This window comes from Brenneria sp. L4-2C (assembly GCF_040240335.1).
Classification (GTDB): Bacteria; Pseudomonadota; Gammaproteobacteria; order Enterobacterales; family Enterobacteriaceae; genus Brenneria.
Genome location: NZ_JBEIAC010000023.1, coordinates 1 through 57536, shown reverse-complemented (window position 1 = coordinate 57536; position 57536 = coordinate 1). Strand labels below are relative to the sequence as shown.

The following is a 57536-nucleotide window of genomic DNA, read 5'->3' as shown; positions in this document are numbered from 1 at the left end:
TTATCGACATGCCGGGTTGCAGCGTATGCCGGTGGTACACCGCCGCCGCCGTCTGGCGCATCAGCGCCAGATCGATCAGCGCCTGATGCCCGGCGGGCGCCGGCGCCTGACCGGGCGGCAGATCGGCCCGCGACGCCGACGGCGCGGGCATGACCTCGGCCAAACGCAGCGTCCAGGTCAGACATTCAATCTCCATGTTCGGAATGATGCGCCCGAAGTGGCGGATATACTCCGCCTCAAAACGCCGGCGCAACAACCGGTGGTCGTCCGGGCGGAACGCCCGCGCCGGCAGCGGCACCGCGATTTCGTGTCCCTGACCGCGATAACGCATATAGACCACGCGCGTTTCGCTTACCGTCTGATTCGCCGCCAGCGCCAGATAAACCGTCTCTTCCGCTTCATGGCGCAGCCCGGCGAACAGCCGGTTAATGACGCCGGCATCGAAGGCGGCCAGAGCCAGCAGATGCGTGCGCACAACTTCGCTGGATACCGGCGCGAGCAGGAAACCGTAGGCCGCTCCCACGCCCGCGCCGCTGGGGATCACCACTCGCCGGATCCCCAGTTTCTGCGCGATACGCGCCGCATGCAGCGGCGCCGCGCCGCCAAAGGCGATCATCGCGCGATCTTCCAGCTGCGCGCCGTTGTCGGTGGCGTGTACGCTGGCCGCATTCGCCATGTTTTCATCCACCACCTCGACCATCGCCATGGCGGCCAGCTCGCCGTTCTCGTCAGCGCCCGCGGAAACGTGCTGACGCAGCGCCGCGATCGCCAGTGATTTATCCAACGCAATTTTTCCGCCGGCAAACAGCGTCGGATCGATTTTCCCCAGCACCAGATCGGCATCCGTGACCGCCGGCCGCGTACCGCCGCGGCCATAGCTGGCCGGCCCTGGTTCGGAACCGCAGCTTTCCGGCCCGACGGCGACCTGATCCAGCGCGTCGCGATAACCCAGCGAACCGCCGCCCGCGCCGATTTCCACCATATCAATCACCGGGATACGCAACGGCATCCCGCTGCCTTTCAGGAAACGATAAGCTCTGGCGACTTCCAACTGGCGGCCATACTGCGGCTGACCGTCATCGATCAGCACCAGTTTGGCCGTGGTTCCGCCCATATCAAACGCGATGGCCTGCGCGATATCCAACTGACGCGCGACATGCGCCGCCAGCACGGCGCCGCCCGCCGGGCCGGACTCCACCAGCATGACGGGAAACGCGCAGGCCTGTTCCAGCGTGGTCAGCCCGCCGCTGGACATCATCAGCATCACTTTACCGCCGATGCCCAGACGGCTAATCCCCTGCGCCAATCGATGCAGATAACGATCCATAATCGGCTGCACATACGCATTGGCGCAGGCGGTGGAAATGCGCTCGTACTCCCGGATTTCCGGGCAGACCTGATGCGACAAGGTGATTTTCAGGTGAGGCAGCGCCTGACGCAACAGTTCGCCCGCCCGCCGCTCATGCTCGCCATTGACATAGCTGTGCAGAAAACCGATCGCCACCGCCTCGATATCCTGAGCCGCCAGTTGCGGCGCCAGATCCCGTACCGACTGCTCATCCAGCGGCAACAGCACGCTGCCGTCCGCCGCCAGACGTTCCCGCGCTTCCAGGCGTAAATGGCGCGGCACCAGCGCGGGCGGACGCCGCATATACAAATCGGACACCTCAAAGCGGTGCTCATGGGCGATTTCCAGCGTATCGCGGAAGCCGGCGGTCGTCACCAGCGCCACCCGCGCGCCCTTACGCTCGATCAGCGCGTTGGTGGCCAGCGTGGTGCCGTGAATAACCAGCCTGACCGAGCGGGGCGGGACGCCGGTCTGACGGAGCAGATCGGCCATACCGTTCAACACCGCCACTTCCGGCGCCTGATGGGTGGTGAGATATTTGGCTGACGTTACCGCGCCGTTATCTTGCTCCAGCACGATATCGGTGAAGGTGCCGCCGATATCCACGGCGAAGCGCGTACCTTTGTTTAACATGAAGCGACCTTGTGGTTACAGCAGGAACAATAAGCCGCGACGCAGCCACGCCGCGGCCTGTAGCCGATTTTTTCATTGCCTTACAGCGTCATCTCGGTGGCCAGCGTTCTTTCATCCGCCCGGCCGGGATAGTTCACCGGCTGGCGCAGCGCCCAAACGTTAATCGGATAATAAAGGGGAATAATGGCGACGTCGTTGATCGCCAGATCCGTCGCCTGGGCAAACAGCGCCTGACGGCGCTCGTCGTCCAGCGTCACCAGCCCTTGCTCCAGCAGGCTATCCACCTGCGGGTTGCTGTAACGCGTACGGTTGGTGGCGCCAAAACCGCGCGCCTTATCATAACTGTGCAGCACGGATTTCAGCGCCGGAGAGGCTTCGCCGGTGCCGCCGCCAAAACCGATCAGGAAAAAGCTGAACTCGCTGCCTTCCCCGCCGCCGGAAACCCGTTTATAGAAAATGCTGCTAGGCATGGCGTCGACCTGGGTCTCAATGCCGATGCGGGTAAGCATTTGCGCCACCGCCTGCACCACGGCCGTATCGCGAATAAAACGGTCATTCGGCGCATGCAGCGTTATTTTGAAACCATTTGGGAAACCGGCGTCAGTCAGCAACTGCTTCGCTTTGACCGCATCCGCCGGCGTCAACGGCAGGTTGGGGCTGTGACCGAAAATGCCCGGCGGAACCAGCTGGGTGGCGGGCTGACCGTTATTTTCCAGAATCCGGGCGGCGATGGCCGCTTTATCAATGGCGAGGGCGAACGCCTGGCGCACGCGCAAATCGAGGAATGGATTGGGGATCTCGCTGTCGTCTTTGGCGCGGATAAACGGCGATACCGCACGCGATTGATCGAGGCTCAGAAATATCGCCCGGTTAGTCACGCTGCGGGTCAGGGAGATGCCGGCGGTTTTGCTCAGGCGCGCCAAATCGGTCGGCGGTACGTTATCGATCACATCCACATCGCCCGACAGCAACGCGGCGACGCGCGCGCCGGGCGCCGGGATCGGCCGGATAATCACCCGTTTCCAGGCCGGTTTCGCTCCCCAGTAGCGTTCATTGCGTTCCAGCACGATCCGGTTGCCGGGGATCGACTCGATCAGGCGATAGGCGCCGGTGCCAATCGCCGCCTTGCCGCTGTTGTAATCGGCGCTGGTCGCCCCGTTGCCGACGCGATGCGAAATGATCGAAACGGTGCTCAGTTCGTTGGGGACGATCGGGTTCGGCGCTTTGGTGCGAATACGGATCTGGCGCTCGTTGATTTTCTCCACCGTTTTATCGCCCAGATAGGCGCGCATGGAGAATGGCGCGCCCGCCACATTCTGCGCCCGCTGATAAGTAAAAATGACGTCATCGGCGGTAAACGGATCGCCGTTGTGAAAGTAAACATCGGGTCGTAAGTCGAACTCCCAGGTCAGATCGTCGATCGCCCGCCAGGCCGTGGCCAGCCCCGGCTGGGGATTTTGCTGCGCATCGGAATAAACCAGCCGATCGAACAGGTGGGTGGCCAGCGCGGTGTTCGCGCTCACCGTGTGCCAATGCGGATCCAGCGACGACGGCTCGGTGCTGAACGCCAGCGTCAGCGTCCCGTCGCGCTGAGCGGCCTGCGCTCGCCCAAGTCCGAACGGTAATAATGTGGCGGCGGTCAGTACCGCTGCCCCGCGAATAAATGTTCTTCTTTTGATAGACATAAAATATTTACCCTGGTCATCGGCGATTAATGGAGAAAAATAATAACGGCATTTAATGAAAAACGGCTAAAAGTCATACTGCGAATACTAAGTAAAAAATTTATTTCGCATAAAGAATAAAAAAAGAAAAACAAAGTTATTTTTTAACTATGACTATATTTTTTAGCGCAACAGTAAATATTATTTATTAATCACGAGAAAATAAATTAATGGATTCCGCTTACGCCTCGCGCGCTAAAATAAAACAAGACTATACCCGTCATCTTTCAAGTTGCTGGTGCGTTGGCTGCCTTCCTGCAACTCGAAATCTATTGGGTATATGCTTTAAAGACTCGCCGTCGAGTCCACCGCCGACACAAGCCTCATTTTCTATATCCATTATTTTTCTTTCTATAGTGATATTTGCTATTTGCCATTCAGACCCAGTGTTGCGAACATTGGTATACAAAAGAACACCGTTAGCATAAATGCCAATTATAACAGCGAGTTAATAGATATTAGCTCTGCTACAAGGATTTTCCATGCTGAAAAAATCGCTCGTTTTTGCCGCAGTTATGCTGCTAACTCTGGGGAATACTCTACTGCCGGCCCATGCGGAAACCGTCGCGACCGGCAATGGCGAAACGCTGAAAAAGATCAAGGCCAGAGGAGAGCTGATCTGCGGCGTGCATCCTGCCCGTCACGGTTTTTCCTCGATCGACAGTAAGGGACAGTGGTCCGGTCTGGATGTCGACTACTGCCGCGCGCTGGCTGCCGCGATTTTCGGCGATGCCGGCAAAGTCCGTTTTTCCGCGCTCTCTACCGCGCAGCGCTTCCCGGCGATTCAGTCCGGAGAAGTCGACGTCTTATCGCGTAATATCACGGCATCGTTATCCCGCGATACCTCGCTGGGGCTGAATTTCGCGCCGCCGACGTTCTACACCGGCACCGGTTTTATGGTGCGGGCGGATTCCGGCGTGAAAACCATCGAGGATCTGGACGGCGCGACGGTGTGCATTACGCCGGGCAGCAGCACCGAGCAGAACGTGGCGCAGATCTTCGCTTCGCGCAAACTGCGTTACACGCCGGTGGTGATCGAAAATAATAAAGAGTACGTCGCCGCCTATCTGGCCGGCCGTTGCGATGTGATTGCCCGCGACAAAGTCGCGCTGCCGGGCGTGCGTATTCATGATGCGGAAAATGCCGACGACCACATTATTTTACCGGGCATCTATTCAAAAGAACCGCTGGCGATGGCCGTGCGTCAAGGCGACGATCAGTGGTACGACATCGTTAAATGGGTGGTATACGCCACGTTCAACGCCGAAGAGATGGATATCAATCAGCAGAATGTGGACGGCAAGCTGAGCGACAACGATCCCGACGTACAGGCGCTGCTCGGCGCGACCGGCGATTACGGCCAGAAACTGGGGCTGGACAATAAGTGGGCCTATAATCTGGTTAAGCAGGTCGGTAATTACGCTGACATCTATAACCGCCACTTCGGCCCGGATACCCCCGCGCCGCTGGATCGCGATCTGAACAATCTCTGGACTAAAGGCGGCTTGCTGTACGGCTTACCGATTCGCTGAAAAGATGACGGCTATACCACACGGCGTAAGCCAGGCCTCCAATTACGCCGTGAATAATAGCAAGCGGGTTGCCCGCTGAAAAAATCGCTAATCGCGAGGATCGTTTTTTGCCTGAAATAAAAGAAACGCTGATGACAAAATCGTCAAAAAAAATAATTACGCCGTCAACTTTTCCTTTATCCTCGGAAAAGTTTTTTAGCTATAAAAATATATTCGCCATCATGGGGAATAAATCATTTCGGGCATGGTTTTATCAGGCCGTACTGGGCGTGCTGATTATTTTATTCAGCCACTGGTTATATACCAACGTGGTGGATAATTTGCGCTCGCAGAATATCGCGACCGGTTTCGGTTTCCTGCACCATACCGCCCAATTTTCAATCGGCGAGAAATTGATTGATTACAGCGCTCGCGACAGCTACGCCCGGGCGCTGCTGGTCGGACTGCTTAATACGCTGTATGTGTCGTTTTGGGGCATACTCCTGGCCACCGTGCTGGGCTTTTCCGTCGGCATCGCCAGAGTATCGAAAAACTGGCTGCTGGCCCGCGTAGCGGGCGTCTACGTTGAGTTGATGCGCAATATCCCGGTGATCTTGCAGGTGATTTTCTGGTCGGTGGTGATCCGTAATCTGCCCGGCCCGCGCGCCGCCATCGAACTCGGCGGCATGGGGTTTCTGACCAATCGCGGCCTCTCCGTCGCCGTACCGGCTCAGCACATCGGCTGGCTATGGTGCGCCATCGCGCTGCTGGCGGCGCTGGTTATCAGCATCGGACTGAAGCTGGCGGCGCGCCGTCTGCGCGAACGCCATGTCCGCGTGTTGCCGGTCGGACGTAGCGCGCTGGCGCTGATCATCGGCCTGCCGCTGCTGGCCTGGTGGCTGTCCGGCAGCCCCCATCAGCTTAACCGGCCGGAACTGAACGGATTCAACTTCCGCGGCGGCTTTACCATCAGCCCGGAATTTACCTCGCTGCTGTTGGGCATCGCGCTCTATTCCTCCGCCTTTATCGCCGAAATCGTCCGGGCCGGCATTCAGTCAATCCCGAAGGGACAGCTGGAAGCCGCGCGCGCGCTGTCGTTATCCCCCTGGCAGATGATGCGCCACATCATTATTCCGCAGGCGATGCGGGTGATTGTCCCGCCGCTGACCAGCCAGTTCGTCAGCCTGTCCAAAAACAGTTCCATCGCCGTGGTGGTGGGTTACCCGGAACTGGCCAATATCAGCAATACCCTGATGAATCAGAGCGGCCAGGCGCTGGAAGTCATCGCCATCATGATGGTGGTTTATCTGACGATCAGCTGCGTCACGTCGCTGCTGATGAATATTTTTAACCGCACCGTCGCCATCAAAGAACGCTGAGGAGAGCGCCATGTCATCTCTTTTTTCACTCGCTGGCGCGTATCCCCGGCTGCTGACTTCCTGCCGCTGGCTGCGCAACAACCTGTTCAGCAGCCTGCCGCAAACGCTGCTGACCCTGCTGCTGGCGGCGCTATTGGCGTACGTCGGCGATAAGGCGCTGCGCTGGGGAATTATCGACGCCGTCTGGCATACCCGCGATCCGCAAATCTGCCGGGAGGCCGCGGGCGCCTGCTGGGCGGTGATCGTCGAGAAACATCGGCCCATCCTGTTCGGTCTCTATCCTTACGAACAGCACTGGCGGCCGATCGTCGCCATGGCGATCTGGTTCCTGACGCTGAGCCTGTCGCTGATGCCGCGTTTCTGGCATTCGCGCATTCTGCTGCCGCTGTGGATTTTGTCCGTCGCCGTCATGACGATCCTCATGAGCGGGGGCATTCTGGGGTTGCCGCCCGTCCCCTCATCCGAATGGGGCGGTCTGCCGCTGACCATCCTGCTGTTTAGCGGCACGGTGGTGATCGGGATGCCGTTTTCCGTGCTGCTGGCGCTTGGCCGTCGTTCGCCGTTGCCTTTTTTGCGCAGCCTGTCGGTGATATTTATCGAAAGCCTGCGCGGCGTGCCGTTGATTACCATCCTGTTTGTGGCCGTCAATGTCTTCCCGCTGTTTCTGCCCGCCGGCATGGAAGTCAACAAACTGCTGCGCATCATTATCGGCATCGCGCTGTTCTTCGCCTGCTATCAGGCGGAGGTGATTCGCGGCGGCCTGCAATCGGTGCCGCGCGGCCAGTATGAGGCCGCCGCCGCGCTCAACCTGAATTACTGGCACACCACCACGAAAATCATTCTGCCGCAGGCGTTGCGCATCTGTCTGCCGGCGATGACCAACCACATTATCGCCGCCATGAAGAACACCTCTTTCGTCATTATCATCGGCCTGTTCGATATCCTGACCGCCACCAGTTCGGTGATGCAAGACCCGCTCTGGCGCCGTTATTACATTGAAACGTACCTGTTTATCTCGTTCATCTATCTGTTGTTCGGTTTTTCGCTTTCCCGCTATGCCCTGTGGGTGGAAAAACGTATCGACGCCAGCCGTAATCCTGAAACGCTTAATCACGGAGCCTTGTCATGAGTAGTACACTTTCCCCGCAACCGGTTATCGAGATCAAATCGGTCAGCAAATGGTATGGCGAGTTTCAGGCGCTGAACAACGTCTCGCTGAACGTGGCGAAAGGAGAGCGCGTGGTGATCTGCGGCCCGTCCGGCTCGGGAAAATCCACGCTGATCCGCTGCATTAACCGGCTGGAAGAACATCATCAGGGACAGATTCTGGTCAACGGCATCGAGATGAACGACAACATCAAAAACATCAGCCGGATCCGACTGAGCATCGGCATGCTGTTCCAGCAGTTCAATCTGTTTCCGCATTTGAGCGTACTGGATAACCTGATCCTCGGCCCGACGTTGGTCAGACAGATGAAAAAGCGGCAGGCCATCGAACTGGCGATGCACTATCTGGAAAAGGTGCATATCGCCAATCAGGCGCACAAGTTCCCGCTTCAGCTATCGGGCGGACAGCAGCAGCGCGTGGCGATTGCGCGCGCGCTCTGCATGCAGCCGGAAATCATGCTGTTTGACGAGCCGACCTCGGCGCTGGATCCGGAAATGATTAAAGAAGTGCTGGACGTGATGCTCGATCTGGCGGACACCGGGATGACCATGATCGTCGTCACCCATGAAATGGGGTTCGCCAAAACGGTGGCGGATAACGTGATCCTGATGGCCGACGGCGGCGTCATCGAATCCGCGCCGCCGCAAACCTTTTTCAATCAGCCGAAACACCCGCGCACGCAACAGTTTCTGGAGCAGATACTGAGCCATTAACGACGGCCGGTCTCTTTCCGGCGGGCCAGACGGCGCGGCATTGCCGGTGTTTTCACGCCGGCATAGCGATGATAGAAATTGGCCGGCAAGCGGTATGGCTTATCAACTCAATCGGCCGTCAGCCGTTCGAGACTTTGCTTCGCCATCTGATAAAGATAGTGCGCGGTAGGGAACAGCGCCCGGTCGTCCACGCGGAATTTGGGATGATGCAGCGCATACGGGCCGCCGGAGCCCACCATCATAAACGTCCCGGGCAGCTTCTGCTGGTAAAACGCGAAATCCTCGCCGATCGGGCTGGCCTCGACGCGCCGCGCTTCAAAACCTTCCTCATCCGCCACCCTCAGCGCAAACTCGACCCACTCCGGCGTATTGACCACCGACGGCGGCCCGGCATGCCAGATAAACTCGATGTCGGCGCCAAACGTGCTGGCGATGCCCGCGACGATCTGACGCAAGCGCTGCTCAATCAGCTCCCGCGCCGCCTGACTGAACGTTCTGACGGTGCCTTCCACGTACGCGGTATCGGGAATCACGTTCCAGGTGCTGCCGCTGTGAACCTGGGTGATGGACACCACGGCGTTATTATCCGAGGGGACGGTTCGGCTGATTATCGTTTGTACGGCGCTGATGAGCTGTCCGAGAATTACGATCGGATCGTTGCCCTCGTGCGGTTTCGCCGCATGACAGCCTTTCGCCGCAATCTTGATTTCAAAGCGGTCTACGCCCGCCGTCAATGCGCCGTCTTTGCCGCCCACCACCCCGACCGGCAGCGTCGGATCGTTATGAATGCCGAATATCGCCGCCGCGTTGTCCAGCGCGCCGGTGGCGATCACCGTCGGCGCGCCTAATCCCGTTTCCTCGGCGGCCTGAAATAAAATACGCACGACGCCTTTTAGCTCCGCTTCAACCTTCTTCAGCAGAATGGCCGCCCCCAGCGCGGCGGAAGCGTGGAAATCATGTCCGCAGGCATGCATGACGCCGGCGCGGCTGGAGGTATATTCAACCCCGGACTCCTCTTCAATCGGCAGCGCGTCAATATCCGACCGAATCACCACCAGCGGCCCCTCCTGCCGCCCGCCCACTTCGGCGATCAAACCGGTTTTCAGCGGCAGTTCCAGAATACGGATCCCCTCTTTTTCCAATACCGCCCTGATTTTACCGGTGGTTTCAACTTCCTGATTGGATAATTCCGGGTGTTGATGCAGGTCGCGGCGAAATGCCTGAATAAACTGCGCCAACGGCTGATGCTGAGATGCTGTGTTCATTGAGTGTCTCTCCACCTTGTCTGCTCCGATAGCGCAAGTCTAATCTTATTGACCTGTTTTTTCGGCATTTTATTTACCGCCATCCGCGCTGCCGCTTTTCTCCGGGGTCTTAACGCCGCGGGTGACGGCAGGGCATCTGATTGACAATTGACAGTAATAACGCGAGAACTCTATTATCAATGATAATTATTATCATTGATAATAGAGTTTCGGTTGTCGCCCGGATCACGCCCTGAACCGGCGCAACGGGCCGACGCCTCTGCGGGAAACCATGAACAAAGCGATGCTCGATAATCTCCACAGCTTTTTCGTCAGAATGCGTCCGCGTCTGCAAGCATTGGCGCAAGCGCGCACCGGCTGTCGGGTCACCGCCGAAGATCTGGTGCAGAACGCCTGGCTGAAAATCGAGCGCATCGAGACCCCCGGCGCGATCCGCAATCCTGACGGCTTTCTTACCCAGATCGTCAATAACGCCGTGCTGGATCATCTCCGTAAAGAGCGGCGACGCGCTGAAATCAATGCGGAAGTCAATGAATTGCTGGGAGAAAGGCTGGATAACGTTTCCCCGGAACGCATGCTGATCGGCCGCGAAAAAATCGATGTGCTGCAACAGGCGCTGGATGAATTGCCGGAGAAAACCCGACGTATTTTCCTGATGAACCGCATCGACCATATTCCCCATCGGCAGATCGCCAAAATAGTTGGGATTAGCGACGAAGCGGTTTATTATCACATCCGTCGCGCGCTGGACCGCCTGGCTTTATTGCGCGATCAATTCGATGACTGATGCCGGCCATGCGCCGCGGCCCCACGATCGTCAGTCTCTCCGTTGGCCCCTAAAGTAATCGCAGCCCGACTCCATGGATGACTCCGACCACAACGCAGCACAGCAACGCCAGATCGCCTCTAAGGCGCGCGCATGGATCGTTCGTTTAAGCTCCGGGCAGATAAGCCGTGAAGAGTTGCAGCGTTTCTATGCCTGGCGCGAACTGTCGCCGGCGCATCGCCGCGCCTTTGAACACGAGCGGACATTTTGGCAGCAGCTGAGCCAAATTGGCGACGGCGATCGTATGGCGTCGCCGACCGCCCCCCTGTGGAGCAGGCGTCGTTTTTTGTGGGGAAGCGCGGCGGCGGCGGTCGTCATGGCGGCGACGCCTTCGCTGTGGCAGTGGTCGCAGCAAGACTTTTCCACGGCCGCCGGTCAACAGGCCCGCATCCGGCTGCCGGATGGTTCCGACGCGCTGCTCAACACCGACAGCGCCATTGCGCTGGATTTTTCCGCCGAGCGGCGGCGGGTGCGGCTGCTGCATGGAGAAGCCTTGTTCCAGACGGCGGTAAGCGCCGCATCGCCCTTCGAAGTCATGGCGCTGGGCGGCGTGATCGACAGCGCGGCGGCGGCGGCCTTCGCGGTGACGGCGCTGGACGAGATGGCCACCGTGCGCGTAACCGACGGGCAGGTGCGCGTAGCGGCGGCCGCTGACGCCGTGACGCTGTCCGCGCGCCAACAAACCCACTATCGGACGGCGCAAGCGCCGGCGCAGGCGACGCCGTTCAAGCTGACGGAGCTGGCCTGGCGCGAACGACGCGTGATTTTCGAGGGACGCCCGCTGGCCGGCGCGCTGGCGGAACTGGGCCGCTACCTGCCGGAAAAAGTGGTGCTGCGCGCCCGAGCGGCCGGCGCGGTGCCGGTCAGCGGCGTGTTCGCCATCGATCGGGCGCTCTCCGCCATGACGGCGTTGGCACGCACCCAGGGGCTGTCGGTACGTCGGGTGCCCGGCCTGTTACTCATCATCGCCTGAGCCCGTCTCTTCGCTTTTTTTGCAAAAATTTCACTTTGTTGTTTAGGCAAATCCCTCCCTGACGCGTCAATCAACTGACGGGATGCGACAGGCAGCGCCTAGCTATCCGGTTGGGCGATTGTCCATGGCTGAATATTGAGGGGAAGAAGTGATGAATTACGCCACCACGGGACGGAGTTGTCGCCGTCCTCTGCACCGCCGTCTTTTGACCATATCGCTGGTCGGCGCCTTAACGCTGCTGCCGGAGACCATCGCCGCCGCGCAGGCCGGGGAAAACATTGAACGCAAACAGGCGTTTCGCCTTCCCAGCCAACCGTTGAGCGCCGCGTTACGGCAGTTCGCCGAGCAATCCGGCGTGCAAATCGCCTACGCCACCGCTATCGCCGAGGGAGCCAGAGCGCCGGCGGTTAACGGCGTGATGTCCGCCGATGACGCGCTGGCGAAATTGCTGGCGGGCAGCGGAATCACCAGCATTAGCGACGCCCATAGCGTCACGCTGGTGAAAAACCAGCCGCAGGCCTCGGCCGGCGGCGATACGGTGACGGTAGTGGGCCACGCGGAAACCGCCGACGGCCCGGTAACCGGCTATCGCGCCGCCCGTTCGGCCACCGCCACCAAAACCGATACCGCGCTGCGCGATCTGCCGCAATCCGTGCAGGTGGTGCCGCGCACGGTGCTGGAAGATCGTCAGACCACTGAATTGACCGAGGCGCTGCAAAATGTTTCCTCGGTACAGCAGAACGGCACCTCCGGCAATCGGGCCGAAACCTTTCTGGTTCGGGGGTTCTCCTCCCCCGGTTACGCCATCGACGGCGTGATGCTCAACGCCGCCGGCGATCGGCCGGAAACCTTTTTGGATCTGGCCAATGTCGAACGGGTCGAGGTGTTGAAAGGGCCGGCCTCGGCGCTGTACGGACGGGGCGAGCCCGGCGGACTGATCAACATCGTCACTCGACGGCCCAGCTATCAATGGGAAGGCGACGCCTCGCTGCAAGGCGGCAGTTTCGGCTTTCGGCGCGGCGAAGGCTCGGTCAGCGGCCCGCTCACCGACGACAAACGCGTGACCGCCCGTCTCACCGGCGCTTTACAGACCGAAGAGGGCTTCGTGGATGAACGCCGGCGCAGCGACAGGCAATTCCTCAGCACCGCGGTGCGCTGGGAGCCGACCGACGCGACGCGCTTTAATTTCGGTCTGGATTACACGCGCCAGAAACAGCCGTTCGATCGCGGCCTGATCGTGAGCGCGGACAACCAGATCAACTTGCCGCGCGAGCGATTCCTCGGCGAACGCTGGTCGCAGGTGGAAGCCGCCAAACGGCGCTTCTCGTTCGGCGCCGAGCATGAAATGAGCGATGCCTGGACCCTGCGAGGATCCCTGCGCTACGACGATGCGCTGGTGGAAGATACCGGCATAGACTATCGCGACCTGCGCGATGACGACCGCACCCTGCGGCGGCGCTATACCGATCGTCGGGAAGACTCCACCCAATTCGACGCCCAACTGGAATCGCAATGGGCGTTCGCTACCGGTCAGGTCGACCATACGCTGCTGGGCGGGCTGCAATATACCCGTTCACGCATGAATTTCCTGTCTTATCGCGCCAATATCGATGCCATCGACATCTATCAGCCCGCGTACGGCGCCGCTATGCCGACCCCATCGCTGAATTCCGACTTTCGCAACACCATCCGCATGGCCTCGCTATTCCTGCAAGACCAAATCGATTTCTCCGAACAATGGAAAGCGCTGGCGGGCTTACGCTATGACCGGGCGCGGCAGCATATGGATCAGCGCGTGGGCGACGGCGATCCCGACGTGAACGACTGGGCGCTGACCAAACGTCTGGGGCTGGTCTACCGGCCGGTGGAACCGCTTTCGCTGTACGCCAGCTATGCGGAAAGCTTCGTGCCGCAAGCTGGTCAGTCGCGCAACGGCCAGTCGCTGGATCCCGAGGAAGGCTGGCAGGTGGAAACCGGGGCGAAATGGGATCTGCTGCCGGACCGTTTGTCGTTGACCACCGCGCTGTTCCAAATCAACAAGCGCAACATCGCCGCCGACGATCCGCTGGATTCCGACTATTCGGTGCTGACCGGACGCCAGCGGGTACGCGGTCTGGAAATGGATCTCACCGGCACGCCGCTGCCGGGCTGGGAACTGATCTGGTCCGGCGCCTATCTGGACGCGCGCATAACCCAGGACGAGGACTATGCCATCGGCAACCGCCTGACCGGCGTGCCGAAATGGAGCAGCAGCCTGTGGAGCACCTATCGCTTCCAACCCGGCAGTTCGCTGGATGGCCTGAAGCTGGGGGCCGGCGTCCAGATGGTGGGCGCGCGCAAAGGAGATCTGGACAACAGCTTCGGCGTCTCCGGCTACTACCGTCTGGACGCCACGGTCTCTTATCAACTGACCCGGCAGCTGGAGGTGTCGGTCACCGGTAAAAACCTTACCGATCAAGATTATATCGAGACGCCGGTCAGCCGTACCGAAAACCATCCCGGCGCGCCGCGCAGCGTGTATGTGGCGCTGAAGACGCGCTTTCGATGAGCGAGGCGATGCAGGTGCGGGATTTGCGCTTTGGCTATGGAACGAGTCCGGTACTGGCGGGGATTTCGTTTAGCGTACGGCGCGGAGAACTGCTGGCGATTGTCGGCCCCAACGGCTGCGGCAAAAGCACCCTGTTGCGGATGATGGCCGGCCTGCTGAAGCCACAAGGCGGCGAAGTGCGGATCGACGGCCGCCCGCTGGCGGCGTTCAGCCGCCGTCGCCTGGCGCGCCGATTGGCGCTGCTGTCGCAATCCGGCCTGGCGCCGCCCGGTATGCGGGTAGCGGATCTGGTGGCGATGGGACGCTTTGCCCACGGCAGTTGGCTGCGGCGCGATACGCCGGACGATCGCGCCCACGTGGCGGCGGCGATGGAGAGAATGGCGGTGGCGGATCTGGCGCAACGACGGCTGGCCGAGCTATCGGGCGGCCAGTTGCAGCGAGTGCGCATGGCGATGACGCTCGCCCAGAACGCCGGGCTGCTGCTGCTGGACGAACCCACCAACCATCTGGATCTTAAACACCAGTACGCGCTGCTGGACTGCGCCCGCGCCGAAGCGCGCGCGGGTCGCGCGGTGGTGGCGGTGCTGCACGATCTGATCCACGCCAGCCTGTACGCCGACCGGCTGATCCTGTTGCATCAGGGCCGCATCCTGGCGCAGGGCGCGCCGGAACAGGTACAGACCCCGCAGGCGCTCTGGCAGGCATACGGCGTGCGCACTGTCGCCATCCCCTGCGGCGCCCGCACCATTCCGCTGCCGGAGAACGCCCTGTTATGAGAACGGCGATAATTTTGAGCGGCCTGGCCGCCCTGCTGCCGGTATTGGCGCTGCTGCATCTGTGCGGCGGCGCCCGTCCCTTGCCGCCCGCCACCGTCTGGGCGGCGCTGACCGACTACGACGCGGCTAATTTTCTGCATCTGGTGGTGATCAAACAGCGCCTGAGCCGGCTGGCGGTGGCGCTGGGCGTGGGCGGATGTCTGGCGGCGGCGGGCTACCTGCTGCAAAAGGTGCTGCGCAACGATCTGGTGTCTCCCTCCACGCTGGGCGTCAATAGCGGCGCTACCGCGTTTGCGGTGGCGGCCATCCATTTTGGCGGACTGTCCGGCAGCGCGTTGTTCTGGCCGTCGCTGGCCGGCGCCGCGGCCGGCCTGCTGCTCGCCGGCGTAGCGGCGGAACTGCTGGGGCGGGGAAGCCGGGATCCGCTCAATTTGGTGCTGGGCGGCGCCATGAGCGCCACCCTGTTTTCCGCGGCCAGCGCCTTTATCCTATCGCTCGATCCGGACGCTTTCGGCAATATCCTGAGCTGGCTGGTGGGCGACATCGGCATCTTTGATTATCAGACGCTGCAAACGCTGTGGCCCGCCGCGCTGGCGGCCTTGCTAGTGCTGGGCTTGCTGACGCGCCGTCTGGATCTGCTGGCGCTGGGGGAAGATCAGGCCGCCAGTCTGGGCGCCGATCCGCGTCTGATGCAGCGCATAGCGATAGCCGGTTCGGTGGTGCTGGCCGTTATCGCGGTTACCGTGGCGGGGCCGATCGGTTTTGTCGGCCTGGTGGTGCCGCATATCGCCAGGCTCTGGTTGGGCGACGCCGGTCTGGCTCCGCTCGGCGGCGCGTTACTGCTGGGCGCGGCGCTGCTCACGATGGCCGATCTGCTGGCCCGAACCTTATTGGCGCCGCGCCTGCTCAATGTCGGCACGGTCATGGCGCTGTTCGGCGGCATGGCGTTTCTGGCGCTGGTGGTTATCACCTTACGTCGGCGGTCGACATGAGCCGCGCGCCACAGCGCCCCGGCTGGGTAGCCGTATGGCTGGCGTTGGCGCTGGCGGCGTTAAGCGTGATATCGCTTGGCGTCGGCAGCGACGATATGGGTCTGGCCCGTATCCTGCGCTGGATATTAACCACGGAAGGCGCGACGGACGACGATGTCGCAGCGGTGCTGAGCTTACGCGCGCCGCGCATCGCCGTGGCGATCCTGAGCGGGGCGATGCTGGCGGCCTCTGGCTACCTGTTGCAGATCGTCGCCAATAACGGTCTCGCCGATCCCGGCATCATCGGCATCTCTCAGGGCGCCAGCGCCGCCATTCTGCTGGGCGGCGTCACCTTCGGCCTGCCCGCCGCCTGGCTGGCGCCGGCCGGACTGATCGGCGGGCTGACCACCGGTATTCTGGTGCTGGGGCTGTCGCTGTGGTTAGGCAGCACGCTGGGTCTGGTGCTGATCGGCCTGGCGGTCAGCATTACGCTGGGCGCGGCGGTGGAGATGGTGATGGTCAGCGGCGGCATCAATCAGTTTGTGCAGTTGCTCACCTGGTCGCACGGTTCGCTCACCGCCGCCTCGCCGGTGGATGCCGTCAGGCTGTTCGGCTGGGCCGCGGCGCTGGCGCTGCCGTTGCTGATGGCGCCGCGGGCGTTGGCGCCGTTGCGTCTGGGCAGCGAACAAGCGGCAGCCGTCGGCGCCAATCCCCGCTACTCGCGGCCGCTGTTGGTCTTGCTGGCGGCGGCGCTGGTGGCGCCGGTGGTGACCATCGCCGGCCCGGTGTCGTTTGTCGGGCTGATTGCCGCCCACGTGGCGCGTCGTCTGGCGGGCGAACGGCCCGGCGCGGTACTGGGCGTGACGCTGCTGGTGGGCGCGTTGCTGTTTCTGGGCGCCGATACCGCCGGACGTACGCTGTTTCTGCCGTTGATCGTACCGGCCGGGCTGCTGGTCTCGCTGGGCGGCGTGTTGGGATTTCTGATCGTGGCCCGCAGCGCCGCATGGCGGCCGGGATAATAAGGAGTAGAGGATGATGCGAAGCTGGCTATGGTCATTACTGCTGTTGAGCGCGCTCGCGCAGGGGCGGGTGGTGACCGATCATGGCGGTTATACCGTCGCGGTGCCGGACGCGCCGCAACGTATTGTCTCGCTGCATGACTGGACTCTGACGGTGATGATCCACGAACTGGGCGCGCCGTTGGCGGCCAGCAGCGGTCGTCTGGCCGCCGATGGGTCTTTTTATATGCGCGGCGCGCGCGAATTGTTCGGGCTGGACTTTTCCCGACTGGCGCTGGCGTCGGTACACGGCAAGCCGGATCTGGAGCGGATCCGCGCCATGAAGCCGGATCTGATCCTGGCTAATAGCGGCGACTATGCGCCGCTGCGGGCGCAGCTCGCCACGTTAGCGCCGACCCTGATGTTCGATGGCGAACAGGGACGGCCAATGCTGGCGTTATATCAGGATCTGGCCGCCTGGCTGGGGCGCGAGGCGCAATTTCAGCAATTGCTGGCAGGCTACCGGGCGGAATTGACGGCGACGCGCCAGCGCCTGCTCGAACGACAGCCCGTCGCGCCGAGCTATGTGGCGTTGCTGGTCAATGGCCGCGACGGCAGCTTGCAGATCGTTAAAGAGTACGGCGCATTAACCACGGTACTGGACGATTTAGGCTTGCGGCGCCTGCCGATCGTTTCGCAGGTGCCGGCGGGCCGCGACCGTATGGTGATTGGCGCCGAGTGGCTGGACGTCATCGACGCCGATTATATCGTCACCAGCTATCTACCGGAACATGGCGATAACGCCGATAGTCTGGCCCGCGACCTTGAGCGCATTGCGCCGGGCGCGCGCCGCTTTTTAAAAGCATTTCAATACGGACAGGTGGTGAGTTTGCCGCGCTACCAGGTCTACCCGCCCAGCTTTGCCGGCCTGCACTTGACCTTGCAGGCATTGTCGATGCGCCTGTCGGAAGGGAAACAATTCCAGCGTCATGGCGTGGAATAGCAAGAAGACGCTTTAATTGCTAATAACCCACCCACACCTATCATCGCCGCATCAAGAATGATGATGGCAAAACCATACTGAACCTTTAAAACATCGCCAAGAAAAAAACCGGCAAGAAATATAAAAATAATGCCCGCTATCATCATCCCGACAATAGAGACAAAGATGCTTTTAGATCCGCGCGCGATAAGACGATAACTTATAACGCCATAAGCAATAAAAAGGGAAACAGCGACGACAATAACAGCTAACAAGTTAGATTCCATTTCGTCACTACTATCGAAAAACGGGCCGAATTGTGACGCAGAAAAAGAGAGGCTAAATATTAAAACTCCGGGAGCAATCAAGGCTGGAATCAAGCAGGAAAGAAATTTCTTCATTGTTAAATTACCTTCCAAAACCATATTTCTTTAGAGTCAAAAAAATCAGATGCAATTCCTTCGATACTGACTCCCCAATCTAATGGCGCACTGGTCATCAAAAGCCTTATGTCCGTCCTTACGCCGACAGGGGTTCTCATCCCCTTTAATTTCTGGATGTGCGTTCCAGAGCGCGGCGAATGTCATGCTCATCTGATAGTCCCTTATATGTAAAAATCTGAATATAACCTTTTGGTTTTGTGAGCTCAACAGCCTTCATCAAGTAAAGAAACCTCGATCTGTTTTTCAGACTGTCGTAAAGCGACTCATACATCTCTGTTTAAATACGCGCAGCAATTCCCCCTTCGTGAACAAGGGCTATGCCTGAAAATGGCGGATTTTACTGTATCGAGGGAAGAAGATGAAAAACGAAAAAAAACAGCAAGCCATGACGACTTGCTGTTTTCTTCGGCCTTATCTACAATCTTGCAGACAAAACCGCCGGGAATTGGTCGGCGAGAGAGGATTCGAACCTCCGACCCACTGGTCCCAAACCAGTTGCGCTACCAAGCTGCGCTACTCGCCGAATCTGCTGCTTTACTGCTTAAGCATCACTGATGCTTGGTTTGTGTGGTGCGAAGAGAGGGACTTGAACCCTCACGTCCGTTAAGACACTAACACCTGAAGCTAGCGCGTCTACCAATTCCGCCACCTTCGCATAACTCACAAACATTTAAATCTGGGGTGGCTAATGGGACTCGAACCCACGACAACTGGAATCACAATCCAGGGCTCTACCAACTGAGCTATAGCCACCATATACCACTTTATTACTTCTTTGACGCGGTACTTCCTTTACGGGGTAAATGTACCACCGCAGCTCTTGCACACAACTATGTGGTGCGCCCGACAGGATTCGAACCTGAGACCTCTGCCTCCGGAGGGCAGCGCTCTATCCAGCTGAGCTACGGGCGCATAGCGCCGTTGCGGGAGGGGATACTACGGATTTAACCCGTGCCTGTCTAGTGCTTTTTTATCGAAATGACGCGTTTGCTTATGCTTTGCTCACTTCACGTCAAATAACGCGCAAATCCGTTCTCCCCTCCCCGTTATGCTAGGATTTCGCCCCTATCATCGCCTGTTTTTTACCCAATCCCAGGACAAAATAGCAAAGACTGACGAAAGCCAGAAACACCATACCGACAATCAGCGACATCCGGGTATCAAGGTTGATATACATCCCCACCAGCACGCACAGTAAAAACGCCATGGTCAGGTAGTTGACCCAGGGGAAAAGCACCGACTTGAACGGATGTACGGCCAGCGCGGCGCGGTGATGCTCACGAAAACGTATCTGGCTAATCAGCACCACAAACCACGGCACCATGCCGGGCAATACGCTGGCGCTATAGACGTACACGAACACCTTCTCCGGATTGGGAAGGATGTAGTTCAGCAGCGACCCCGCCATCAGGCAGAGAATCGAGATCGCGACGCCGCCCGCCGGTACGCCGCTCGCCGTGACTTTCCCCAGCCATGCCGGCAGCTGACGATTGTTCGCCAGAGAATAGAGCATGCGCCCGCAGCTATACATACCGCTGTTGCAGCCGGATAGCGCGGCGGTCAGAACGACGAAGTTAATAATCCCGGCCGCGGCGGTAATGCCAATTTTCGCGAAGGTCAGCACAAACGGACTGCCGGTGGTGCCGATTTCATTCCAGGGGAAAATCGTTACGATGACGAAGATCGCGCCCACGTAGAAAATCAGGATGCGCCACAGGATATTATTGATGGCGCGTTTCAACGTCACCTGCGGATTTTTCGCTTCCCCTGCGGTGATGCCGACCAGCTCGACGCCCTGATACGAGGCGACCACCAGACATAACGCAAACAGCAAGCCTTTCCATCCGCCGGCGAGGAAACCGCCGTGCTCCGTCAGATTGGCAAATCCCGTCGCCTGACCATGGTTGCCGAAACCAAAGAAAATCACCCCCAGCCCAACGATAATCATGGCGATGATGGTGGTGATTTTAATCATCGCGAACCAGAATTCGATTTCGCCATACAGCCGCACCGCGGCCAGATTGGCGCCCGCCACTAAAATCACCGCGGCTATCGCGGGTATCCATTGCGGCAAATCGGGAAACCAGAACTGCACATAGACGCCAATCGCCGTGATCTCGGAAATCCCGACCGCCATCCACATAAACCAATAACTCCAGGCGGTCAGGTAGCCAAAAAAGGGACTCAGATACTTATGGGCATAAACCGCGAAAGACCCGGCTACCGGCTCCGTGTACAGCATTTCGCCCATGGAGCGCATAATAAAGAAAACAAATATCCCGGCGGTAATGTAAGCCAGCAGCACCGAAGGCCCGGCCCATTTCAACGCGCTGGCGGCGCCCATAAATAACCCGACGCCGATTGTTCCGCCCAGCGCAATCAGCTCAATGTGTCTGGCCTCTAAACCCCGATGGAGTTTGGCCTGTTTTATCTCTTCTGCCATAAATCCTCTGTCCGTATATGTTGTGTTTGCTCCGGCTTTTTGCCGGTTATTATTGTTGTAAGCCATCCGGCGCCTGTTATAGGGCCAGCGTTCTTTCGTTATTTTAGCGCCCGTGAAGATACAGCAATGCGGGTTGAAATAACACCGCAGGTCCGGCGAGCGAGCGAGTCTACAAACGCCCGCCGTAGTGATAAGCCAGATATTTCAGCAGTTTAAGTTGGCGAGTAATGCGACTGGGCTGAGACAATAAACGGTAAAGCCATTCGAGACCGGCATTCTGCCAAATCAGCGGCGCGCGCTTCACATGGCCGGTAAAGACATCGTAGGTGCCGCCCACGCCCATATAGAGCGCGTCCGGGTGGCATCGGCGGCAGTCTCTCATCAGAATCTCCTGCCGCGGAGATCCCATCGCCACGGTAACGATTTGCGCGCCGCTGGCGCGGATCCGTTCAAACAGCGCATCCCGCCGCTCCGACGCGAAATAACCGTCCTGACTGCCAACGATGTTCACCTGCCATTGCGCGCGCAGTTTGGCCTCCGTCTGCGCCAGCACCTCCGGCTTGCCGCCGACCAGAAAAACCGGCGTCCCCTCCTGGCCCGCGCGCTGCATCAGCGCTTCCCATAAATCGGCGCCGGCGATTCGATTGACGCGCGCCTGCGGATATTTACGACGAATGGAACGGACGATGCTGATGCCGTCCGCGTATTTGTATTCGGCCTGCGCCAACAGGGTGTGCAGCGCCGCGTCTTTCTCGGCCGTCAACACTTTTTCGGCATTGATGGCGACCAGCGTCCCCGCGGCGACCCGCCCGCCGCTGAACAGGTAATCGACGAACTGCGCCAGATGGTGAAATCCGCAAATGGAAAAACCGCGGATCGAATAGGTGGGAATAGACTTTTTTACTTGCATGATAAATCCTGTTACAGCACGCCGCGCGTAGGGGAAGTGGGCGCGGAGGGTACGACGTCGGACTCGCTGCGTAATAAACGCTGCCTGATCAAACCGGCGCTTTCCAGCAGCCAGTACAACAGCTTCGCGATCAGCAGACACAGACCGAAAATCAGGCAGAAAAACACCACGCGGGAAACAAAGGCGTCAACGCCTTCGCGCGCCAGCACAATGATGTTGAACACCGCGCCGAAACAAAACGCTTGCAGAACGGCGGCCTTGTAGCGGTTGGGGCTGTTTTTACCCAGGTCATAAACCCAGTCGAACCATTTGATGATCAGCCCAACGCCAATCGCGCCGAGGGGAATGAACAGCACGCCGCCCATCACCACCAGCGACCCCAATAGCGTGGGGGAAATCGCCAGCCCGGAATGGTTATTCAACACTTCCCAGGTAAAATAGTTGGCGCTGTTCAACACCAGACCAGGACGCTCCGGCCACAGCCAGGAAGGAATAAACACATAGAAATCGCGCATAATCGGCGCTAATCCCTGAAATTCGATCTTGTCGTAGTTCTGCCACAACAACGCCAGATTCTCCCACGGCGAGAAGGTATCGCGGGTCAGATACAGAAAGGTGTAAAACGCCTCGTCGCCGCTGACATCCATGCCATAGCGCTTCAGCGCCAGCCAGAACATCCCCACCACGCCGACGACTCCCGCCGCCGCCAGCATCCATAGGGTGATCCAGCCGCGCACGATGCCGATAAACAGAAACAGGGCGAAGGCGATAATCACATTCGCCCGCGTGCCGCCGACGATGACGTAGGTCAGCAGGCCGAACGCCACCGTGCCGATAAGAAACAGCAGCCAGGCGCGCTGGGTTTGCCGCAGGAAATAGACCACCAGCATGGCCGGAATAAAGAAGTAGAAAAAGCGCTTCAGCGCCACGCCGGAAACGTCACGGGAAAAAATCTGGCTGTAGGCGCTCAGTTTAAACAACAAAAACCCGTTGTTGAGAAAAAAAATGCCGACGGTGGCTATCGCGATCAGCGCCAGCAGCATCCAGGTCAGATTGGCTTCCACCCGATTGACGGCGAGCAACGGCGGACGGGGGGCCGGCGCGGTTTGGCGCAGCCGGGTTTTATAACTCACATAGTAGATCGCGTAAAACGCCGTGGCGGAAAGCTGCGCCTGTAGCAAATAAGGGACGGGAACCACCTCCACGCCGAAACGAAACGCCAGCAGGCAGGTAAACGGAAAACCGAAGTAGAACGTTAATAAATAAAGCAGCGAGAACAACACGTTGAAGTTAAAACGCACGCGGCGAAACTCCCGCCAGGTCAGCGTCAGGATAAAAATCACTGAAATCAGGTAGACCACTAACAAGCCACCAAACTGTCCCAGCGTCATGTTGGTTCTCCCGCCGCCAGCGCCAGAGCCTGGCGCCAGCCTTGCAGATAGTTGGGATTAAAGAACGCGATCTGATGCTTATCAACGGCGGCCAGTTCGCGCTGCGCCTCGCGAACCAGCGCCTCATCCAGACTATCGCCATAAAACAGCACCGGCAGATGCTGTTCCGTCAGATCCTGCCAGAACGGGTTCCGGCGGCTGATAACAAAGGGAACGCCGAACTGAATCAGCAGGCACAACGTGCCGATCCCCTGCTGACGGTCAAAAATAAAGTAGCCTAAATCACAGGTGCGCAGCATGTTGAGATAGTCGCTAAACGCCAGTTGCTCTTTCAGCAGTTGAAAATTTTTCATGCCGAACAGCGCCAGTCCTTCTTTCTCTACCTGCGCAATATACTGCCCGTTATGCGCCGGATAGCCCATCGGCACAATCACCCGCACATTGGCGCCGAACTGCCGATGAATGGCGCGCAGCGCTTCCGGATGACGGTTGGTGCGATCGCCGGAATTCCCGACCAGAATGGTCATCGGCCCCGCCAGCGGCTTCTTCACGTTTTGCCCGGTTAACGCCGCATCCATCCGCGTCGGGAAGTACAGCAGCGACGTCGGCACGCGGCGATGCCGCTGTTGATAATATGCCAGATCGCCGCGCGTCGCGAACACATGCCCGACGCGGTTTTGCGCCAGGCGCCGCAGCAGATAGAACAGGCGATATTTCAGGCCGCTCGCTTCTTCATACAGATCCGCGCCCCAGATGTGCCAGTACGCCTGCGCGGGTTTGATGGCGCCGCGCAACAACGCCAGCCACAGCGTAGGGTTAAACTGCCCGTGCAGAAAGAAACGCGTGCGGCGATCGGCCCTGGCTTTGGCGATCGCCGCCTGAGCCAACGCCTTCTTATCCGCATAGATTTCGATGTTCAGGGCAGGGAAATCGGCCTGCTGCGGCGCGTCGCCGGCGACCACCATAAAATTCCGCACCTGAGCCGGGGGCAAAACGGCGGCCAGCGTATCGTTAAAGAAACGCAAAACCGTCTGGTTATGATGCGGGATATCCGATCCCAGGACATGAATCAGTGTCGTCATGTTCGCCTACGGTAAATAATGAATACGCTACAACAAAGCAAAAAATAGACCAGGTAGGTCGCCATATAAGCCTGAGCGGCCCCTAACGCGCCATTAACCGGAATCAGCCAGTGAGAAAACAGCGTGAGCAATAAAAACTGACTCACCTCGGTGAGCAGATAAAAACGCAGCGCGGCTTTGGCAATCACCAGATAGCCAAAAACGTAAGCGCCCACTTTCATCACGTCGCCCACCAGTTGCCAGACAAACAGATCGCGCATGGCGGTGAACTGGCTGGAGAACAGCAGCAAGATGGCGAAGTCGCGCAGCAGCCAGACGCAAAAGCTGACGCCGGCCACGGCGGGCAACACAAACTTCAGCGCGCGGACGATCTCCTGGGAAAGCGCTTTTTTATCCGTCAGGCGCGACAGCGTCGGCAACAGATAGACGGTGAACGACGCGGTAATAAACTGTAGATAGGCGTCTGAAATGCTGCTGACGCCCTGCCAGATGCCGACATCGTCCCAGCTGTAGTGCTCCGCCAGCAGATTACGCATCATGATATAGGCCACGGGCAGCGTGACCGCCGTCATCAGCGCCATCAGGGTAAACTTGCCAAGCCGGCCGGCGATGGCGCTATCCCAGGTTGGTTTTAACGCCTGCCAGGACAACGGCGTGCGCCGCAGCATCAATACGCCGGCCGGCAATACCGCCATCGCCGGCACCAGCGCCAACCCGGCCAGCGCGCCGGCATAGCCGCCCAGCGCAAAACAGAGCCAATAGGCGGCTAACCCCATCAGGCTGCCGATAATCAACGACAGGGCATTGCCCATCGCATCGCGGTACCCCTTCAGGATCGCCAGAAACAGGTTGGCGAAAACGCTCCCCATCTGGATAAACGCCAGCGCGCGGATAACATGACGGTATTCATCATGTCCGAACAGCGCATCGGCTATCGGCCCGGCGGCAAACACGAACACCGCCGCCAGCAGCGTGGAGAACCCCAGCACCAGCGACACCGACGTACCCAGCAGCGGCTTCAGCCGCTCCGGCTGTTGATGATATTCCGCGACATATTTGATGACGCCGTTGAAAATCCCCGCGCCGGACAATACGCCCAACACCGTGATCAACTGACGGAAATTGCCCGCCTGCCCGACTCCGCTGGGGCCGAACGCCACCGCCAGCAACTTGACGACGATCAGCCCCACGCCGATTTTTATCAGCGTGGAGCCGGCCGTCCATATTGATGCTTTCGCCAGCGACATATCAGGAAAAGAAACTCAGAATGGTATTGATTACCGTGCGCTGATTGACGTCAGGCAGGTTATAGAACAGCGGCAGGCGCACCAGACGTTCGCTTTCCTGCGTGGTATAGCGATCTTCGCCGGCAAAGCGGCCGAAATTCATGCCTGCGGGGCAGCTATGCAGCGGAATATAATGAAATACCGTCAGGATCTCGGCTTCTTTCATATAGCTGATAAACGCCGCGCGGTCTTGCGCATCGCGCAGCTTGATATAAAACATATGCGCGTTGTGAACGCAGTGCGCCGACACCGACGGCAAGACGATGCGCCCTGCATCCGCCAGCGGTTTGAAGGCCGTCAGATAGTTTTGCCACAGGCGCAGCCGCCGTTGGTTAATTTGCTTCGCCGCTTCCAGTTGCGCCCAGAGATAGGCGGCCTGAATATCCGCCATCAGATAGCTGGAGCCGATATCGCGCCAGGTGTATTTATCTACCTGACCGCGGAAGAACTGGCTGCGGTTAGTGCCCTTTTCCCGCACAATTTCCGCCCGCTCGATCAGCCCGCGCTCATTAATCAGCGTCGCGCCGCCCTCGCCGCCCGAGGTGTAATTTTTAGTTTCATGAAAGCTGAAGCAGCCGATATGGCCGATGGAGCCCAACGGACGCCCTTTGTAGCTGGACATCATGCCCTGCGCGGCGTCTTCCACCACAAACAGGTCGTACTTTTTCGCCAGCGCCATAATGGCGTCCATTTCGCAGGCCACGCCCGCATAGTGAACCGGTACGATCACGCGGGTCTTGTCGGTAATCGCCGCTTCAATCTTCGTTTCATCGATATTCATGGTGTCCGGGCGAATATCCACAAACACGATTTTGGCGCCGCGCAGCACAAACGCATTGGCGGTGGAGACGAAGGTATAGCTCGGCATGATGACTTCGTCGCCGGGTTTGATATCCAGCAAGATCGCCGCCATTTCCAGCGAAGCGGTGCAGGATGGCGTCAATAACACTTTGACGCTGCCGGAATAGTGTTCCAGCCACTGCTGGCAGCGGCGGGTAAAACCGCCGTCGCCGCACAGTTTGCCGCTGCTCATGGCGGCCTGCATATAATCGAGTTCAGTACCCACGATGGGCGGCGCATTAAACGGAATCATGTGATCACCTGTATAACCAATAGGCCGTGCGCTCAACTTTGGCACCGCGACGAAGATAAAGACGGAGAGCCGCCACATTGCCTGTCTGTGTCGCGACCCATAAACGTTGCACGCCTTGCTGCCGGCACCACATTTCCGCCGCCGACATCAATTGCGCGCCGATGCCGCGGGCCGCGACGCCCGGCCAGACGGCCAGCAGCCCGATGCGAGCCTGCGCCGCGTCCAACCGCCGCAGCGTCACCCACCCTTGCGGCTGTCCGGACGCATTTTCAACCAACAGGCATTGATGATCAAAAACGCCGTGTACGGCGTTTTCCACCCACTGGGCATAAAAACGTCCGCTGTCCGCGGGCTGATACCACGGCGAACGAAAGCGACTGAGCGTGAAAACCTGGGCAGCGACCGCGCGCAACGCCGGAATATCGGCGCTGTCCGCAATACGCAGGTAGGGAAGAGGATCCGGCCGCGGCGCATCGTCCAGCGACAGGCAGAGATCGACCTCGCCTTCGACCAGACGAAAACCGAAATCCGCCAGCGCATCGGCCAACGGCATATTATCCGCCGCGATTTTCGCCTGCGTCAGCGCAAAGCGATCCAGTCGCTCCAACGTCAGGCGCGGCGCATCGGCGGAAAAAGTCAGCTTGCCGCTGGTCAGGTTGAAAAAGCGGCTTTCCCAACTTAATGGTTCGATACTGGCGTGGATACGCGCCGCAGGGCGTGTTCCCATCGAAAGCCTCGTCTCTGTCATCGTCGCCACGCTCGCCCGTACGGATAATGTTAGTCGGTCAGGCCTAAACGTTCGCCGGTATAAGATCCATCCTGGACGCTGCGCCACCATTTTTCATTATTCAGATACCAGCTCACGGTTTTTTTCATACCGCTTTCGAAGGTTTCTTCCGGACGCCAGCCAAGCTCGCGCTCAATTTTTCCGGCGTCGATGGCGTAACGCATATCATGACCGGGACGGTCTTTGACATAGGTGATTAAATCGCGGTAGCGCTGCACGCCGGCCGGCTTATTCGGCGCCAGCTCTTCCAGCAAATCACAGATCGTCTGCACCACTTCGATGTTCTTACGCTCGTTATGACCGCCGATGTTGTAGGTTTCCCCAATGACGCCTTCCGTCACCACTTTATACAGCGCGCGCGCATGATCTTCGACGAACAGCCAATCACGAATCTGCGCGCCGTCGCCATAGACCGGCAACGGTTTACCGGCGACGGCATTCAGGATCACCAGCGGGATCAGTTTCTCCGGGAAATGATAGGGGCCGTAGTTATTGGAGCAGTTGGTAATGATCGTCGGCAAGCCATAGGTGCGCAGCCAGGCGCGAACCAGGTGGTCGCTCGACGCTTTAGACGCCGAATACGGGCTGCTGGGGGCGTAAGGCGTGGTTTCGGTGAACAGATCCTCAGTACCGTGCAGATCGCCGAAGACTTCATCGGTGGAAATATGATGAAAACGGAACGCCGCTTTTTCGGCGCTATCCAGGCTTTGCCAGTAATGGCGCGCGGCTTCCAGCAGCGTATAAGTCCCGACGATGTTGGTTTCGATGAACGCCGCCGGACCGTCGATTGAACGGTCGACGTGGCTTTCCGCCGCTAGATGCATCACCATGGCTGGCTGGTACGCCGCAAACACCTTGTCCAACGCCGCGCGATCGCAAATATCAACCTGTTCAAACGCGAAACGGGCGCTGTCCGCAACCGGCGCCAGCGAGGATAAGTTGCCGGCATAGGTGAGTTTATCCACCACGACGACGCTGTTTGGCGTCTCGGTAATAATATGCCTGACTAACGCCGAACCAATAAACCCGGCTCCACCAGTGATTAATATACGTTTCAACGCCATACTCCTTTTGTATCAACAACCCAGTTTTGTTTGACATCGTCGGGATCAACGGCTTTAAACTGACGGTGGTCAACCAGCATCACCAGCACGTCGGCGTCCTGCAATGCCGTGGCCAAATCCACCAACGTTACCCGCCCCGTCAGCGCGGCCGGCAGTTGCCTGACATTCGGCTCCACCGCCAGCGTCGTGCCGGCATTCCATTGCGCGATCATTTCCGTAATGGCGACGGCCGGACTTTCGCGCAAATCGTCAATGTCCGGCTTAAACGCCAGGCCGAAGCAGGCGACCGTCACGTCGCTGGCGCGTTTATCCGTTTGCGCCAGATAATCCGCGACCGCCGTTTTCACCCGATCGACAACCCATAGCGGTTTGCCGTCGTTTACCAGCCTGGCCGTATGAATCAGCCGCGCCTGCTGCGGATTCTGCGCAACGATAAACCAGGGGTCGACCGCGATGCAGTGTCCGCCGACGCCAGGGCCGGGTTGGAGAATATTGACGCGCGGATGCCGGTTTGCCAATCGGACAAGCTCCCATACGTTAATATTTTGTTCCGCGCAGATCAGCGACAGTTCATTGGCGAAGGCGATGTTGACGTCACGAAAGCTGTTTTCCGTCAGCTTGCACATTTCGGCGGTACGCGCGTTAGTAACCACACACTCACCTTCAAGAAAGAGGTTGTACAGCTCGCTTGCGCGCGCCGAGCATGTCGGCGTCATCCCGCCGATCACCCGATCGTTTTTAATCAGTTCAACCACGACCTTCCCGGGCAATACCCGCTCCGGGCAGTACGCGATATGGATATCGGCGGCGTCGCCCGCCTGCTGGGGAAAGGTTAAATCCGTCCGCGCCTCAGCCAGCCACTGCGCCATTTGCTCGGTTGAACCGACGGGCGAAGTGGATTCGAGAATAACCAGATCGCCCCGCTTGAGCACCGGCGCAATGGACTCCGCCGCCGCCTGAACATAGCTCATGTCCGGCTCATGGTCGCCCTTGAAGGGCGTGGGAACCGCGATCAAAAACGCATCCGCCGGCACCGGCTTGCTCTTCGCCTGTAAATGGCCGTTTTCAACCGCGACTTTGACCAGCGTATCCAGATCCGGCTCGACAATGTGAATCTCGCCCCGATTGATGGTCTCCACCGTCTGCTTATTTACATCGATGCCGATCACGTTCTTTTTACGCGAAGCAAAGGCGGCGGCCGTCGGTAAACCGATATAACCCAGCCCGATAACCGAAATTGTGTCGAAACTCATGGTGTCACCTGATGGTTCTTTTGATAATTCTTGATTGCCTTAACGATATTTTGGCAGGCCTGGCCGTCGCCATACGGGTTATGCGCCCGGCTCATGCTCTGGTATTCCTCTTCATCCATCAGGAGTTGCGATACGCTATCAACGATTTTCGCCACATCGGTACCCACCAGCCTGACCGTACCCGCCTCCACCGCCTCGGGGCGTTCGGTGGTATCGCGCATAACCAGTACCGGCTTGCCCAATGACGGCGCTTCCTCCTGAATGCCCCCCGAATCCGTCAGGATCATATACGAACGATTCATCAGATAAACAAAGGGCAGGTAGTCCTGCGGCGCGATAAGCACCACGTTATCAATACCGCTCAGAATGCGGTTTACCGGCTCGCTGACGTTCGGATTAAGATGGACGGGATAAACGATCTGCACTTCCGGGTGACGCCGGGCGATATCCGCCAGCGCGCCGCAGATGCGCTCGAAACCGCCGCCAAAACTTTCGCGCCGATGCCCGGTAACCAGAATCAGTTTTTTGCTGGCATCCAGAAAGGCATACTTTTCATCCAGGCTGCGGCGCAACGCCTCATCGCTGACGATGCGATCCCTCACCCAGAACAGCGCATCGATCACCGTGTTCCCGGTGACGAAAATCTGCCGATCCGACAGGTGTTCACTCAGCAGGTTCCGGCGGGAATTCTCCGTCGGCGCGAAATGAAACATCGCCAGATGGCCGGTCAGCTTACGGTTGGCCTCTTCCGGCCAGGGAGAATACAGATTGCCGGTACGCAGTCCGGCTTCAACATGCCCGACCGGAATGCGTTGGTAAAACGCGGCCAGACTGGCCGTCAATGTGGTGGTGGTATCGCCATGCACCAGCACCAAATCCGGCTTGAACTCCGCCATGACGGGCTCAAGACCTCTCAGGATCCGGCTGGATATCTCGCTGAGCGACTGGCCTGGCTGCATGATGTTCAAGTCATAGTCAGGGGTAATATCGAATAAACGCAACACCTGATCGAGCATTTCCCGATGCTGGGCCGTCACGCAAATTCTTGATTCAAAGGCTTCATCCTGAGCCAGAACACGGACCAGCGGCGCCATCTTAATGGCCTCCGGACGGGTGCCGAAAACAGTCAACACTTTCACAGCGAATCTCTTTAATCAAGTTGGACGCAGACTGACTTACTGCGCATCGGACGCTGACCCGCGCACGGATCAGCGTGGACGACGAACCAAAGCAACACCCGCCCCCACTAACGCGCCGATAGCGCCCCACATCACCATCAGGAATGCCCGGCGCGGACTATCGCGTCTGACCGGCTCCTCCGGCGTACGCAAATAACGGTAGGTCTGGAAATTGGCGTCGAGTGTTGGTCCTACATCCAGGGTGGCCAGCATGGCGCGATTCTGATCGTAATCGATATCATAGTGTGGGCCGCTGGACTGCAATGACTCCAGGCGCGCCTGAAGCATCGGTCTTCCCAGCAAAAACATTTCGGATGCCGGCAGCTCATCCGCCGGCGTATCCGTTTGACTACGGCCGATACCCTGTTGCTGCGCAATTTTCAGCGCCAGTTCGACGCTGCGGATTTCACGTTCATAAATGGCTTTCGCCACCGCTTCCTGACGCTTAATCTGCGATTTTATGAAAATGGTTCTGGCCGCCCATGCGCCGTTAATCTCTTCATTAAGATGGCTGGCGGCGCGCCGGCTGGCGAATTCAACATACTGGCGCAGCAACCTATTGGCATCCGCCGACGTTTCCGCCACCAGTTTTACGCCGTCATTGGTCTTCTTGGCGTCATCATGCGGCGTAAACTGAATATTGCTCGCCAGTTCATCCAGCAGGGCGGAGTCCGCTTTGGCGTCCCCTTCCTGACGCTGTTTATAATAATCGCTCTGCAACCAGAAATCGCGGCGGGTATCGTAGGCCGCCAACTGCATGATGAACTCATCATAAGCCACCGAAGAGATGGCCGGCAGCTCCGGCTGCGGAGCCGAAAAGGATTTGGCGTCCAGATTGCGCAGGAACTGCTGCTGCGAATAGTATCCGCCCAACATGTTGACCGTCGGCCTATCGGTAATCGCCGTCGCGCTCCATTCCTGCTTCGCCAGATAAGAATAGAGTAGCGCAATAACGCTAAACAAGCAGGCAATAGACAGGATCCAGACCTTGCCGCGCCATAGCGTGCGAAACAAACCGCGGACATCCAGCTCATTGTCGACTGACGCATTACCGGTGGATAGGTTCTCTGATTTCATTACTTCCCCAACGTTATTTGGTCAAGACCGCTACTTTTTCTCATCGGCGCGTATGCGTCGCTTGATGCGTTTGATAAAACGCGCCACTCGCCACGCGCGCTTCAGGCAGTAGCCATACAGCAAGAAGACGAGCAAGAACAATGCCAACATAGCCCATTCCGGCACAAATGAGAGATATTCCCCCAGCACGCCGAACGCGGCCAGCAACGCCGCCGCCAGCGTAATAAGAACAAAAGCCTGCCGGGAAGTAAAACCCGCGCGCATCATTAAATGGTGAATATGCTGGCGATCGGGTGAAAACGGACTCAGCCCTTTACGCAGACGACGATACATGATCGCAATCATATCAATCAGAGGAATAGCGATAACCCACAGCGCCGTGACCGGGTTGATCGGATGCTGAGGTCCCTGCGTGGTTTGAATCAGGATCCAGATCGCGGTGAAGCCGATCATGGTGCTGCCCGCATCCCCCATAAAAACTTTATAACGTTTGCCGAAAACGCCGAGGTTAAGCAGGATATAAGGAATAACGGCGGCGATCATGGCAAAGCACCATAGCGCCAGATTGGCATGCCCGCTCAGATACAGCAGGACGCCCATCGCGCCAAAGGAAACGCAGGACAATCCGCCCAGCAGTCCGTCAATGCCGTCGACCATGTTGAATGCGTTGATCGCGGCCCAGACGGCGAACAGCGTCACCAGATAACCAAACGGCCCCAACTGCATCTGCCACGGCCCCAAAATATGCCCGAAACTTTGTAACGTCAGACCGGCGAACGCCATCATGATAATGGCGACGCAGGCCTGCACGACGGCGCGGATTTTCACGCTGATATCAAAGCGGTCATCCAGCGCGCCGACGAACACCAGCACGCCGGCGCAAAACAGATAAAGCCGAAAATTGGGGATATATTGATCGGTTAACAGGAAAGTAAAGCAAATCCCGGCGTACACCGAGATACCGCCAACCAGAGGAATCAGTCCGTGATGCCGTTTGCGATAGTTGGGGCGATCAACAAGCCCGACGATCCTCGCCACCTGACGAGCAACAAACAGGAAGCCCAGAGAAAACAGAAAAATAATTAATAATTCAGTACTCATCGTGAGTAAATTCACCGTTCACAGCTTCTTGGCCTGGCTGAGGCTGCTTAATATATGTCCGGTCTACGCCTTAATCCTGTCCGCCGCATTGGCAGGCGCCCGCTCGCCGTCGAGACGTCGGTTACTCCCGGCCATCAGTCGGGCATAGATCAAAAAACGCTATTTATACGATTAGCGCGTCGGCTAATCATTTTATTCCCATTACCCTTCAATGTGCAGCAGAGTAACGGCCGCATTGAAATCCAGCGGGCTGATAAAATTGCACATAAAAAAACGCCACGACCCAGCGTGGCGTTCCCCGAGTTCATCCGTGATTTATGAACGCTTCATCATATCGAAGAATTCATCGTTGGTTTTGGTCATCGCCAACTTGTTAATCAGGAACTCCATCGCGTCAATCTCGCCCATCGGGTGGATAATTTTACGCAAGATCCACATCTTCTGTAGTTCTTCAGAGGTGGTGAGCAATTCTTCTTTACGCGTACCGGAGCGGTTGTAGTCGATCGCCGGGAATACGCGTTTTTCAGCAATTTTACGTGCGAGGTGCAGCTCCATGTTACCGGTGCCTTTGAACTCTTCGTAAATCACTTCGTCCATCTTGGAGCCGGTATCAACCAACGCCGTTGCAATGATAGTCAAACTGCCGCCTTCTTCAACGTTACGCGCCGCGCCGAAGAAACGTTTGGGACGATGCAGGGCATTGGCGTCCACACCACCCGTCAGCACTTTACCGGATGACGGGACGACGGTGTTATAGGCGCGAGCCAAACGTGTGATGGAGTCCAGCAGAATGATGACGTCTTTCTTATGCTCGACCAGGCGCTTCGCCTTTTCAATCACCATCTCGGCGACCTGAACATGGCGGGAAGCCGGCTCATCAAAGGTAGACGCGACCACTTCGCCTTTAACCAGACGCTGCATCTCGGTCACTTCTTCAGGACGTTCGTCAATCAGCAGCACCATCAGCACACAGTCGGGATGATTATAGGCGATGCTCTGGGCGATGTTCTGCAACAGCATGGTTTTACCCGCTTTCGGCGGCGCCACGATCAGACCACGCTGACCACGGCCGATCGGCGAGGCCAGATCCAGTACGCGCGCGGTTAAATCTTCCGTTGAACCATTACCGCGCTCCATACGCAGGCGGGAGTTCGCATGCAATGGCGTCAGGTTTTCAAACAGGATTTTGCTGCGGGCGTTCTCGGGTTTGTCGTAGTTGACTTCGTTGACTTTCAACAGGGCGAAATAGCGTTCGCCTTCCTTCGGGGGACGAATTTTCCCCGCGATGGTGTCACCGGTACGAAGGTTGAAGCGGCGGATTTGGCTGGGAGAAACGTAGATATCATCGGGACCGGCGAGGTAGGAACTGTCTGCTGAACGGAGGAAACCAAATCCATCCTGCAATATTTCCAGCACGCCATCGCCGAAAATGTCTTCGCCGCTTTTCGCATGCTGCTTCAGGATAGCGAAAATAATATCCTGTTTGCGCATGCGGGCCAGGTTTTCCAGCCCCATATTTTCGCCAAGAGTAATTAACTCAGATACTGGCGTATTCTTTAATTCGGTAAGATTCATAATGGTGGGTTCTTAAACTCGGGGTAAATCTCGAACTATTAACGTGAATGGTATGGCAGGGTCATCCATGCCTCTATAACAACCTCCAATCACCGAGTGCTCGTTTTGTCTCACACTTAAGACGTGCGGACTCTGCACAAAACGATAGCAAGGGATCGAAAGCACATAAAACCAATTATTTTAAAACTATTAGATTGCCCAAACCAGATGACGAACATTTTTATAAATCAATGACTTTCCGATTTTGACACAGAGTAATGCTTTAGACTCTAACTTTCAGGCTTAAGCTTAAAGGCTTAAACATAGGTAAGTACGATATGCAGTGATGAAGAATCTAGCACGCTTCCTGACGGGCGGCAAGCAGTGAATATGAGAATTACTCGTTGCCCGCTTGCCGCCCTCAGAAATTTACAGGTTGGCGGTCAGGAACTCTTTCAGTTGACCTTTCGACAGGGCGCCCACTTTGGTCGCCGCGACTTCGCCGTTTTTGAACAACAACAGCGTAGGAATGCCGCGAATGCCGTATTTCGGCGCGGTGGCCGGGTTTTCATCGATATTGAGTTTGGCGACGGTCAGCTTACCGGCGAACTCTTCAGCAATTTCATCCAGAATAGGAGCGATCATTTTACAGGGACCACACCACTCAGCCCAGAAATCAACCAGGGTTACGCCCTCAGCTTGCAATACTTCCGTATCGAAACTGCCGTCAGTCAGGTGAATAATTTTATCGCTCATGTTTTACTCCACAGGATTATGTCTATACCCAATAGGTCGCAAGGTTCAAGGGGATGGCGGCCAAGCGCTTACTGAAGTCAAGCGACCGGGGTAAGAGAAGGCGGCCAACACGCCCGCCACTTGAAAGATGAAGGGCATATCTACCTCGTTGGTGTAGATTAACCAACAACAAGGTTGACTTTATTTCACTGGATACGCTTTCGTAAAGTAATAGTTAGCTGATATTCTACCACACTATGAGCAAAACACACTTAACTGAACAGAAGTTTTCCGACTTCGCCCTGCACCCGCAGGTTATCGAAGCCCTTGAAAGCAAAGGGTTTCATAACTGTACGCCGATTCAGGCGTTAACGTTGCCACTGGCTTTGTCAGGACGTGATGTAGCGGGTCAGGCGCAAACCGGTACTGGCAAGACGCTGGCGTTTCTCGCGTCTACTTTCCATTATTTGCTTTCGCACCCGGCCGGCGCGGAGCGTCAGATCAATCAACCGCGCGCGCTAATCATGGCGCCGACGCGTGAATTAGCCGTGCAAATTCACTCTGATGCAGAAGCGCTTTCCCGTCTGACCGGCTTAAAACTCGGTCTCGCCTATGGCGGCGACGGCTATGACAAACAGCTTAAAGTGCTGGAAAGCGGCGTTGATATTCTGGTTGGCACCACGGGCCGCCTGATCGACTACGCCAAGCAAAACCATATTAATCTGGGCGCGATCCAGGTTGTGGTGCTGGATGAAGCCGATCGCATGTACGATCTCGGTTTTATCAAAGATATTCGCTGGCTGTTCCGCCGCATGCCGCCGGTAACGCAGCGCCTGAATATGCTGTTCTCCGCGACGCTTTCCTACCGCGTGCGCGAACTCGCCTTTGAACAAATGAACAATGCGGAATACGTTGAGGTCGAACCGGAACAAAAGACCGGCCACCGTATTAAAGAAGAGCTGTTCTATCCCTCCAATGAAGAAAAAATGCGTTTGTTGCAGACCCTGCTTGAGGAAGAGTGGCCGGATCGCTGCATTATTTTCGCCAATACCAAACACCGCTGTGAAGATATCTGGGGACATTTGGCCGCCGATGGCCATCGCGTCGGGCTGTTGACCGGCGACGTGGCGCAGAAAAAGCGTCTGCGCATTCTGGATGATTTCACCCACGGCAATCTGGATATTCTGGTGGCGACCGATGTCGCGGCGCGCGGCCTGCATATCCCGTCCGTCACGCACGTATTCAACTACGACCTGCCGGATGATTGCGAAGATTATGTTCACCGTATCGGTCGTACCGGCCGCGCGGGCGAAAGCGGTTTCTCCATCAGCCTCGCCTGCGAAGAATATGCGCTGAATCTGCCGGCGATCGAAACCTATATTGGTCATGGTATTCCGGTCAGTAAATACAACAGCGATGCCCTGCTTAACGATTTACCGGCGCCGAAACGTTTAACGCGCCCGCCGCGTTCCAATAACGGCACGCGCAGAAACAACGCGCCGCGTCGTAACGGGCCGCCGCGCACTAATCGCAAACGGCAGGGTTAATCGCGCATGTTTAGTTCTTCTTCACTCTATGCTGCCATCGATCTCGGATCCAACAGCTTTCATATGCTGGTGGTGCGGGAAACCGCCGGCAGCATTCAGACGCTGGCGAAAATAAAGCGCAAAGTCCGCCTTGCCGCCGGACTGGATCAGCACAATCGCTTATCGCCGGAAGCGATGCAGCGCGGCTGGCAGTGCCTGCAACTTTTTGCCGAACGGTTGCAGGACATCCCGCGGGACCAGGTGCGGGTCGTCGCCACCGCGACCTTAAGACTCGCCACCAATGCCGACGAATTTCTGCAACAGGCCAGTCAGATACTGGGACTACCGGTTCAGGTTATCAGCGGTGAAGAAGAAGCCAGATTGATCTATCAGGGCGTCGCCCATACCACCGGCGGACCGGAAAAGCGTCTGGTGGTCGATATCGGCGGGGGCAGCACCGAACTGGCGACCGGCGTCGGCGCGCAGGCTACCCGGCTTTTCAGTTTACCGATGGGGTGCGTAACCTGGCTGGAGCGCTACTTCAGCGATCGTAATCTGGCTGCCGAAAATTTCGAACGCGCCGAACAGGCCGCCCGCGACATGGTGCGCTCGGTGGCGAACGACTTGCGTCAACAGGGATGGCGGATCTGCGTCGGCGCTTCCGGCACCGTGCAGGCATTGCAGGAAATCATGGTCGCCCAGGGAATGGATGAATATATCACCCTGGAGAAACTTCAGCAGTTAAAACGGCATGCCATCCAGTGCGGTAAACTGGAAGAACTTGAAATCGAAGGGCTCACCCTGGAGCGCGCGTTGGTTTTCCCCAGCGGGCTCGCCATTCTGCTGGCGATTTTTCAAGAGCTCGATATCAAAACCATGACGCTGGCCGGCGGCGCGCTGCGCGAAGGTTTGGTGTACGGCATGCTGCATTTGCCGGTTGAACAGGATATTCGTCACCGCACGCTGCACAATTTACAGCGCCGCTACCTGTTGGATATCGAACAGGCGAAGCGGGTAAGCTCGCTGGCCGATAATTTTCTACAGCAGGTCGCCCGGCGCTGGCAGTTGGATAATCGATGTCGTGAGCTTCTGCACCACGCCTGTCAGGTTCATGAAATTGGACTGAGTATCGATTTTCGTCAATCACCGCAACATGCCGCCTACCTGATCCGCAATAGCGACCTTCCCGGATTTACCCCCGCTCAAAAGAAACTATTGGCGACGTTGCTGCAAAACCAGAGCAATACGGTCGATTTGGCGTCGTTAAACCAGCAAAACGCGCTGCCGGCGATACAGGCTCAGCGTTTATGCCGCTTACTGCGTCTGGCGATTATTTTTGCCAGCCGTCGTCGTGACGACACCCTGCCTGAGGTGCGTTTGCAAGCCGAAGGAGAGACCTTAAACGTTATTCTGCCCGTCGGCTGGCTGGCGCGGCATCCGCTAAGGGCGGAAAATCTGGAACTGGAAAGCCGCTGGCAAAGCTATGTTCACTGGCCATTAATCCTCAAAGAAAACACGCTGTAATCTTTTTCGGGCGACGCCCTCGGCCGCCCGTCTTAGTTTTCTTTTCCAGCGTATCTGTCGCCGTCAAGGCGGCGGATTGAGGATTACTTGCTTTCTTTGGCTTTAGCCAACTGGGCGCGAATATTCGCCAGATGCCCCTGCCCTTTCTGCATCCGTTCCTGCGCGCTCACCACTTTGCGCTCGGTTTCCCAAATCACGTCATCCTGCGGCAACTCCAGCAGGAAACGGCTGGGTTCCGGACGCACCAGTTCGCCGTACTGACGCCGCTCTCTGCACAGGGTAAAGGTCAGCTCGCGCTGCGCGCGGGTAATGCCGACATAGGCCAGACGGCGTTCCTCATCGACATTCTCTTCATCGATGCTGCTTTGGTGCGGCAACAGCCCTTCCTCCATGCCCACTAAAAAGACATAGGGGAACTCCAGGCCTTTCGACGCGTGCAGCGTCATCAGTTGCACCTGATCCAGCTCTTCTTCATTTTCCCCGCGCTCCATCATATCCCGCAGGGTAAAACGCGTGACCACCTGAGTCAGGGTCATCGGTTCATCCAGATCCGAGCCTTCCAGCATTTCCGTCATCCAGCTAAAAAGCTGATTGACGTTTTTCATCCGCATTTCGGCGGCTTTTGGGCTGGGCGAGGTCTCATATAGCCAGCTTTCGTAATCCAGCCCGTGGATCAAATCCCGCACCGCGGCGACCGGCTCGCGTTCGGCCAAACGGGCGACCTCCGCCACCCACTGGGTAAACCGCTGCAAAGACTCCAGGCCTCGCCCGGTCAGCGACTGACTTAACCCTAAATCAAAGCTGGCGTTGAACAAGCTTTTATTGCGCTGATTAGCCCATTCTCCCAGTTTCTTCAGCGTGGCTGGGCCGATTTCACGCTTGGGCGTGTTGACGATACGCAAAAAGGCGCTGTCGTCATCCGGGTTGGTCAACACGCGCAGATAGGCCAGCAGATCCTTGATCTCAGGACGCGAGAAGAACGAGGTGCCGCCGGAAATGCGATAAGGGATACGGTTCTGCATCAGCATTTTTTCAAACAGGCGCGACTGATGATTACCGCGGTACAGGATGGCGTAGTCGCCATACTGGGTCTTATTGATAAAATGGTGCGCAATCAGTTCGCCCACCACCCGTTCGGCTTCGTGATCCTCATTGTTGGCGGTGATGATTTTTAATTCATCGCCATAGCCCAGCTCGGAAAACAGGCGCTTTTCAAACACGTGCGGATTATTGGCTATCAGGATATTGGCGGCTTTCAGAATACGCCCGGAGGAACGGTAGTTTTGCTCCAGCTTGATGACCTGCAAGGCGGGGAAATCCTGCTGCAACAACACCAGATTCTGCGGTCGCGCGCCGCGCCAGGAATAAATCGACTGATCGTCGTCCCCCACCACGGTAAAACGGGCGCGGCTACCCACCAGCGATTTAACCAGTTCATACTGGCTGGTATTGGTGTCCTGATATTCGTCCACCAGCAGATAGCGCAGACGATTCTGCCAGCGTTCGCGCACCTCCTGATTGTGTTTCAGCAGCAACGTCGGCAGCAGGATCAGATCGTCGAAATCCAGCACGTTGCAGGCGCGCAGATGATCGTGATACAGCGCGTAGCAGTGCGCGAACAGCTGGTCGCGCTCGGAACGCGCCGCCGCCGCCGCGCCGGCGGGATCGATAAGATCGTTCTTCCAGTTTGAGATCGTCGACGTCAACTGCTGCAACAGCGTCTTGTCATTCTCCAGCCACTGCTCGGTCAGCTCTTTCAGCAGCGCCATCTGGTCCTGATCGTCAAACAGCGAGAAATTGGCTTTCATACCCAGCGCCGCATATTCCCGCTTGATGATTTCCAGCCCCAGCGTATGAAAGGTGGCGATCGTCAGCCCACGGGTTTCTTTACGCCCCAGGGTATGAGACACGCGTTCCTTCATCTCGCGCGCGGCTTTGTTGGTAAAGGTCACGGCGGCGATGTGGCGAGGCTGATAGCCGCATTGGCGGATCAGGTGGGCGATTTTATTGGTAATGACGCGCGTCTTGCCCGAACCGGCGCCCGCCAGTACCAGACAGGGACCAGTAACAAATTCGACGGCGTGTTGTTGGCTGGGGTTTAGACGCATAACGGCAAGACTCAATCATAAAACAGGGGGCGATTGTAGCAGAAAGCGGCGGCGATCTTGATCGACGATTTCGCTTCAAAGATGTACGCCGCGATCCACATCCTGCGTTGCAGATGTTACATTGCACGCAGGCATCTCTCCCCAATCGATTTCAGGTTGCAGGAAAATAAACGCCGGCGATTTGGATGACGAAGGGAATACGTAAAAAGGTAATAAAATGGCAAATACCGCAGCAGCACTCCATATTCTGGTGGATACCGAACAACAGGCCAACGATATCCTGGCGCAGTTGGAGCAAGGCGCCGATTTTCAGAAAATGGCGCAGAAATACTCAACCTGCCCGTCAAAGCGCAACGGCGGCGATTTAGGCGAATTCCGTAAGGGCGATATGGTCCCCGCTTTTGATAAGGCGGTGTTTTCCTGCGAATTGTTGAAACCTTTCGGACCGGTGAAGACCCAGTTCGGCTATCACCTCATTAAAGTGTTATACCGTAATTAGACTTCCTTTCCCCGCCTTCCCCTGACAGGGGGGAGGCGACACGATATCGCGACGCTTTGCTGCAAACATTGAAGCCACTTGCTTCTCTTCTCGCTTCTGTCCGCCCAGGCTCACTCTCTTTCCAGCCCGCCGCGCGCCGCCGAAAATCGCGCCGACAGGGCGACGAACGCCGGGACGCGACCTGCCTCGTGAGCCTCAGGGACGCTTGATAGGTTTTTTCTTCCTGAGATTGCGGCATAATCTCTTCCGCTTCAATTTAGCTGGAGATCGACAGCGCTATTCCCGGCATGTCGCAGCCGCTTTCAAGGCACTCGAAAAGTGGCGTCGCCATAAAAAAGTTTCGGGAGAGATTTTTAACGTCGCCAGCGTGAAGACCAGGGTCTATCGCACCATCGCGCATGTACAAATAATAATGAAAGTGGAGAGTTGAATGACAATGAGCACACCAATGCTGGTGACTTTTCTGGTGTATATCTTCGGGATGGTACTTATCGGCCTGTTCGCTTACCGGGCGACCAACAACTTCGGTGATTACATTCTGGGCGGACGCCGCATGGGCAGCCTGGTCACCGCCCTCTCCGCCGGCGCGTCGGATATGAGCGGCTGGCTACTGATGGGGCTGCCGGGGGCGATTTTCATTTCCGGCATTTCCGAAAGCTGGATCGCCATCGGTCTGATCATCGGCGCGTATCTTAACTGGAAATGGGTGGCCGGCCGTTTGCGCGTACACACCGAAGTCAACCACAACGCGCTGACGCTGCCGGACTATTTCACCCATCGCTTCGAGGACACCAGCAAATTGCTGCGCGTGATTTCCGCCCTGGTCATTCTGATCTTTTTCACCATTTACTGCGCCTCCGGCGTGGTGGCCGGCGCCCGCCTGTTTGAAAGCACCTTTCATATGAGTTACGGCGCCGCGCTGTGGGCAGGCGCCGCCGCCACCATCGCTTATACCTTTATCGGCGGATTTCTCGCCGTTAGTTGGACGGACACCGTGCAGGCCAGCCTGATGATTTTCGCCCTGATCCTGACGCCGGTGATGGTGATCCTGGCGCTGGGGGGCATCGATACCTCGCTGATGGTAATCGAAGCGAAAAATCCCGCCAATCTGGATATGTTCAAGGGTCTGAATTTTATTGCGATAATCTCGCTGATGGGCTGGGGGCTAGGCTATTTCGGCCAGCCGCACATTCTGGCGCGCTTTATGGCGGCCGACTCTCACCACACCATCCACAACGCCAGACGCATCAGCATGACCTGGATGGTTCTGTGTCTGGCCGGCGCGGTGACCGTGGGATTCTTCGGCATCGCCTATTTTAGCAACAATCCTGAACAGGCGGGCAGCGTCGCACACAACAGCGAACGGGTGTTTATTGAACTCTCGATGCTGTTATTCAACCCGTGGATTGCCGGCGTATTGCTGTCGGCGATTCTGGCGGCGGTGATGAGCACCCTGAGCTGCCAGTTGCTGGTGTGCTCCAGCGCCATCACCGAGGATTTGTACAAACCCTTCCTGCGTAAAAACGCCAGCCAGCAAGAGCTGGTGTGGGTCGGGCGCGCCATGGTGCTGCTGGTGGCCGCTGTCGCCATCGCCCTATCGGCCAACCCGGAAAATCGCGTGCTGGGGCTGGTCAGCTATGCCTGGGCCGGTTTCGGCGCCGCCTTTGGTCCGGTTATTCTGATCTCGCTGCTATGGCCGCGCATGACGCGTAACGGCGCGCTGCTCGGCATGATCATCGGCGCGGCCACCGTGCTTATCTGGAAACATTACGGCTGGCTGGGATTGTATGAAATTATCCCCGGCTTCCTGTTCAACTGCCTGACCATCTTTGTGGTGAGCCTGTTGGGGAAAGCGCCGTCAAACACGATAACCGAACGATTCCATAAGGCGGAAACGGAATTCAGATCCGTCAAGGAAGCCTGATCCGCCGCCGGGCGCGGTTCGTCGCGCCCGTTTCTTATTTTCTATAGACAACAAAAAGGCACCGCGAACGCGGTGCCTTGACGTATTGAGCCGAGGGGGAAACTTAGCCGGCGACGGCGATACGTTTCATATCGGTCATATAGCCGCGCAGTTTACGGCCGACCGCTTCGATCGGGTGGTTGCGGATAGCTTCATTCACATCACGCAGCTGCGCGTTATCCACTTCCGTCGTTGCGATGGATTTACCCAAATCGCCCGGTTGCAGGGAAGACATGAATTTCTCTTTCAGCAACGGCACCGCCGCGTTGGCAAACAGGTAGTTGCCGTATTCAGCCGTATCCGAGATAACCACGTTCATTTCATACAGACGCTTACGCGCGATAGTATTCGCAATCAGCGGCAGTTCGTGCAGCGATTCATAGTAAGCGGACTCTTCAATGATGCCGGAACTCACCATGGTTTCAAACGCCAGCTCAACCCCGGCTTTCACCATCGCGATCATCAATACGCCGTTATCATAGTATTCCTGCTCGGCGATTTTACCGTCAAACTGCGGCGCATTTTCGAATGCGGTTTTGCCGGTTTCTTCACGCCAGGTCAGCAATTTAACGTCGTCGTTCGCCCAGTCGGCCATCATGCCGCTGGAGAATTCACCCGAAATGATGTCGTCCATATGTTTCTGGAACAGCGGCGCCATGATGGATTTCAGCTGTTCGGACAGCGCATAGGCGCGCAGCTTGGCCGGGTTGGACAGGCGATCCATCATCAGCGTGATGCCGCCCTGTTTCAGCGCTTCGGTCACGGTTTCCCAACCGAACTGAACCAGTTTTTCCGCATAGGCCGCATCGGCGCCGTCGGCAACCAGTTTGTCGAAGCACAGCAGAGAACCCGCCTGCAACATGCCGCACAGGATGGTCTGTTCGCCCATCAGGTCGGACTTCACTTCCGCCACGAAAGAGGATTGCAGCACGCCGGCGCGGTGACCGCCGGTCGCCGCCGCCCAGGCTTTGGCGATAGCCATGCCTTCGCCCTGCGGATCGTTTTCCGGGTGAACGGCGATCAACGTCGGCACGCCGAAACCGCGTTTGTATTCTTCACGCACTTCCGTACCCGGACACTTCGGCGCCACCATCACCACGGTGATGTCTTTACGGATTTGCTCGCCGACTTCGACGATGTTGAAACCGTGGGAGTAACCCAGCGCCGCGCCCTGCTTCATCAGCGGCTGAACGGCCTTGACTACGGCCGAGTGCTGTTTGTCCGGCGTCAGGTTAACGACTAAATCCGCCTGCGGGATCAGTTCTTCATAGGTGCCGACCGTAAAGCCGTTTTCGGTCGCTTTGCGCCATGATGCGCGCTTCTCGGCAATCGCTTCCTGACGCAGCGCATAAGCGATATCCAGACCGGAATCGCGCATGTTCAACCCCTGGTTCAGGCCCTGTGCGCCACAGCCGACGATCACCACTTTTTTACCTTTCAGGTAGCCCGCTTCATCGGCGAATTCGTCACGTCCCATAAAACGACACTGACCCAATTGCGCCAACTGCTGACGCAGGTTCAATGTGTTGAAATAGTTAGCCATGTCATGCTCCGTATACTGTTTTGTTTGTCTGTTATTCGGGAAAGGTTTTCCGCCAGATGGGAAACCATTATGGCACTCATCATATGACAGGAAATGTGTTGCTTAAATTGATATATTAACAACGTCATATTGCAATATCTGCAAGATAAAAACGAGGCTCGCATCGCATGGATTTACGTGATCTCAAATTATTTCTCCACCTGGCCGAAAGCCGGCATTTTGGCCGCACGGCCAAAGCGATGCACATCAGCCCTTCCACGCTGTCGCGTCAGATTCAACGGCTGGAGGATGAGATCGGCCAAACGCTGTTCCAGCGCGATAACCGCACCGTGCAGCTAACCGATGCGGGCGAGCGTCTGAAGCTGTTCGCCCAGCAAACGCTGCTGCAATACCAGCAATTACGTCACGCTATCGGGCAGCGCGGCCCGTCATTAAGCGGCGAACTGCGGATTTTTTGCTCCGTCACCGCCGCCTACAGCCACTTACCGCCGATTCTGGATCGTTTTCGCGCGGAGCATCCGCTGGTGGAAATTAAACTCACCACCGGCGACGCCGCCGATGCCGTCGACAAAGTGCAATCAAACGAGGCGGATCTGGGCATCGCCGGACATCCGGAAACATTGCCCGCCAGCGTGGACTTTATGCCTATCGGCCAAATTCCGCTATCGCTGATTATCCCGGCGCTGCCCTGCCCGGTGCAGGCGCAAGTCAAGCAGCCCGACACCGACTGGGCGCAAATCCCGTTTATTCTGCCGGAGCACGGGCCGGTACGAAAACGTATCGAACTGTGGTTTCGCCGCCACCATATCGCCAATCCGCAGATTTACGCCACCGTATCGGGCCACGAGGCGATGGTATCGATGGTGGCGCTGGGCTGCGGCATCGCGCTTATTCCGGACGTGGTGCTGGAAAACAGCCCGGAGCCGGTGCGCAACCGCGTCTCGGTTTTTGCCGAAAATGCGATGGAACCGCTGGACCTGGGCGTATGCGTGCAGAAAAAGCGGTTAAGCGAGCCGTTAATCGCCGCGTTCTGGGAAACGCTACGGGAAAAACCATAAAATTTCCCCCCTCGCGGCATGCGTTATTTATCTTATCCGCCCGGCCATCGGCCACAAGGAAGGTCTTGATGAAATCGTATTTGCTGGCGGCGATATTGCTGTTCTCCGCCCCCGCGCCGGCGGCGACGCTCAGCGGCACGGTGGTGAACGTCGTCGACGGCGACACCATCGTGGTGCGTCAGAACGGCGTCGATTACCGTATCCGCATGCTGGGCATCGATGCGCCGGAATACCGACAGCCTTACGGCAAGACATCTCGTCGGGCGCTGGATAGACAGATTGGCGGGCGATGGGTGACGGTACACTATGAGACGCGGGATCGGTACGATCGCTACCTGGGTACGGTCTATTACCGGAACAGCAATATTAACGCCGGCCTGCTGCGCAACGGTCAAGCCTGGGTATACAAACACGACCGTAACAACCGCGAACTGATGCGCCATGAAAACGCGGCGCGCCAACAGCGGCTGGGACTATGGCGGCTTCCCCATCCTCTGCCCCCCTGGACGTACCGCCGGATGCACTGACGGTTCGCCGTAGATCGGCATTCCCTTGCCTAGCGTTCAAACCACGGGTTGGCGGAAAATGCATGCCGAGCCGGGCTTTCCGTTTCCTGCGCGGCTTTTTTCATGGCTTCGATATCCATCAGGTAATGATAAAGCGGTTCAAGCTGGGTAAATCCCTGCGCCAGCGTCGCAACCAAATCACCGGAGAACAGCGGCTCCATGTCCCGACTGGTATGAATGGCGGCAAAAGACTTACGGTTATACCAGTCGGCCAACTCCGCCGGCAGGTCTTTAATCAATGGGCGTTTATAACTTTCGCCTTCCAGGACAAACGTATCCTGTAAGCACTCCGCCGCCTCAAGGAAGCGTTGCGGGTTGCCGCGCAGCGTTTGACGGAACAGCTCCATGGTATTGCGCGCGGCGCTGTAATAGCCCAGCCCATAACGCCAGCAATCGGGGGCGATCTCAAAGAAATAGCTCGGCGCGTCCGTCCAGTCTTTGCGGGTACGTTTGAATGTCAGCCACATCTGGCTGCGGTAACGTGATTTATCGTGGGAAAAGCGGGTATCGCGGTGGATACGGGACAGCGTTTTGCCGATTGCCGGACGCGTTTCAAACCGATCGTCGATTGGCAACATGGTCAGGCTCAGCGCCTCCACCAGCGCGCGAAACGGCGCCAGCAGTTCCTGTTCGTAAATCGGGCGGTGTTCGTCAAACCACGCTTTATCATTCTGCTGACGTACCTGTTGGAGAAACGTCAAACCCTGCTGGGAAAAGCCATTGAAATGCATCGTCATCGTTTTACATCATCAGCGTTGCCTGTCGAATGACATAACGATAACGCTGCCGGCGGCGAAACGCCACCGGCAGCGTTATGTGCTGATGACTCAGCGACTAGCCCGCCAGAAAGAAACGAAACGACGGATTATTGGTTTCGTCATGGCACTCGTAACCCAGATCGTGCAGATGCTTCTCAAACTCCGGATCGCGTTCTTCCCGTTCGAACGCCGCCAGTACGCGGCCGAAATCCATACCGTGGCTACGATAGTGGAACAATGAAATATTCCAGTGCGTTCCCAGCGTAGTCAGGAACTTCAGCAGCGCGCCCGGCGATTCAGGAAATTCGAAGCTATACAGCCTTTCCGTCAACGGTTTCGAAGGCCGTCCGCCCACCATATAGCGCACATGCAGTTTGGCCATCTCGTCATCGGACAGATCGACGACGTCGTAGCCGCCCGCGGCCAGATCGGCAATGATCTCTTCGCGTTCGGCATGACCGCGCGTCAGACGCACGCCGGCAAAAATGCAGGCCTCTTTTTCATTCGCATAGCGGTAATTGAACTCGGTAACGGAGCGGCCGCCGAGCAATTGGCAGAACTTGAGAAAGCTGCCCTTTTTCTCCGGGATCGTCACCGCCAGCAAGGCTTCACGCTGCTCGCCCAGTTCGCAACGCTCAGACACGTAGCGCAGACCGTGGAAGTTGACGTTGGCGCCGGACAACACGTGCGCCAGGCGTTCTCCCTGAATCTGATGCTGCTGGATGTATTTTTTCATCCCGGCCAGCGCCAGCGCGCCGGAAGGTTCGGCAATCGCCCGCACGTCTTCAAACAGATCTTTGACTGCCGCGCAGATGGCGTCGCTGTCGACAGTGATCACGTCGTCCAGATATTCCCGGCAAAGGCGGAAAGTTTCATCACCGATGCGCTTAACCGCCACCCCTTCGGCAAACAGCCCCACGCGCGCCAGATCAACCGGCTGACCGGCGTCCAGCGCGGCGCGCAGGCAGGCGGAATCTTCCGCTTCCACGCCGATGACTTTGATCTGAGGCATCAGTTGCTTGATCAGAACCGCGACGCCGGCCGCCAGACCGCCGCCGCCGACAGGCACAAATACCCGATCCAGGTGCGCGTCCTGCTGCAACAGTTCCATCGCCAGCGTCCCCTGCCCGGCAATCACGGCAGGATGATCAAACGGCGGTAGAAACGTCATTTCCTGCTGCTGCGACAGCTCAATGGCTTTGGCCTTCGCCTCGTCAAAGTTCGCTCCATGCAACAGGACTTCGCCGCCGAAACCGCGCACCGCGTCGACTTTGATGTCCGCCGTGGCGACCGGCATCACGATCAGCGAGTTGATGCCGAGCTTGCTGGCGGAAAGCGCCACGCCCTGCGCATGATTGCCCGCCGAAGCGGTCACCACGCCATGCGCTTTCTGCTCGTCGCTCAATCCGGCCATCATCGCGTAGGCGCCGCGCAGCTTAAAGCTATGCACCGCATGGCGGTCTTCACGCTTCACCAGGATGACGTTACCCAGCCGCGAAGAGAGTTTATCCATCTTCTCCAGCGGCGTAACCTGTGTGACTTCATAAACCGGCGAGCGCAAAATCGCCCGCAGATACTCCGCCCCGCAGGGCGCGGAGGGAAGTGGTTGTGACGCTGCCATGGTTAGCCTCCCAGCTTACTCTTGTCACGAACGGCGCCTTTATCGGCGCTGGTTGCCAGGCTGGCATAGGCGCGCAGCGCAAAAGAGACCGGACGGTTGCGATTACGCGGCGTCCAGGCCGCGTCGCCCCGCGCCAGTTCGGCTTCACGACGGCTGGCCAGTTCATTTTCCGGCACGTCCAATGCGATGCTGCGGCCAGGAATATCAATCGCGATCATATCCCCGTCCTCCACCAGCCCGATGAGTCCGCCGCTGGCGGCTTCGGGAGAAGCATGGCCGATGGACAAACCGGATGTCCCGCCGGAGAAACGGCCGTCGGTGATCAGCGCACAGGCCTTGCCCAACCCCATGGATTTCAGGAAGCTGGTGGGATACAACATTTCCTGCATGCCCGGACCGCCTTTCGGCCCTTCGTAGCGAATGACCACCACGTCGCCGGCCACCACTTTGCCGCCCAGAATCGCTTCTACCGCATCATCCTGGCTTTCATACACTTTGGCCGGACCGCGGAACACCAGACTGCCTTTGTCCACGCCCGCCGTTTTCACGATGCAGCCGTCTTCCGCCAGATTGCCGTACAACACGGCCAAACCGCCGTCCTGACTATAGGCAAACTCACGGGAACGAATACAGCCTTCCTGACGATCGACATCCAGCGAATCCCAGCGGCAGCTCTGCGAGAACGCCTTGGTGGTGCGGATACCCGCCGGGCCGGCGGTGTACATACGTTTCACGCCGTCGTCTTCCGTCACCATCACATCATATGCGTCGATGGTTTCCTGCAAGTTTTTGCCCAGCACGTTGCGCACGTCGCGATGCAGCAGGCCGGCGCGATCCAGTTCGCCCAGAATGCCGATCACCCCGCCGGCGCGATGCACGTCTTCCATATGGTATTTCTGCGTGCTCGGCGCCACCTTGCACAGGTGCGGAACCTTACGCGACAGACGGTCGATGTCTTCCATCGTGAAGTCGACCTCGCCTTCCTGCGCCGACGCCAGCAGGTGCAGTACGGTATTGGTCGAACCGCCCATGGCGATATCCAGCGTCATGGCGTTCTCGAACGCGGACTTGGTGGCAATGCTGCGCGGCAACACGCTTTCATCGTCTTGTTCGTAGTAGCGTTTCGCCAGCTCGACGATTCGCGTACCGGCTTTCAGGAACAGATTTTTACGATCGGAATGGGTCGCCAGCAGCGAACCGTTGCCCGGTAATGACAGACCCAGCGCTTCGGTCAGACAGTTCATGGAGTTGGCGGTAAACATGCCGGAACAGGAACCGCAGGTCGGACAGGCGGAGCGTTCAATCTGTTCGCTGTCGGCATCGCTGACGTTCGGGTTGGCCCCCTGGATCATGGCGTCCACCAAATCCAGTTTGATCAACTGATCGGACAGCTTGGTTTTCCCCGCTTCCATCGGACCGCCGGAGACGAAAATCGCCGGAATATTCAGGCGCAGCGCGGCCATCATCATTCCCGGGGTAATCTTGTCGCAGTTGGAAATACACACCATGGCATCGGCGCAGTGCGCGTTCACCATGTATTCAACCGAGTCGGCAATCAATTCGCGAGAAGGCAGAGAATAGAGCATGCCGCCATGCCCCATAGCGATACCGTCATCAACCGCAATAGTATTGAACTCTTTCGCCACGCCGCCGGACGCTTCGATTTGCTCGGCAACCAGTTTGCCCATATCGCGCAAATGCACATGGCCGGGTACAAACTGGGTGAATGAGTTAACCACCGCGATAATCGGCTTGCCAAAATCGTCGTCGGTCATTCCGGTGGCGCGCCACAAGGCTCGGGCGCCGGCCATGTTACGGCCGTGCGTGGTTGTGGCTGAACGGTACTTAGGCATACTCTTGTTACTCCAGTATTAACTTAATGGGCGATGGCAAAGCGCGCCATCACCTGAATCTGTCTGTCATAATGGGTTGATTAACGGTTAACCGGATCCAGCCAGCCCCATTTATCTTCCGTTTCGCCGGTAAACAGGCCGAAAAACGCCTGTTGCAGTTTTTTCGTCACCGGACCGCATTTGCCGATGCCGACCTGAATACCGTCGACGCTGCGAACCGGCGTGATTTCAGCCGCGGTGCCGGACATAAAGACTTCATCGGCCAGATACAGCGATTCACGCGACAGCACCTGTTCACGAATCTCCAGGCCCAGCTCTTTCGCCAGCTTGATGATGGCGTCGCGCGTAATCCCCGGTAGGGCGGAAGACGTGAACGGCGGCGTGAAAAGGATGCCGTCCTTCACTTCAAACAGGTTTTCGCCCGCGCCTTCGGACACGTAGCCATGCACATCCAGCGCAATCCCTTCCTGATAGCCATGACGACGCGCCTCGCTGCCGACCAGCAGAGAGGACAGGTAGTTCCCGCCCGCTTTGGCGGCGGTGGGAATGGTATTCGCCGCAACACGGTGCCATGAAGACACCATCGCATCGATGCCCTGATCCAGCGCATCTTCGCCCAGATACGCGCCCCAAGGGAAAGCGGCGATGATGACATCCGGTTTGTAGCCGTCCGGCGGGTTAACGCCCATGCCGACATCGCCGACGAATACCAGCGGACGGATATAGGCGCCGGTCAGCTTATTTTTGCGCAACGTTTCGCGGCAGGCTTCCATCAGCTCATCGACGCTTTGCTGCAACGGCATGCGATAGATTTTCGCCGAATCGTGCAGGCGCTGCATATGCTCACGATGACGGAATACCGCCGGTCCGTTATGCGTGTCATAGCAACGAATACCTTCGAATACGGAAGAGCCGTAATGCAAGGCATGTGACATAACGTGAACTTTGGCATCAGCCCATGGAACCATTTCCCCGTTAAACCAAATGTAGTCGGCTTTCTTGGTCATTTCTTATTTTCCTTTCTCTTGTTTGTTAGGCGCTGAACTGCTGAGATGTTGTCATTGGCTGAATTTCAACATAAGCAATATCCAGCAGTTTACTCAACTGCGCCGACAATAAATCTATCGGACGATGACTGGCAACGGTCAGCTCAATATTGATGCGATCGTTGGTATTGGCGGTTTGGACCATGTTCATGGCGCAAACCTGGAAACCTCGATGCCGGGCGATGCGCAATACGCGTTCCAGAATCTCCGGACGAAAGCGGGCCTGAATGGAAAGCCGATGGTGTGTCATTCTCTTTTCTCCAGCTATTATTCTGTTTTATCCAGCATCGTTTCATTACCGGCGCCGGGCGGCACCAGCGGCCAGACATTCTCGTATTCATCGATGGAGACATGCAGTAAGTATGGACCTTCGCTGTTAAACAGCGCATTCAGTGCGTCATCGATCTGGTCTTTACGGCTGATACGCTGGCCCGGAATATTAAAAGCGCTTGCCAGCGTGAGGAAATCGGGGTTATCAGAAAGGTTGGTTTCACTATAACGTTCATCAAAAAACAGCTGTTGCCACTGTCGAACCATTCCCAATCGTTGGTTATCCAGCAGAACGATTTTCAGCGGTAACCGTTTTCGCTTAATGGTGCCCAACTCTTGAATATTCATCATAAAAGAGCCGTCACCCGAAATACAGATGACCATGTCATCCGGTCTGGCGACCTGCGCCCCCACGGCGGCGGGTACGCCGAATCCCATGGTGCCCAGACCGCTGGAGGTGATGAAGTTCTCCGGGCGAGTGAACGCCATATGCTGAGCCGTCCACATTTGATGCTGGCCGACATCCGTCGTCACCACCGTATTCGCCACTTTGCGATCGGAGATGGCTTTCAGTAACGCAGGCGCATAAATCGCCTGGCCCGGATGATCGTAACGCCACGGGTATTCCGCTTTCATCAATGCGGCCTGTTCCCGCCATGCGTCGATGTCCAGCGGCTGTTGCAGCGCGGGCAACAGCGCTTTCAGATCCCCTTGCAGCGCGACATTGGCCTGACGCAACTTGCTCAACTCGGCAGGATCGATATCCATATGAATCACGCTGGCGTGCGGCGCAAAGGTATTCAGCTTGCCGGTTACCCGGTCGTCAAAACGAGCGCCCACCGCGATCAGGAGGTCGCACTGCTGAACCATCAGGTTGGCCGCTTTCGTACCGTGCATGCCAATCATACCCAGATAATAGGGATGATTGGCATCCACGCTCCCCAGCCCTTTCAACGTCGCGACGGACGGCATTCCGGTCGCGGCGATAAACGCCCGCAAAGCGGGAACCGCCTGCGCCATGCCAACGCCGCCGCCGACATACAATACCGGCTTCTGCGCCTTTGCCAATAGCTCGCGGGCCTGTTCAACCTCTCGCGCGGGAAAATCAAAGAGGGTATCGACCGGCGCAAAATTCGGCGTAAAGTCGCCCTCGGCCAACTGAATATCTTTCGGAATATCGACCAGGACGGGTCCGGGGCGGCCGCTGCCGGCAATCGCAAACGCTTCGGCCATCACATCGGGCAGCGACTCCAACGACTCCACCAGAAAACTGTGTTTGGTACAGGCCAGAGACAGGCCTAATACGTCAATTTCCTGAAAAGCATCGGTACCGATCAAGGCGGACCCTACCTGACCGGTGATCGCGACGATAGGTACGGAATCCAGTAAGGCATCGGCCAGGCCGGTGATCAGGTTTGTCGCGCCGGGGCCGGACGTCGCAATGCACACCCCGACTTTACCGGTTGCCCGCGCATAGCCAATCGCCGCCATGGCGGCGCCTTGCTCATGACGACACAGTAGATGTTCTACGCCGCCGTCGTAAAGTGCATCATAGACCGGCATAATCGCGCCGCCTGGATAACCAAAAACGGTTTCCACTCCCTGCGCCCGCAACGCTTGTACCACCCACTGAGCCCCTGTCATCGTTAATTCCCCAACATCTTGCGGGAATAACGGCATTTTGCACAACTCACCATCGTCTGTTCCCTTACGTTATACATTGCACCCAATAAAAAAACCCCCGACCTTGCGGTGCGGGGGTTTTCTTGAATTCGGGCTCGATTTTAAGCCATTCGTCGTCCAAGTGCTGCCCCGCACGGTGGGATAATAATCACCACCACGCTAATCACGACTAGGCTAATCACTAGGGAGAAGGCTTTCATAAATAGAGTGTTCATTAATCTACTGTTGAACGAGTGCCTACAGAGTTATCACAATCAGGCATGATATGACAACAATTTTTTCGGTGTTTTTCCGTTTATCAAAACAAGAACTACCCAAAAATAGAAGATAATCATCAGGTAGCAGGTGTTCCGATGAATCTCGTCACCATCAGGAATCTGAGCGGCTCAGCAATGAATCAGCGAGCAAATGGTAACGCGGTTGTGCGGAAAACTTGTGTCATGACCCAGCCGGGGTGGTGTTGGCGATGATTATATCAGTTTGCGCGGCAAGATGTAGGCGTCAATATCAGGCCGCGCGGCAGAAGCGGGCCGCCTTGCCGGTGAAAATGGCGCAGCGTCAGGCGTCCCATTTTGCGGCAAGCTACGCACAGATAAAGCAATCAATTGATAAGACGAGTTATTTTTCAAAATCGCCGCACAAAGTCCTCATCCGTCCATCCCCTGTCCGCTCGTTCTTGCGCATCATGAGCCTCTTCGCAAAAGGGGAATAGTATGGCGCTGGCGGTTACTTATACTCGGGCAATGATTGGCGTACAGGCGCCGGATGTCGCCATTGAGGTTCATATCAGCAGCGGATTACCCGCCCTCACGCTGGTAGGCTTGCCGGAAACGACCGTCAAAGAAGCGCGCGATCGCGTGCGCAGCGCGCTCATCAATTGCGGTTTCTCATTCCCGGCCAAACGGATTACGGTCAATCTGGCCCCGGCGGATCTTCCCAAGGAGGGCGGTCGTTACGATCTCCCTATCGCCTTAGCCATTCTCGCCGCTTCAGAGCAAATAAAAGGGGAAAGGTTAGCCCACTATGAGTTTCTCGGCGAATTAGGCCTCTCAGGCACGTTACGTGCCGTCAACGGGGCGATCCCGGCAGCGCTGGAAGCCATAAAATCAGGCCGTCAGTTAATCCTGCCTGACGGCAACAAACACGAAATGACGATGATCCCGCATGGGGAGGCCTTGATGGCCGGGCATCTACTACAGGTTTGCGCATTTCTGCAAGGTGAAGAAGCGCTGCTCAGTAGCAGTAGCGAGCCGCAGGAACAGCCGGCAGACGGCGATTTACCCGACCTGCAAGAAATTATCGGGCAGGAACAGGCCAAGCGGGCGCTGGAGATTACCGCCGCCGGGGGACATAACCTGCTATTGATCGGCCCGCCGGGAACCGGAAAAACCATGTTGGCCAGTCGGCTGAGTAATCTGATGCCTCCACTGAGCGATGAAGAAGCGCTGGAAAGCGCGGCGATCAACAGCCTGATCAATATCGACGCCACGGTAACGCGATGGCGCACCCGCCCATTCAGGGCGCCGCACCACAGCGCATCGATGACGGCGCTGGTTGGCGGCGGCTCTTTACCTAAACCGGGTGAAATCTCGCTGGCGCATAACGGCGTACTGTTTCTTGATGAGCTACCTGAGTTCGAACGCCGCGTTTTAGACTCGCTGCGCGAACCGCTCGAGTCGGGAGAGATTATTATCTCCCGCGCCCGGGCGAAAGTTTGTTATCCAGCCCGCTTCCAACTGGTGGCGGCAATGAACCCCAGCCCTTCCGGCCATTATCAGGGCGTTCACAACCGTCTGCCGGCGCAGCAGATCTTGCGTTACCTCAGCAAGCTGTCCGGTCCGTTTCTTGATCGCTTTGATATTTCTATCGAGGTTCCTTTGCTGCCGCCGGGAATATTGCGCCAGCAAACCTGTCCGGGAGAAAGCAGCGCGGTCGTCAGAGAGCGTGTACTCGCCGCCCGGCAGAGGCAACTTAAGCGGGCCAATAAAATTAACGCGCGGCTGCGGCCCAACGAGATAGAAAAATACTGTCAACTCGCAGTGCAGGACGCGGTCTATCTGGAAGAGGTGATGAGTAAACTGGGATTATCCGTACGCGCCTGGCACCGCATACTGAAAGTGGCCCGAACCATTGCCGATCTGAATGAACAAACAGATATACGCAGGGAACATCTTGCCGAAGCGCTGAGCTACCGTTGTATGGACCGGTTGCTCATCCGGCTTCACAAAAATCTGGAATAACGAGGGCAACCTCGCTACCGAAACGATCGCCACAGGGCCGGGTGTAAAGCCGACCGTAAAAAAGGGGCTTTCGCCCCATTTTTATTAATCGTCGCTTTCGGTGTACTCTTCTACCGCATCCATTTGCGGCTTACCGCCAGACAATGTGTGAAAGCGTTTCGGGCGACGAATGCGATCCATATATTTGGACCATATTTTTTCCATGTCGGTTTCAGCCTTACGCTCGCCGCGACACATCGCGACAAACTGGACTTCTTCTTCAGTGGCCGGTTGACGTTTACCCAGATCAAGTTCGTTAAAAGCATAACCATGGCGTTCCAGCAGTTGCGCTTCTTTAATGGTAAAGTCGCCGTGCCGGGAAAAACCACGTGGGTAAAACTTGTTATCAAAAAAACGATTATTTGTAGAGAAGCTTTCCGCCATCTTACACGCTCCTGATTCTCATATGGTCGTGCTGTTTATGGCGCGGAGTATTAGATAGGCTTGACATTGTGTAAAACAAAACATTTAAATCATTACGACAAATTTTTTTGGAGATAGGCGTGGATACCGAATTACTGAAAACCTTTCTGGAAGTCAGCAGGACAAGACACTTCGGTCGAGCCGCGGAATCACTCTACCTGACGCAGTCTGCCGTCAGTTTTCGCATCCGTCAGTTAGAAACCCAACTCGGCGCAAATTTATTTACCCGCCATCGCAATAATATTCGCCTGACGCCGGCTGGCGAGCGGCTTTTACCCTATGCGGAAAATCTGATTGGCACCTGGCAACTGGCCAAAAAGGAAGTTGTTCGCTCGCAACAGCATAGCCTGCTTTCAATTGGCGCCACCGCCTCACTCTGGGAGGTGTATCTCACGCCGTGGTTACAAGCGCTTTATCAGCAGCGGCCGATGTTGCAGTTGGAAGCCCGCATCGCGCTACGTCATTCGCTGGTAAAACAACTCCATGAGCGTCAACTGGATCTGCTGATCACCACAGAACAGCCTAAAATGGATGAATTAGCCAGCCAACTGCTCGGCAATTTCTCACTTTCGCTGTTCGCTACAGAGACTCACGACGAGGCCGACCCAAAACTTCCCTACATCAAACTTGAATGGGGCGCTGATTTTCATCAGCAGGAAAGCCGGCTGTTGGTCAGCGATATGGTTCCGGTATTAACAACAACGTCAGCGCATCTCACTCGGCAATTACTTACAACGACCGGCGGCTGCGCATTTTTACCCAGTCATTGGGCGCAACAATATACGCAGCTAAAAGTGTTGGATGATACCCCGCCCGTGGTGCGTCCGTTTTATGCCGTCTGGTTGCAGAATAGCGATCAGCAATCGCTGATTCGACAATTGCTGAAAACACCGATCGCCATCTCGACATAATTTATACCGGTATCATCAACAAGCACGTCTGGTAAACCCGAACGTGCTTAACCCGCGCGTGAAAATCTCACTAAAAATAAGGAGAGGGCATCTCGTAAGGAGATAAAACATAGCCCCACGGAAAAATTAATAACTATCTTTCTATAGGTAGAAATAGCGTTAAAGAAGAATTGAGGTAAAGGATGATGAGAGGAAGAAAATTGAAACGAAAAAAAACCCTTCATAGCTTATGAAGGGTTTTTATCTGGCAGGGGCGGAGAGACTCGAACTCCCAACACCCGGTTTTGGAGACCGGTGCTCTACCAATTGAACTACGCCCCTAAATAGGGTGGCGGAACGGACGGGACTCGAACCCGCGACCCCCTGCGTGACAGGCAGGTATTCTAACCAACTGAACTACCGCTCCACCGATTCTGTTACGTGTATCTTCCTGATACTGCCCTCTGGGCCAGCTTTCCGCTGCTTGATCACCGAATGTCACCCCGGTAATCCGTGTTTGATGCCTGGCAGTTTATGAATCATTTCATGATTCACCCTACGGGCCGTTGCTGCGCAACGTTTAAAAGCCTTCGGCTTTTTTCCTACTCTCTATCGAGTAGCGAACTGCCCGTTGGATTTCACTGCTACTTCTAATTTGATGCCTGGCAGTTCCCTACTCTCACATGGGGAGACCCCACACTACCATCGGCGCTA

General features: G+C 57.2%; 47 protein-coding genes and 6 tRNA genes (1 of these 53 running past the window's edge). 19 read left to right on the top strand and 34 right to left on the bottom strand.

The window, feature by feature from the left end:
• Positions 1-1981, bottom strand: partial view of a hydantoinase/oxoprolinase family protein gene (locus ABRZ26_RS22075; RefSeq protein WP_319606259.1) — the 5' portion only. It extends 113 nt beyond the left edge of the window; only the first 1981 of its 2094 coding nucleotides appear in the window; its start codon is at positions 1979-1981; the stop codon falls past the left edge of the window.
• Positions 1982-2061: 80 nt separating this feature from the next.
• Positions 2062-3666 (bottom strand): ABC transporter substrate-binding protein, encoded by a 1605-nt coding sequence (locus ABRZ26_RS22070; RefSeq protein ID WP_319606258.1) that lies wholly within the window; start codon positions 3664-3666, stop codon positions 2062-2064.
• A gap of 521 nt (positions 3667-4187) precedes the next feature.
• On the opposite strand from ABRZ26_RS22070, the gene ABRZ26_RS22065 reads away from it, so the two are divergent.
• From ABRZ26_RS22065 to ABRZ26_RS22050, 4 genes are all read left to right on the top strand, one after another.
• Positions 4188-5237 carry an amino acid ABC transporter substrate-binding protein gene (locus ABRZ26_RS22065; protein WP_319606257.1) on the top strand — a complete coding sequence of 350 codons (1050 nt, stop codon included), beginning with the start codon at positions 4188-4190 and terminating at the stop codon, positions 5235-5237.
• A 131-nt stretch (positions 5238-5368) separates the two neighbouring features.
• A complete protein-coding gene (locus ABRZ26_RS22060) occupies positions 5369-6595 on the top strand; it encodes an amino acid ABC transporter permease (protein ID WP_319606256.1) in 1227 nt (408 codons plus the stop codon).
• Positions 6596-6605: 10 nt separating this feature from the next.
• Positions 6606-7724, top strand: a complete 1119-nt coding sequence (locus tag ABRZ26_RS22055; protein ID WP_319606255.1) for an amino acid ABC transporter permease — start codon at positions 6606-6608, stop codon at positions 7722-7724.
• Positions 7721-8476 (top strand): amino acid ABC transporter ATP-binding protein, encoded by a 756-nt coding sequence (locus ABRZ26_RS22050; RefSeq protein WP_319606254.1) that lies wholly within the window; start codon positions 7721-7723, stop codon positions 8474-8476. The genes ABRZ26_RS22055 and ABRZ26_RS22050 overlap by 4 nt, the downstream gene beginning before the upstream one ends.
• Positions 8477-8583: 107 nt before the next feature.
• Here ABRZ26_RS22050 and ABRZ26_RS22045 read toward each other — a convergent pair whose 3' ends face one another.
• On the bottom strand, positions 8584-9741 hold the full coding sequence (locus ABRZ26_RS22045) for an amidohydrolase (protein ID WP_319606253.1): 1158 nt from the start codon (positions 9739-9741) through the stop codon (positions 8584-8586).
• A 271-nt stretch (positions 9742-10012) separates the two neighbouring features.
• On the opposite strand from ABRZ26_RS22045, the gene ABRZ26_RS22040 reads away from it, so the two are divergent.
• The 7 genes from ABRZ26_RS22040 to ABRZ26_RS22010 all read left to right on the top strand — a co-directional run bounded on the left by ABRZ26_RS22040 (position 10013) and on the right by ABRZ26_RS22010 (position 17836).
• Complete coding sequence (locus ABRZ26_RS22040) at positions 10013-10528, top strand: RNA polymerase sigma factor (protein ID WP_319606252.1); 516 nt, start codon at positions 10013-10015, stop codon at positions 10526-10528.
• Positions 10529-10601: 73 nt separating this feature from the next.
• Positions 10602-11540: a FecR family protein gene (locus ABRZ26_RS22035; protein ID WP_319606251.1), complete on the top strand. Its 939-nt coding sequence runs from the start codon at positions 10602-10604 to the stop codon at positions 11538-11540.
• A 151-nt stretch (positions 11541-11691) separates the two neighbouring features.
• Positions 11692-14088 (top strand): TonB-dependent siderophore receptor, encoded by a 2397-nt coding sequence (locus ABRZ26_RS22030; RefSeq protein WP_319606250.1) that lies wholly within the window; start codon positions 11692-11694, stop codon positions 14086-14088.
• Complete coding sequence (locus tag ABRZ26_RS22025) at positions 14085-14864, top strand: ABC transporter ATP-binding protein (protein ID WP_319606249.1); 780 nt, start codon at positions 14085-14087, stop codon at positions 14862-14864. The genes ABRZ26_RS22030 and ABRZ26_RS22025 overlap by 4 nt, the downstream gene beginning before the upstream one ends.
• Positions 14861-15856, top strand: a complete 996-nt coding sequence (locus tag ABRZ26_RS22020) for a FecCD family ABC transporter permease (RefSeq protein WP_319606248.1) — start codon at positions 14861-14863, stop codon at positions 15854-15856. The genes ABRZ26_RS22025 and ABRZ26_RS22020 overlap by 4 nt, the downstream gene beginning before the upstream one ends.
• Complete coding sequence (locus tag ABRZ26_RS22015; protein WP_319606247.1) at positions 15853-16854, top strand: FecCD family ABC transporter permease; 1002 nt, start codon at positions 15853-15855, stop codon at positions 16852-16854. Before ABRZ26_RS22020 ends, ABRZ26_RS22015 begins: the two co-directional genes overlap by 4 nt.
• 13 nt (positions 16855-16867) lie before the next feature.
• Positions 16868-17836: an ABC transporter substrate-binding protein gene (locus tag ABRZ26_RS22010; protein WP_319606246.1), complete on the top strand. Its 969-nt coding sequence runs from the start codon at positions 16868-16870 to the stop codon at positions 17834-17836.
• Here the strand turns inward: ABRZ26_RS22010 and ABRZ26_RS22005 are convergent.
• The 19 genes from ABRZ26_RS22005 to trxA form a co-directional block, all read right to left on the bottom strand.
• Positions 17821-18216: a hypothetical protein gene (locus ABRZ26_RS22005; protein WP_319606245.1), complete on the bottom strand. Its 396-nt coding sequence runs from the start codon at positions 18214-18216 to the stop codon at positions 17821-17823. The two genes, ABRZ26_RS22010 and ABRZ26_RS22005, sit on opposite strands and share 16 nt — an antisense overlap.
• 488 nt (positions 18217-18704) lie before the next feature.
• Positions 18705-18781, bottom strand: a tRNA-Pro gene (locus ABRZ26_RS22000).
• Between the two features lie 45 nt (positions 18782-18826).
• Positions 18827-18913 (bottom strand) — tRNA-Leu (locus ABRZ26_RS21995).
• Between the two features lie 22 nt (positions 18914-18935).
• Positions 18936-19011: transfer RNA gene (locus ABRZ26_RS21990), tRNA-His, on the bottom strand.
• A gap of 82 nt (positions 19012-19093) precedes the next feature.
• A tRNA-Arg gene (locus tag ABRZ26_RS21985) sits at positions 19094-19170 on the bottom strand.
• A 139-nt stretch (positions 19171-19309) separates the two neighbouring features.
• The gene (thrP, locus tag ABRZ26_RS21980) at positions 19310-20701 is read right to left on the bottom strand and encodes a bifunctional threonine/serine APC transporter ThrP (protein WP_319606244.1); all 1392 of its coding nucleotides are present in this window, start codon (positions 20699-20701) and stop codon (positions 19310-19312) included.
• A 169-nt stretch (positions 20702-20870) separates the two neighbouring features.
• Positions 20871-21611, bottom strand: coding sequence for a lipopolysaccharide N-acetylmannosaminouronosyltransferase (wecG, locus tag ABRZ26_RS21975; protein WP_319606243.1), 741 nt, complete (start codon positions 21609-21611; stop codon positions 20871-20873).
• An 11-nt stretch (positions 21612-21622) separates the two neighbouring features.
• Positions 21623-23002, bottom strand: a complete 1380-nt coding sequence (gene wzyE / locus ABRZ26_RS21970) for an ECA oligosaccharide polymerase (protein ID WP_319606242.1) — start codon at positions 23000-23002, stop codon at positions 21623-21625.
• Positions 22999-24084 carry a TDP-N-acetylfucosamine:lipid II N-acetylfucosaminyltransferase gene (locus tag ABRZ26_RS21965; protein ID WP_319606241.1) on the bottom strand — a complete coding sequence of 362 codons (1086 nt, stop codon included), beginning with the start codon at positions 24082-24084 and terminating at the stop codon, positions 22999-23001. The genes wzyE and ABRZ26_RS21965 overlap by 4 nt, the downstream gene beginning before the upstream one ends.
• Positions 24081-25331, bottom strand: coding sequence for a lipid III flippase WzxE (wzxE, locus tag ABRZ26_RS21960; protein WP_319606240.1), 1251 nt, complete (start codon positions 25329-25331; stop codon positions 24081-24083). Before wzxE ends, ABRZ26_RS21965 begins: the two co-directional genes overlap by 4 nt.
• A 1-nt stretch (position 25332) precedes the next feature.
• Positions 25333-26463 (bottom strand): dTDP-4-amino-4,6-dideoxygalactose transaminase, encoded by a 1131-nt coding sequence (rffA, locus tag ABRZ26_RS21955; RefSeq protein ID WP_319606239.1) that lies wholly within the window; start codon positions 26461-26463, stop codon positions 25333-25335.
• Positions 26464-26467: 4 nt separating this feature from the next.
• On the bottom strand, positions 26468-27190 hold the full coding sequence (rffC, locus tag ABRZ26_RS21950; protein WP_413556377.1) for a dTDP-4-amino-4,6-dideoxy-D-galactose acyltransferase: 723 nt from the start codon (positions 27188-27190) through the stop codon (positions 26468-26470).
• A 50-nt stretch (positions 27191-27240) separates the two neighbouring features.
• Positions 27241-28314 (bottom strand): dTDP-glucose 4,6-dehydratase, encoded by a 1074-nt coding sequence (gene rffG, locus ABRZ26_RS21945; RefSeq protein ID WP_319606237.1) that lies wholly within the window; start codon positions 28312-28314, stop codon positions 27241-27243.
• Positions 28305-29567 carry a UDP-N-acetyl-D-mannosamine dehydrogenase gene (gene wecC, locus ABRZ26_RS21940; RefSeq protein ID WP_319606236.1) on the bottom strand — a complete coding sequence of 421 codons (1263 nt, stop codon included), beginning with the start codon at positions 29565-29567 and terminating at the stop codon, positions 28305-28307. The genes rffG and wecC overlap by 10 nt, the downstream gene beginning before the upstream one ends.
• On the bottom strand, positions 29564-30706 hold the full coding sequence (gene wecB / locus ABRZ26_RS21935) for a non-hydrolyzing UDP-N-acetylglucosamine 2-epimerase (RefSeq protein ID WP_319606235.1): 1143 nt from the start codon (positions 30704-30706) through the stop codon (positions 29564-29566). Before wecB ends, wecC begins: the two co-directional genes overlap by 4 nt.
• Positions 30707-30775: 69 nt before the next feature.
• Complete coding sequence (gene wzzE / locus ABRZ26_RS21930; RefSeq protein WP_319606234.1) at positions 30776-31822, bottom strand: ECA polysaccharide chain length modulation protein; 1047 nt, start codon at positions 31820-31822, stop codon at positions 30776-30778.
• A 30-nt stretch (positions 31823-31852) separates the two neighbouring features.
• The gene (gene wecA, locus ABRZ26_RS21925) at positions 31853-32938 is read right to left on the bottom strand and encodes a UDP-N-acetylglucosamine--undecaprenyl-phosphate N-acetylglucosaminephosphotransferase (RefSeq protein ID WP_319606233.1); all 1086 of its coding nucleotides are present in this window, start codon (positions 32936-32938) and stop codon (positions 31853-31855) included.
• A 300-nt stretch (positions 32939-33238) separates the two neighbouring features.
• A complete protein-coding gene (gene rho, locus ABRZ26_RS21920) occupies positions 33239-34498 on the bottom strand; it encodes a transcription termination factor Rho (protein ID WP_319606232.1) in 1260 nt (419 codons plus the stop codon).
• A gap of 408 nt (positions 34499-34906) precedes the next feature.
• Complete coding sequence (gene trxA / locus ABRZ26_RS21915; protein WP_319606231.1) at positions 34907-35233, bottom strand: thioredoxin TrxA; 327 nt, start codon at positions 35231-35233, stop codon at positions 34907-34909.
• Positions 35234-35469: 236 nt separating this feature from the next.
• Here trxA and rhlB point away from each other — a divergent pair, with 236 nt between their 5' ends.
• Both rhlB and ppx read left to right on the top strand, forming a co-directional pair.
• A complete protein-coding gene (gene rhlB, locus ABRZ26_RS21910) occupies positions 35470-36759 on the top strand; it encodes an ATP-dependent RNA helicase RhlB (RefSeq protein ID WP_319606230.1) in 1290 nt (429 codons plus the stop codon).
• 6 nt (positions 36760-36765) lie between these two features.
• Positions 36766-38262 (top strand): exopolyphosphatase, encoded by a 1497-nt coding sequence (gene ppx / locus ABRZ26_RS21905; RefSeq protein WP_319606229.1) that lies wholly within the window; start codon positions 36766-36768, stop codon positions 38260-38262.
• A gap of 83 nt (positions 38263-38345) precedes the next feature.
• Here the strand turns inward: ppx and rep are convergent, their stop codons facing one another.
• Positions 38346-40370 (bottom strand): DNA helicase Rep, encoded by a 2025-nt coding sequence (rep, locus tag ABRZ26_RS21900; RefSeq protein ID WP_319606228.1) that lies wholly within the window; start codon positions 40368-40370, stop codon positions 38346-38348.
• Positions 40371-40587: 217 nt separating this feature from the next.
• On the opposite strand from rep, the gene ppiC reads away from it, so the two are divergent.
• Positions 40588-40869 (top strand): peptidylprolyl isomerase PpiC, encoded by a 282-nt coding sequence (gene ppiC, locus ABRZ26_RS21895; RefSeq protein WP_319606227.1) that lies wholly within the window; start codon positions 40588-40590, stop codon positions 40867-40869.
• 430 nt (positions 40870-41299) lie between these two features.
• Positions 41300-42793 (top strand): sodium/proline symporter PutP, encoded by a 1494-nt coding sequence (putP, locus tag ABRZ26_RS21890; RefSeq protein ID WP_319606226.1) that lies wholly within the window; start codon positions 41300-41302, stop codon positions 42791-42793.
• 103 nt (positions 42794-42896) lie between these two features.
• Here putP and ilvC read toward each other — a convergent pair whose 3' ends face one another.
• Positions 42897-44375 (bottom strand): ketol-acid reductoisomerase, encoded by a 1479-nt coding sequence (gene ilvC, locus ABRZ26_RS21885; protein ID WP_319606225.1) that lies wholly within the window; start codon positions 44373-44375, stop codon positions 42897-42899.
• A 167-nt stretch (positions 44376-44542) separates the two neighbouring features.
• On the opposite strand from ilvC, the gene ilvY reads away from it, so the two are divergent.
• Together ilvY and ABRZ26_RS21875 are read left to right on the top strand one after the other, a co-directional pair.
• Positions 44543-45433, top strand: a complete 891-nt coding sequence (ilvY, locus tag ABRZ26_RS21880; RefSeq protein ID WP_319606224.1) for an HTH-type transcriptional activator IlvY — start codon at positions 44543-44545, stop codon at positions 45431-45433.
• Between the two features lie 68 nt (positions 45434-45501).
• Positions 45502-45960 carry a thermonuclease family protein gene (locus ABRZ26_RS21875; RefSeq protein WP_319606223.1) on the top strand — a complete coding sequence of 153 codons (459 nt, stop codon included), beginning with the start codon at positions 45502-45504 and terminating at the stop codon, positions 45958-45960.
• A gap of 29 nt (positions 45961-45989) precedes the next feature.
• Here the strand turns inward: ABRZ26_RS21875 and ABRZ26_RS21870 are convergent, their stop codons facing one another.
• From ABRZ26_RS21870 to ilvL, 7 genes are all read right to left on the bottom strand, one after another.
• Positions 45990-46736: a DUF2461 domain-containing protein gene (locus tag ABRZ26_RS21870; protein ID WP_319606222.1), complete on the bottom strand. Its 747-nt coding sequence runs from the start codon at positions 46734-46736 to the stop codon at positions 45990-45992.
• A gap of 97 nt (positions 46737-46833) precedes the next feature.
• Complete coding sequence (gene ilvA / locus ABRZ26_RS21865) at positions 46834-48378, bottom strand: threonine ammonia-lyase, biosynthetic (RefSeq protein WP_319606221.1); 1545 nt, start codon at positions 48376-48378, stop codon at positions 46834-46836.
• A gap of 2 nt (positions 48379-48380) precedes the next feature.
• Positions 48381-50231, bottom strand: a complete 1851-nt coding sequence (gene ilvD / locus ABRZ26_RS21860; protein WP_319606220.1) for a dihydroxy-acid dehydratase — start codon at positions 50229-50231, stop codon at positions 48381-48383.
• A gap of 80 nt (positions 50232-50311) precedes the next feature.
• Positions 50312-51238, bottom strand: coding sequence for a branched-chain amino acid transaminase (locus ABRZ26_RS21855; RefSeq protein WP_319606219.1), 927 nt, complete (start codon positions 51236-51238; stop codon positions 50312-50314).
• 25 nt (positions 51239-51263) lie between these two features.
• Positions 51264-51527 carry an acetolactate synthase 2 small subunit gene (ilvM, locus tag ABRZ26_RS21850; protein WP_319606218.1) on the bottom strand — a complete coding sequence of 88 codons (264 nt, stop codon included), beginning with the start codon at positions 51525-51527 and terminating at the stop codon, positions 51264-51266.
• Positions 51528-51544: 17 nt separating this feature from the next.
• Positions 51545-53191: an acetolactate synthase 2 catalytic subunit gene (gene ilvG / locus ABRZ26_RS21845; protein WP_319606217.1), complete on the bottom strand. Its 1647-nt coding sequence runs from the start codon at positions 53189-53191 to the stop codon at positions 51545-51547.
• Between the two features lie 140 nt (positions 53192-53331).
• A complete protein-coding gene (gene ilvL, locus ABRZ26_RS21840; RefSeq protein ID WP_071778504.1) occupies positions 53332-53430 on the bottom strand; it encodes an ilv operon leader peptide in 99 nt (32 codons plus the stop codon).
• A gap of 513 nt (positions 53431-53943) precedes the next feature.
• Between ilvL and ABRZ26_RS21835 the strand changes: the two genes are divergently transcribed.
• Positions 53944-55470, top strand: coding sequence for a YifB family Mg chelatase-like AAA ATPase (locus ABRZ26_RS21835; RefSeq protein ID WP_319606216.1), 1527 nt, complete (start codon positions 53944-53946; stop codon positions 55468-55470).
• An 84-nt stretch (positions 55471-55554) separates the two neighbouring features.
• Here the strand turns inward: ABRZ26_RS21835 and ABRZ26_RS21830 are convergent, their stop codons facing one another.
• On the bottom strand, positions 55555-55893 hold the full coding sequence (locus ABRZ26_RS21830) for a MaoP family protein (protein ID WP_319606215.1): 339 nt from the start codon (positions 55891-55893) through the stop codon (positions 55555-55557).
• A 119-nt stretch (positions 55894-56012) separates the two neighbouring features.
• Here ABRZ26_RS21830 and hdfR point away from each other — a divergent pair, with 119 nt between their 5' ends.
• A complete protein-coding gene (gene hdfR, locus ABRZ26_RS21825; RefSeq protein WP_319606214.1) occupies positions 56013-56843 on the top strand; it encodes an HTH-type transcriptional regulator HdfR in 831 nt (276 codons plus the stop codon).
• A gap of 245 nt (positions 56844-57088) precedes the next feature.
• On the opposite strand, the gene ABRZ26_RS21820 is transcribed toward hdfR, so the two are convergent.
• Both ABRZ26_RS21820 and ABRZ26_RS21815 read right to left on the bottom strand, forming a co-directional pair.
• A tRNA-Trp gene (locus tag ABRZ26_RS21820) sits at positions 57089-57164 on the bottom strand.
• A gap of 8 nt (positions 57165-57172) precedes the next feature.
• Positions 57173-57249: transfer RNA gene (locus ABRZ26_RS21815), tRNA-Asp, on the bottom strand.
• Positions 57250-57536: the final 287 nt, after the last annotated feature.

What these genes read in the sequence shown, in the direction of transcription:
- wecC (WP_319606236.1), bottom strand. Translation starts at nt 29,567, where the DNA reads ATGAGTTTCGACACAATTTCGGTTATCGGGCTGGGTTATATCGGTTTA.
- ABRZ26_RS22065 (WP_319606257.1), top strand. Translation starts at nt 4,188, where the DNA reads ATGCTGAAAAAATCGCTCGTTTTTGCCGCAGTTATGCTGCTAACTCTG.
- ppiC (WP_319606227.1), top strand. Translation starts at nt 40,588, where the DNA reads ATGGCAAATACCGCAGCAGCACTCCATATTCTGGTGGATACCGAACAA.
- wzyE (WP_319606242.1), bottom strand. Translation starts at nt 23,002, where the DNA reads ATGACGCTGGGACAGTTTGGTGGCTTGTTAGTGGTCTACCTGATTTCA.
- ABRZ26_RS22055 (WP_319606255.1), top strand. Translation starts at nt 6,606, where the DNA reads ATGTCATCTCTTTTTTCACTCGCTGGCGCGTATCCCCGGCTGCTGACT.
- ilvL (WP_071778504.1), bottom strand. Translation starts at nt 53,430, where the DNA reads ATGAAAGCCTTCTCCCTAGTGATTAGCCTAGTCGTGATTAGCGTGGTG.
- rho (WP_319606232.1), bottom strand. Translation starts at nt 34,498, where the DNA reads ATGAATCTTACCGAATTAAAGAATACGCCAGTATCTGAGTTAATTACT.
- wzxE (WP_319606240.1), bottom strand. Translation starts at nt 25,331, where the DNA reads ATGTCGCTGGCGAAAGCATCAATATGGACGGCCGGCTCCACGCTGATA.
- ABRZ26_RS22050 (WP_319606254.1), top strand. Translation starts at nt 7,721, where the DNA reads ATGAGTAGTACACTTTCCCCGCAACCGGTTATCGAGATCAAATCGGTC.
- ilvD (WP_319606220.1), bottom strand. Translation starts at nt 50,231, where the DNA reads ATGCCTAAGTACCGTTCAGCCACAACCACGCACGGCCGTAACATGGCC.
- putP (WP_319606226.1), top strand. Translation starts at nt 41,300, where the DNA reads ATGACAATGAGCACACCAATGCTGGTGACTTTTCTGGTGTATATCTTC.
- ABRZ26_RS22020 (WP_319606248.1), top strand. Translation starts at nt 14,861, where the DNA reads ATGAGAACGGCGATAATTTTGAGCGGCCTGGCCGCCCTGCTGCCGGTA.
- ABRZ26_RS21855 (WP_319606219.1), bottom strand. Translation starts at nt 51,238, where the DNA reads ATGACCAAGAAAGCCGACTACATTTGGTTTAACGGGGAAATGGTTCCA.
- rep (WP_319606228.1), bottom strand. Translation starts at nt 40,370, where the DNA reads ATGCGTCTAAACCCCAGCCAACAACACGCCGTCGAATTTGTTACTGGT.
- ABRZ26_RS21870 (WP_319606222.1), bottom strand. Translation starts at nt 46,736, where the DNA reads ATGACGATGCATTTCAATGGCTTTTCCCAGCAGGGTTTGACGTTTCTC.
- rhlB (WP_319606230.1), top strand. Translation starts at nt 35,470, where the DNA reads ATGAGCAAAACACACTTAACTGAACAGAAGTTTTCCGACTTCGCCCTG.
- ilvC (WP_319606225.1), bottom strand. Translation starts at nt 44,375, where the DNA reads ATGGCTAACTATTTCAACACATTGAACCTGCGTCAGCAGTTGGCGCAA.
- ABRZ26_RS22005 (WP_319606245.1), bottom strand. Translation starts at nt 18,216, where the DNA reads ATGAAGAAATTTCTTTCCTGCTTGATTCCAGCCTTGATTGCTCCCGGA.
- ABRZ26_RS22025 (WP_319606249.1), top strand. Translation starts at nt 14,085, where the DNA reads ATGAGCGAGGCGATGCAGGTGCGGGATTTGCGCTTTGGCTATGGAACG.
- ppx (WP_319606229.1), top strand. Translation starts at nt 36,766, where the DNA reads ATGTTTAGTTCTTCTTCACTCTATGCTGCCATCGATCTCGGATCCAAC.
- wecG (WP_319606243.1), bottom strand. Translation starts at nt 21,611, where the DNA reads ATGCAAGTAAAAAAGTCTATTCCCACCTATTCGATCCGCGGTTTTTCC.
- ABRZ26_RS21835 (WP_319606216.1), top strand. Translation starts at nt 53,944, where the DNA reads ATGGCGCTGGCGGTTACTTATACTCGGGCAATGATTGGCGTACAGGCG.
- rffG (WP_319606237.1), bottom strand. Translation starts at nt 28,314, where the DNA reads ATGGCGTTGAAACGTATATTAATCACTGGTGGAGCCGGGTTTATTGGT.
- ABRZ26_RS22040 (WP_319606252.1), top strand. Translation starts at nt 10,013, where the DNA reads ATGAACAAAGCGATGCTCGATAATCTCCACAGCTTTTTCGTCAGAATG.
- ABRZ26_RS21830 (WP_319606215.1), bottom strand. Translation starts at nt 55,893, where the DNA reads ATGGCGGAAAGCTTCTCTACAAATAATCGTTTTTTTGATAACAAGTTT.
- ABRZ26_RS22015 (WP_319606247.1), top strand. Translation starts at nt 15,853, where the DNA reads ATGAGCCGCGCGCCACAGCGCCCCGGCTGGGTAGCCGTATGGCTGGCG.
- ABRZ26_RS22030 (WP_319606250.1), top strand. Translation starts at nt 11,692, where the DNA reads ATGAATTACGCCACCACGGGACGGAGTTGTCGCCGTCCTCTGCACCGC.
- ilvG (WP_319606217.1), bottom strand. Translation starts at nt 53,191, where the DNA reads ATGACAGGGGCTCAGTGGGTGGTACAAGCGTTGCGGGCGCAGGGAGTG.
- ABRZ26_RS21965 (WP_319606241.1), bottom strand. Translation starts at nt 24,084, where the DNA reads ATGACGACACTGATTCATGTCCTGGGATCGGATATCCCGCATCATAAC.
- thrP (WP_319606244.1), bottom strand. Translation starts at nt 20,701, where the DNA reads ATGGCAGAAGAGATAAAACAGGCCAAACTCCATCGGGGTTTAGAGGCC.
- trxA (WP_319606231.1), bottom strand. Translation starts at nt 35,233, where the DNA reads ATGAGCGATAAAATTATTCACCTGACTGACGGCAGTTTCGATACGGAA.
- ABRZ26_RS22010 (WP_319606246.1), top strand. Translation starts at nt 16,868, where the DNA reads ATGATGCGAAGCTGGCTATGGTCATTACTGCTGTTGAGCGCGCTCGCG.
- rffA (WP_319606239.1), bottom strand. Translation starts at nt 26,463, where the DNA reads ATGATTCCGTTTAATGCGCCGCCCATCGTGGGTACTGAACTCGATTAT.
- ABRZ26_RS22045 (WP_319606253.1), bottom strand. Translation starts at nt 9,741, where the DNA reads ATGAACACAGCATCTCAGCATCAGCCGTTGGCGCAGTTTATTCAGGCA.
- ilvY (WP_319606224.1), top strand. Translation starts at nt 44,543, where the DNA reads ATGGATTTACGTGATCTCAAATTATTTCTCCACCTGGCCGAAAGCCGG.
- ABRZ26_RS22060 (WP_319606256.1), top strand. Translation starts at nt 5,369, where the DNA reads ATGACAAAATCGTCAAAAAAAATAATTACGCCGTCAACTTTTCCTTTA.
- rffC (WP_413556377.1), bottom strand. Translation starts at nt 27,190, where the DNA reads ATGGGAACACGCCCTGCGGCGCGTATCCACGCCAGTATCGAACCATTA.
- ilvA (WP_319606221.1), bottom strand. Translation starts at nt 48,378, where the DNA reads ATGGCAGCGTCACAACCACTTCCCTCCGCGCCCTGCGGGGCGGAGTAT.
- ABRZ26_RS21875 (WP_319606223.1), top strand. Translation starts at nt 45,502, where the DNA reads ATGAAATCGTATTTGCTGGCGGCGATATTGCTGTTCTCCGCCCCCGCG.
- wzzE (WP_319606234.1), bottom strand. Translation starts at nt 31,822, where the DNA reads ATGAAATCAGAGAACCTATCCACCGGTAATGCGTCAGTCGACAATGAG.
- ABRZ26_RS22070 (WP_319606258.1), bottom strand. Translation starts at nt 3,666, where the DNA reads ATGTCTATCAAAAGAAGAACATTTATTCGCGGGGCAGCGGTACTGACC.
- ilvM (WP_319606218.1), bottom strand. Translation starts at nt 51,527, where the DNA reads ATGACACACCATCGGCTTTCCATTCAGGCCCGCTTTCGTCCGGAGATT.
- ABRZ26_RS22035 (WP_319606251.1), top strand. Translation starts at nt 10,602, where the DNA reads ATGGATGACTCCGACCACAACGCAGCACAGCAACGCCAGATCGCCTCT.